At 56.1% G+C, this 48,581-nt stretch carries 42 protein-coding genes and 4 pseudogenes; 34 read left to right on the top strand and 12 right to left on the bottom strand.

Annotated elements, in window-relative coordinates:
* A partial coding sequence (locus tag LB545_RS29765) for a thermonuclease family protein (RefSeq protein WP_411971097.1) occupies positions 1–277 on the bottom strand: 277 nt, incomplete at its 3' end.
* Between the two features lie 142 nt (positions 278–419).
* A complete protein-coding gene (locus tag LB545_RS29770) occupies positions 420–641 on the bottom strand; it encodes a hypothetical protein (RefSeq protein ID WP_224706215.1) in 222 nt (73 codons plus the stop codon).
* Between the two features lie 658 nt (positions 642–1,299).
* On the opposite strand from LB545_RS29770, the pseudogene LB545_RS29775 reads away from it, so the two are divergent.
* Both LB545_RS29775 and LB545_RS31265 read left to right on the top strand, forming a co-directional pair.
* Positions 1,300–1,422 (top strand): annotated as a pseudogene (locus LB545_RS29775) (IS5/IS1182 family transposase); the annotation flags it as partial.
* Between the two features lie 941 nt (positions 1,423–2,363).
* Positions 2,364–2,504 (top strand): hypothetical protein, encoded by a 141-nt coding sequence (locus LB545_RS31265; RefSeq protein WP_411971098.1) that lies wholly within the window; start codon positions 2,364–2,366, stop codon positions 2,502–2,504.
* A gap of 377 nt (positions 2,505–2,881) precedes the next feature.
* On the opposite strand, the gene LB545_RS29785 is transcribed toward LB545_RS31265, so the two are convergent.
* The 3 genes from LB545_RS29785 to LB545_RS29795 form a co-directional block, all read right to left on the bottom strand.
* Positions 2,882–3,058, bottom strand: a complete 177-nt coding sequence (locus LB545_RS29785) for a hypothetical protein (RefSeq protein WP_224706216.1) — start codon at positions 3,056–3,058, stop codon at positions 2,882–2,884.
* 83 nt (positions 3,059–3,141) lie between these two features.
* Positions 3,142–3,336 (bottom strand): hypothetical protein, encoded by a 195-nt coding sequence (locus LB545_RS29790; RefSeq protein WP_224706217.1) that lies wholly within the window; start codon positions 3,334–3,336, stop codon positions 3,142–3,144.
* Positions 3,333–3,521 carry a DUF3606 domain-containing protein gene (locus LB545_RS29795; protein ID WP_224706218.1) on the bottom strand — a complete coding sequence of 63 codons (189 nt, stop codon included), beginning with the start codon at positions 3,519–3,521 and terminating at the stop codon, positions 3,333–3,335. The genes LB545_RS29790 and LB545_RS29795 overlap by 4 nt, the downstream gene beginning before the upstream one ends.
* A gap of 129 nt (positions 3,522–3,650) precedes the next feature.
* On the opposite strand from LB545_RS29795, the gene LB545_RS29800 reads away from it, so the two are divergent.
* Together LB545_RS29800 and LB545_RS29805 are read left to right on the top strand one after the other, a co-directional pair.
* Positions 3,651–4,514: an RNA ligase family protein gene (locus LB545_RS29800; protein ID WP_224706219.1), complete on the top strand. Its 864-nt coding sequence runs from the start codon at positions 3,651–3,653 to the stop codon at positions 4,512–4,514.
* A gap of 459 nt (positions 4,515–4,973) precedes the next feature.
* Positions 4,974–5,195 (top strand): hypothetical protein, encoded by a 222-nt coding sequence (locus LB545_RS29805; protein ID WP_140583823.1) that lies wholly within the window; start codon positions 4,974–4,976, stop codon positions 5,193–5,195.
* 52 nt (positions 5,196–5,247) lie between these two features.
* On the opposite strand, the gene LB545_RS29810 is transcribed toward LB545_RS29805, so the two are convergent.
* On the bottom strand, positions 5,248–5,430 hold the full coding sequence (locus tag LB545_RS29810; RefSeq protein WP_224706220.1) for a hypothetical protein: 183 nt from the start codon (positions 5,428–5,430) through the stop codon (positions 5,248–5,250).
* 379 nt (positions 5,431–5,809) lie between these two features.
* On the opposite strand from LB545_RS29810, the gene LB545_RS29815 reads away from it, so the two are divergent.
* The 4 genes from LB545_RS29815 to LB545_RS29830 all read left to right on the top strand — a co-directional run bounded on the left by LB545_RS29815 (position 5,810) and on the right by LB545_RS29830 (position 8,148).
* Positions 5,810–6,226 carry a hypothetical protein gene (locus tag LB545_RS29815; RefSeq protein WP_224706221.1) on the top strand — a complete coding sequence of 139 codons (417 nt, stop codon included), beginning with the start codon at positions 5,810–5,812 and terminating at the stop codon, positions 6,224–6,226.
* 486 nt (positions 6,227–6,712) lie between these two features.
* Entirely contained in the window at positions 6,713–7,006 is a 294-nt protein-coding gene (locus LB545_RS29820; protein ID WP_224706222.1) for a hypothetical protein, read from the top strand.
* Positions 7,007–7,285: 279 nt separating this feature from the next.
* Positions 7,286–7,777 carry a GFA family protein gene (locus tag LB545_RS31270; RefSeq protein WP_181178006.1) on the top strand — a complete coding sequence of 164 codons (492 nt, stop codon included), beginning with the start codon at positions 7,286–7,288 and terminating at the stop codon, positions 7,775–7,777.
* A gap of 2 nt (positions 7,778–7,779) precedes the next feature.
* A complete protein-coding gene (locus tag LB545_RS29830; RefSeq protein ID WP_224706223.1) occupies positions 7,780–8,148 on the top strand; it encodes a YybH family protein in 369 nt (122 codons plus the stop codon).
* A gap of 69 nt (positions 8,149–8,217) precedes the next feature.
* Here LB545_RS29830 and LB545_RS29835 read toward each other — a convergent pair whose 3' ends face one another.
* Positions 8,218–8,664 (bottom strand): MucR family transcriptional regulator, encoded by a 447-nt coding sequence (locus tag LB545_RS29835; RefSeq protein WP_224706224.1) that lies wholly within the window; start codon positions 8,662–8,664, stop codon positions 8,218–8,220.
* Positions 8,665–9,561: 897 nt separating this feature from the next.
* Between LB545_RS29835 and LB545_RS29840 the strand changes: the two genes are divergently transcribed.
* From LB545_RS29840 to LB545_RS29860, 5 genes are read left to right on the top strand one after another with little or no spacing between them, the layout of a single operon-like run.
* The gene (locus tag LB545_RS29840; protein ID WP_224706225.1) at positions 9,562–12,411 is read left to right on the top strand and encodes an SNF2-related protein; all 2,850 of its coding nucleotides are present in this window, start codon (positions 9,562–9,564) and stop codon (positions 12,409–12,411) included.
* A gap of 8 nt (positions 12,412–12,419) precedes the next feature.
* The gene (locus tag LB545_RS29845) at positions 12,420–13,655 is read left to right on the top strand and encodes a DNA cytosine methyltransferase (RefSeq protein WP_224706250.1); all 1,236 of its coding nucleotides are present in this window, start codon (positions 12,420–12,422) and stop codon (positions 13,653–13,655) included.
* Positions 13,640–15,463, top strand: coding sequence for a site-specific DNA-methyltransferase (locus tag LB545_RS29850; protein WP_224706226.1), 1,824 nt, complete (start codon positions 13,640–13,642; stop codon positions 15,461–15,463). Before LB545_RS29845 ends, LB545_RS29850 begins: the two co-directional genes overlap by 16 nt.
* A gap of 11 nt (positions 15,464–15,474) precedes the next feature.
* Positions 15,475–18,435 carry a DEAD/DEAH box helicase family protein gene (locus tag LB545_RS29855; protein WP_224706227.1) on the top strand — a complete coding sequence of 987 codons (2,961 nt, stop codon included), beginning with the start codon at positions 15,475–15,477 and terminating at the stop codon, positions 18,433–18,435.
* Between the two features lie 17 nt (positions 18,436–18,452).
* Positions 18,453–18,959 (top strand): very short patch repair endonuclease, encoded by a 507-nt coding sequence (locus LB545_RS29860; protein ID WP_224706228.1) that lies wholly within the window; start codon positions 18,453–18,455, stop codon positions 18,957–18,959.
* 90 nt (positions 18,960–19,049) lie between these two features.
* On the opposite strand, the gene LB545_RS29865 is transcribed toward LB545_RS29860, so the two are convergent.
* On the bottom strand, positions 19,050–19,649 hold the full coding sequence (locus LB545_RS29865; RefSeq protein ID WP_224706229.1) for a hypothetical protein: 600 nt from the start codon (positions 19,647–19,649) through the stop codon (positions 19,050–19,052).
* A 772-nt stretch (positions 19,650–20,421) separates the two neighbouring features.
* Here LB545_RS29865 and LB545_RS31090 point away from each other — a divergent pair.
* From LB545_RS31090 to LB545_RS29880, 3 genes are all read left to right on the top strand, one after another.
* On the top strand, positions 20,422–22,992 hold the full coding sequence (locus LB545_RS31090; RefSeq protein ID WP_224706230.1) for an ATP-binding domain-containing protein: 2,571 nt from the start codon (positions 20,422–20,424) through the stop codon (positions 22,990–22,992).
* Positions 22,993–23,160: 168 nt separating this feature from the next.
* Positions 23,161–24,330: a hypothetical protein gene (locus tag LB545_RS29875; protein ID WP_224706231.1), complete on the top strand. Its 1,170-nt coding sequence runs from the start codon at positions 23,161–23,163 to the stop codon at positions 24,328–24,330.
* The gene (locus LB545_RS29880; protein ID WP_224706232.1) at positions 24,327–24,974 is read left to right on the top strand and encodes a hypothetical protein; all 648 of its coding nucleotides are present in this window, start codon (positions 24,327–24,329) and stop codon (positions 24,972–24,974) included. The genes LB545_RS29875 and LB545_RS29880 overlap by 4 nt, the downstream gene beginning before the upstream one ends.
* Positions 24,975–25,402: 428 nt before the next feature.
* Here the strand turns inward: LB545_RS29880 and LB545_RS29885 are convergent, their stop codons facing one another.
* A complete protein-coding gene (locus tag LB545_RS29885) occupies positions 25,403–26,794 on the bottom strand; it encodes an FAD-binding oxidoreductase (protein ID WP_224706233.1) in 1,392 nt (463 codons plus the stop codon).
* Between the two features lie 147 nt (positions 26,795–26,941).
* Positions 26,942–27,892, bottom strand: a complete 951-nt coding sequence (locus LB545_RS29890) for a tyrosine-type recombinase/integrase (RefSeq protein WP_224706234.1) — start codon at positions 27,890–27,892, stop codon at positions 26,942–26,944.
* A gap of 498 nt (positions 27,893–28,390) precedes the next feature.
* Here LB545_RS29890 and LB545_RS29895 point away from each other — a divergent pair, with 498 nt between their 5' ends.
* The 8 genes from LB545_RS29895 to LB545_RS29935 all read left to right on the top strand — a co-directional run bounded on the left by LB545_RS29895 (position 28,391) and on the right by LB545_RS29935 (position 38,366).
* Positions 28,391–30,634 carry an AAA family ATPase gene (locus LB545_RS29895; RefSeq protein ID WP_224706235.1) on the top strand — a complete coding sequence of 748 codons (2,244 nt, stop codon included), beginning with the start codon at positions 28,391–28,393 and terminating at the stop codon, positions 30,632–30,634.
* A gap of 39 nt (positions 30,635–30,673) precedes the next feature.
* The gene (locus tag LB545_RS29900; protein ID WP_224706236.1) at positions 30,674–32,956 is read left to right on the top strand and encodes an ATP-binding protein; all 2,283 of its coding nucleotides are present in this window, start codon (positions 30,674–30,676) and stop codon (positions 32,954–32,956) included.
* Between the two features lie 275 nt (positions 32,957–33,231).
* A complete protein-coding gene (locus tag LB545_RS29905) occupies positions 33,232–33,933 on the top strand; it encodes a RusA family crossover junction endodeoxyribonuclease (protein WP_224706237.1) in 702 nt (233 codons plus the stop codon).
* Positions 33,930–34,541, top strand: a complete 612-nt coding sequence (locus LB545_RS29910) for a hypothetical protein (protein ID WP_224706238.1) — start codon at positions 33,930–33,932, stop codon at positions 34,539–34,541. Before LB545_RS29905 ends, LB545_RS29910 begins: the two co-directional genes overlap by 4 nt.
* A gap of 838 nt (positions 34,542–35,379) precedes the next feature.
* Positions 35,380–35,793: a hypothetical protein gene (locus LB545_RS29915; protein WP_224706239.1), complete on the top strand. Its 414-nt coding sequence runs from the start codon at positions 35,380–35,382 to the stop codon at positions 35,791–35,793.
* A gap of 628 nt (positions 35,794–36,421) precedes the next feature.
* Positions 36,422–36,814, top strand: a complete 393-nt coding sequence (locus LB545_RS29920; protein ID WP_224706240.1) for an SH3 domain-containing protein — start codon at positions 36,422–36,424, stop codon at positions 36,812–36,814.
* Between the two features lie 863 nt (positions 36,815–37,677).
* Entirely contained in the window at positions 37,678–37,929 is a 252-nt protein-coding gene (locus tag LB545_RS29930) for a hypothetical protein (protein WP_224706241.1), read from the top strand.
* Positions 37,926–38,366 carry a hypothetical protein gene (locus LB545_RS29935; protein ID WP_224706242.1) on the top strand — a complete coding sequence of 147 codons (441 nt, stop codon included), beginning with the start codon at positions 37,926–37,928 and terminating at the stop codon, positions 38,364–38,366. The genes LB545_RS29930 and LB545_RS29935 overlap by 4 nt, the downstream gene beginning before the upstream one ends.
* Before the next feature lie 104 nt (positions 38,367–38,470).
* Here the strand turns inward: LB545_RS29935 and LB545_RS30945 are convergent, their stop codons facing one another.
* A complete protein-coding gene (locus tag LB545_RS30945; RefSeq protein ID WP_263494233.1) occupies positions 38,471–38,599 on the bottom strand; it encodes a hypothetical protein in 129 nt (42 codons plus the stop codon).
* Positions 38,600–38,874: 275 nt separating this feature from the next.
* On the opposite strand from LB545_RS30945, the pseudogene LB545_RS29940 reads away from it, so the two are divergent.
* Together LB545_RS29940 and LB545_RS29945 are read left to right on the top strand one after the other, a co-directional pair.
* A pseudogene (locus LB545_RS29940) lies at positions 38,875–39,290 on the top strand (IS110 family transposase); the annotation flags it as partial.
* A 190-nt stretch (positions 39,291–39,480) separates the two neighbouring features.
* Positions 39,481–41,313 carry a hypothetical protein gene (locus tag LB545_RS29945; protein WP_224706243.1) on the top strand — a complete coding sequence of 611 codons (1,833 nt, stop codon included), beginning with the start codon at positions 39,481–39,483 and terminating at the stop codon, positions 41,311–41,313.
* 355 nt (positions 41,314–41,668) lie between these two features.
* Here the strand turns inward: LB545_RS29945 and LB545_RS29950 are convergent.
* Positions 41,669–42,111 (bottom strand): annotated as a pseudogene (locus LB545_RS29950) (MucR family transcriptional regulator).
* Positions 42,112–42,803: 692 nt separating this feature from the next.
* Between LB545_RS29950 and LB545_RS29955 the strand changes: the two are divergent.
* From LB545_RS29955 to LB545_RS29990, 8 genes and pseudogenes are all read left to right on the top strand, one after another.
* Positions 42,804–43,373: a hypothetical protein gene (locus LB545_RS29955; RefSeq protein WP_224706244.1), complete on the top strand. Its 570-nt coding sequence runs from the start codon at positions 42,804–42,806 to the stop codon at positions 43,371–43,373.
* Positions 43,374–43,392: 19 nt separating this feature from the next.
* On the top strand, positions 43,393–43,731 hold the full coding sequence (locus LB545_RS29960; protein WP_224706245.1) for a hypothetical protein: 339 nt from the start codon (positions 43,393–43,395) through the stop codon (positions 43,729–43,731).
* Positions 43,732–43,762: 31 nt separating this feature from the next.
* Entirely contained in the window at positions 43,763–44,572 is an 810-nt protein-coding gene (locus tag LB545_RS29965) for an N-acetylmuramoyl-L-alanine amidase (RefSeq protein ID WP_224706246.1), read from the top strand.
* 408 nt (positions 44,573–44,980) lie between these two features.
* Positions 44,981–45,361, top strand: a complete 381-nt coding sequence (locus LB545_RS31275; RefSeq protein ID WP_411971099.1) for an N-acetylmuramoyl-L-alanine amidase — start codon at positions 44,981–44,983, stop codon at positions 45,359–45,361.
* A gap of 14 nt (positions 45,362–45,375) precedes the next feature.
* Positions 45,376–46,452: a hypothetical protein gene (locus LB545_RS29975; RefSeq protein ID WP_224706247.1), complete on the top strand. Its 1,077-nt coding sequence runs from the start codon at positions 45,376–45,378 to the stop codon at positions 46,450–46,452.
* A 36-nt stretch (positions 46,453–46,488) separates the two neighbouring features.
* Positions 46,489–47,265 carry a peptidoglycan-binding domain-containing protein gene (locus LB545_RS29980; RefSeq protein ID WP_224706248.1) on the top strand — a complete coding sequence of 259 codons (777 nt, stop codon included), beginning with the start codon at positions 46,489–46,491 and terminating at the stop codon, positions 47,263–47,265.
* A 48-nt stretch (positions 47,266–47,313) separates the two neighbouring features.
* Positions 47,314–47,445: pseudogene (locus LB545_RS29985) on the top strand (IS5/IS1182 family transposase); the annotation flags it as partial.
* A gap of 218 nt (positions 47,446–47,663) precedes the next feature.
* Positions 47,664–48,005, top strand: coding sequence for a hypothetical protein (locus LB545_RS29990; RefSeq protein WP_224706249.1), 342 nt, complete (start codon positions 47,664–47,666; stop codon positions 48,003–48,005).
* Positions 48,006–48,581 lie beyond the last annotated feature (576 nt).

The following is a 48,581-nucleotide window of genomic DNA, read 5'->3' on the forward strand; positions in this document are numbered from 1 at the left end:
CATTGGCGCCGCACTGGTAGCGAAAGCCCTTGGCGTCATGGCATCGTTGGGCTGACTCAGGCGCGTCAATGCCGTTCGCGCCTACGCGGCGTCCGTGGATCTCTATCGTGTCGCCATCGATGACTGAAGCGACGCCGGCGATCGGCGCCGGACTCGAGCCCCACCAGTTCGGGAAATTGAGCTCGGGCATGTTGCTGTGGTGAATGACGAACTGCGCCGCGAAGTCTGCCGTTGCAGCCACGGTCACGAAGATCAGCCGCTTCGGAATGCCCGCCAATTGGCGGGCACGTCGCAGCTTGGCGCCGGTCCGATTGCGCGATTGCGCAGACCGATTGTCGTGTCGATATTTGTCCAAACCCCACTCCCCGATGAGAGGATGCGGCTATTTTGGCTTGGGGTCCAGAAGCGCCTGTCGCGGCCTAAGCATTCGCTGCTATTCCGTGGAATACTTTGCACCAGAAGCGGTAGTCACTTTCGCGACCGTCAAAATGTGCATGTAGCGCGCAGTGTGCTGCCGCAGTCGCCGCGCTCGACCCATACAGCTCAACGGCCGCCTGCGCCATGCGTCTGGTGTCGGCAAGTTCCCATAGCGTCAACTCACCTTCGCCGCCGGGAAACAGATCGAGCTTTTCGACGTCCATTCAAGCATCGTGCACCGATTTCGCCAGCAGGGCAAACAATGGCGGCGACCTCAGGTCGTCGCCTACCGACAGTCGTTCGCGGCCAAAGCCCGTCACTGCTTCTTAGTGGCGGGTCTTCTAATGGCAGATACCTGACCGCGCTTCCGCCGACACATAACTGTAACGGAGTAACCTGATTATTCCTTCCGTGGGACAGTATGAGCAGGGGACTATGGACATGCAGCGTCCTTACAAAGGAACAGCATCGACCCATCTCTTCGGTCGAAATGGCGCAGCGTTGGGCGCTTGGGCGAGCGCACGGGGCGTTAAAATCTATCAGCGTTCAAAGACGGTATGGATCGCGGCTGGCGGCCATAGAGGTCGCGATATGGAAGTTAAGGGGCGGTCGCCGGCGATCGTGATTGCACTATGGGTTGAGGCTACCCAGTACAGAGGCTCGATATAGGGCGGCTTGTACAACGACGTACTTGGTGTCGTGCAGAGCCAAGGTGGCCGGCGCCTTACTTTGGGGGTGGGTGGGGTAACCTGCCTTGGTGAGACGCCGGCCTGGCGGTTGGGGTCCGCCAACAAATAGAATATCAGGAAAAATTGAGCTTCGATGTTCCGCGATAGCGGAATGCGCGAGAGATGGTGGCCCTGATCTAGTCGATCTCAACCGCGCAAGCTCGTCGAGCGCTTCTTCAACAAAGCCAAACAGTTCCGACGGATCGCGACACGTTACGACAAGCTGGCAGAAAACTACCTTGCCGCCGTCAAACTCGTCGCTATCCGCATCTGGCTACGCAGTAATGAGTCTACGGCCTACGGCCTAGGGCCGTCGGGCAACGGAGTCTCAGAATTCGCGCTTGGGCCGGAGACCCACGGACTAGAACAGCTTTGCGGACGCTCAGTCCTTCCGGCAGGGGCGACTGTCGCATTTGGCACAACGATAAAGAGCTTGTGATTCTTGCCCGCAATCAACCCCACCGCCTCTTTGACCTGGCCGGTCGATCCCTAGCGCAGACCCCTGTCTGCGGTGCCACCGGCGAGCCTCTTAGCGCAGCACATACTCCCTCGTGGAACATTACCGCTCCGAAGAGCTTCGGCTCTCGCACTGCTCCCATCCAGTGCAATTCCTCGATGACACTCGCCCGCTGCCGCAAAGTGGCGGGCTTTTTTTGTGCGGAGGCCGCGTGTGGCGCTAACCTGCCCGCCGGAACTGCATGCCGGCTCTGCCGGCTTCAAGCAATTCCTCTTCGCTGGTGTGCCCAGATTGGAAGAGGTTGACTAACCTTAGGGCGGTCGCCTCGGCATCTGGCGAGCCGGGCTGACAGCCGCTCTCTGCACAAAGCACATCGAAAACCCGCTTCAAAAGCTCCAGGTCGGTTGGATAAAATCCGGCTGTGTGGCTATGGTCTCGTGACATCGCCGCTCCTCCGTAGAAGGCGAGAGTGCGATATTCGCTCCCAACCAGCGGAGCCCGTGACATGGCCGCTGACTTTCGTATCATGCGCCCTTCCAACGGCAGAGTCTGTTCACTTCGACAAAAGCAAGAAAAACAATCGGGAGCAACTTGGCTGTTAACCCACCGCAGCACCCAAGTCCAGAAAACCGCACCTTGCTTCCGGGAAGGAACTTAAATCGATGCGCCAGCTTATCGCCTTATGAGTACTCGCAGCGCGAATTTCCTGCACAAGTGGATTTCCAACAATACCCGAAACAGTCGGCGCCGACGCCACCTCCGTGGGCGAACTGACCCGAAAGCTGTTCGCTGACGCCAAAGCAGTAGGCATCAGTGGCGCCGAGATCGAGGAAGATACCGTCAGCGTTTACAATACCATTCTGGATGCGATCGTCTACCACGACGCTGGTTTGGCCGACTGAGGACTAACCCAGCCCAAGGACAATTGACTCTGATGATCAGTTCAGCCGCGGTGCTGTGGCGGGCTTTTTCATTCGGCCCGGAACGACCAGCGCCGTGAGAGGTTAGACGTCTGGCCGATGCTCCTCCCTCCCTCCGTCGTCGTCGGCTCAGTAGCCCGTCTCGGCTTACGCCGGGGCGGGTTTTCTTGCGTTTAACGCGGAACAAACCGGCTGTTTGCCAGGTTGGAGCCTTGGAAGCTTCGCGACGACAACTCCCCAGCTTCCGCAGCCCGCCTCGCTCCACGGCAATGGCTTCGAGGCGGGCTGCTCTTGTATTTCGGCGATGCCTTTTGCAGCCCAGAATCGCCCGCTGCTGGGTGGCCGGCTTTTTTTGGAATCTACTGCAACCCCTTACGACGCTCGAACATTTCGCGATTGCGAGCCTTCGCTTCATTGACCAGATGACGAAGTTCGGCGCAGGAAACGGCAAGTTGCGTCCGCGCCGCCTCGCACTTGCTGCGCAGAACTTTGGCCTCAGCGGCCAGTTCCTTGCCCTCGCGCCGCAGAATATCCAAGCGGTCCTCTGAGCGTCCCATCGACGGACAATGCGCCCGATGGAACGGCGGCGCAACAGCGTTGGCGCGATGGCGCATGTCTGCTAGGCGCCGTTTGCCGCACTAGGTTCCAGCGGCTCGTGGTCGGGCTGTTCATGCCACATGACCTGGCGCAAGTCGCGCATGTCGACTTTCTGCCCGCAGATTTTGCAGGTGTAGAAGATGTCTTCTTCGCGCACCGGATCGCGACCATGCAGATGCCCAGGCTTGGGCGGGCCGAGGTCGGATAGCTTGGTCACCGGTTGCGCAGCTTTTTCGCTTCGAGTTCCAGCGTGGCGCGCTCGTTACCATGACGCTTGATCAATTCGCGCACCTGTTCGGCGCTGATGCCTGCCTGCTCGGCGAAGTATCGGACCTCATAGTTCTCATCGGCTGAAACGCGGTTTCGATCGCGGAAATCGCGCTTGCTTTTATCGTCTGTCATTGCGCTCCTCCTGGCTCCTGCCGATGGGCAACGCGCTGCCGGCATCTTTGTTGCACCCCGAGTGCCGGTTTCCAGGTTTGGAACCATTTTAGCTAAAACTAATTGAATCGCGGCCTCGCGAGTCAGTTCATGCGTTTGAAGTTCATCCCGCCAATGGAGCCAGAGCTTGTCGACACCCCGCCCGAGGGTGACGACTGGCTGCACGAGGTCAAATTCGACGGCTACCGCACACAGATGATAAAGGACGCCGACGGCATCCGCGTGCTGACCAGGCGAGGGCACGACTGGACCGGTCGGTATCGCTACCTCGCCGAAGAAGCCGCCGCGATCGAGGCCGAGACCTTCATCCTGGACGGCGAGACGATCATGATCAATGAGGCCGGCCTGTCCGACTTCCACGCCTTGCAGGCAGCCGTCAGCAAGCGCACGCCGTCGCCTGACCTCTATCTCGTCGCCTTCGATCTGCTCTATCTCAACGGCCACGACCTGCGCGACATGCCGGTGGAGGACCGCCGCGAGATCCTGCATGAAATGATCCCGGCCGGGGGACGTATCCAATTCAGCGAGGCGCTGCCGGGCACCGGTGATGCCGTCTACCACCTTGCCTGCGATACGAACCTCGAAGGCATCGTCTCGAAGCGCAAGACTAGCCTCTACCGCAGCTGCCCGACGATGAACTGGCGGAAGATTAAATGCTTCGCCGAAAAGGAGATGGACATCATTGGCGTGCAGCGCGAAGTCGGCAAGCCGGCCATGGTTTTGATGGCCGACAAGGGCCACTACAAGGGCGGGGCGTTCGTTACCTTCAAAGCCGACAAGCGCCAGCGCCTGTGGGATCGCGTCCAGGGCAAGGTCGGCGGGCCAGTGCCGAAGGGTCTGAAAAAGGAAAAGGCCGAATGGCTCAAGCCGGGTCTGGTCGGCCGGGTCAAATTCCTGAAAGGCGAGGAAAAGCTGCGCCACGCCAAGCTGAAGGACTTCTGGGAGGATGATTGAGAATGGGCGCGCGGTTGTTTCGGATCCACTTCACAGATAGCATTGAGCACTCCAGGGTAGGGAGCGCAAACATGGCTTGCACAACGAAGGCGACATTCGGTATCTCGCTTTTGAGCCTGTATCTGGCGGGTTGCCTAACAGCTTCAGCGGGCGGAAACGGTGGCTGGCTCAATGAACGAGCTGCAACCACCCGAACCAATGAAATGGCGCGGAAAGGTATGATGCCGGCAACCGTTGACTGCCGGTATAGCAGCAACGGTCCGGTGAATTTGTCGAAATTTACATTCAGGCGAGCACCGGTGAACACCACCTGGAGATGGTATGTTGGAGCTCCCGACTACGTAGCATCAAATGAAGTTGCGGCGCGTGGAATGGGCCTTCATCGCGTGTTCTCCAAAAAGACCCGCGACAGAGCTACAGGCCGAACAGCTCAATGTTCGATTTGGAGGAATTGATCGCTTGGCCGTAGCCAAAAAGGACCAGGAGCGCGTCACCTACGCCTGGATGTATGGCGCCCAGGCTCAAAAGGACGGCAAGGAGCGCGCGGTGCCGGCCTACTGGCAGGAGCACGCCGACGCCTGGCTACAGGGCTATGACGGGACACCTCTGAACGGTGGACCGAAGCCGATCAGTGACCAGATGGAAGCAGAGATCGACGAGGCCGGCGTCGAGAAAAGCTAGATCGACTTGCCGGCGCGGATCATGGCGCGCGCGACTGATCATCTAGAACAGTTTAAGGAGCGAAGTTGCCGGTCATGACTGAGAAAAAGAAAACAGCAGATCCGAACAGTTGCCACGCCACAATCAAGCCCAGGCAGAACACCACAGCCCACGCGATCAGATTCCCCTGATTCTTTCCGACATTTTCGCTAGGAGTTGGCTTTTGTCCCTCTTCGGTCATGATCTCGCTCTTCATTAATTGGCCAACCGTTGCTTGGCTGACTGATAGCGGCCGTTATCCAATCATAGATGGGAACCCCCGATAAGGGCAGACCTCCTGGCAATCGATCGATCTGTCTGGGTATTCGTCCTAGGCGGGTTGATCATCTTCACTCCATGTCAGGCACTTCGCCGCTGGAGAAAAGCACATTCGGCGGGCCGTAGTGTAAGTGTCCGGCCTAACCCGTTTCGGCCGGGAACGCGGCGGCAGTGGCCATGACTTCAAACGGCAGATTCCGACCCGGAGCGGACTTAACTGCCTAGTTTAAAGAGCCTTAACGCCCGCGTAATAGGCGAGCCGTTATAACCAGCGAATGGATTGGTGGATTGGACTCTGCGGCATTACCGGAATCGTCTTGGCGTTGGCGCTCGAATATCGCGGGCTGAAATGTAGCGGCAGACAATGGCTGGCGGAAAGGTGGCCGGAAAGGTTTGTCCTCGTCATAGCCGCTGGAGCGTTTGTTGGACTTGGATTTGGCATCTTGCCAATCCAACTTTACCGTGTCGGCAAAGCATTCATCGGGCTTTACCGCAATCCGCCAACGCCGCTCATCGTACTGGCTCTACTGCCTTTCTTGGTAGGAGGGGGGGGCGGCATTTGGATTATGGGGGCTGCACACCGGGCACGGCTTAAAAGGCGTGACCAGCGCCAGAGCGGAATGGCCGTCCACGCAGGTTGGTCTCTCGCGTTGGCTTCTTGTTTCTGGCTTCTTGCAACATTCAGCATCGGGGGAGGCTTTGTCGCTTCTTTCCTGCTGATTCGTGGCCTGTGACTGCTTTTCCATCCAGCTGCGGCCTTCCTGGCGGCCCATTTTGGATGCGCTGCCCCATCCATTAATCGAGATGCTGACTACATACGCGTCTTGACTGGACGGTGCCTGGATCTACGCCCGAAGGGCATGCGGCTCTCCGGCCAGCCCTCACAACAGGCCTCCAATGCTGCCGCATGGGCTTGCCCCCAGGCACTTGCGGCGCGTGACGCCGAATGGTCAGAACCATCTTCGGGCGGACCGTTGATGTCCCGACCTTCAACAATGAAGGCACCGTAAGCTGCTTCCTCAGCAGTGAAGCCAGCGCGCGCGAGTGCTTCCTCGGCGGCCGCTAAGCCTCGTGAGATTTCCTCGGGCGAGGCACCCGGAACTGACAGAACGAGGTCCATATCATCCTCCTTGTGGCTATCCTGCCGATAGTGAACGAAAAGAGAACATCGGAGTCAAGAGGCTCTTGACGAGTGAGGAATATGTTCCTCATTTGTCAGCATGGCGCACGATCCGATCGACACGCTGGGCAAGGCGACCCGGCACAATATGCTCATCAAGGCGGAATGCAGTTGCGGCAATGTCCGCTACTGCCGCTCAGCCGACTTGATGATGGTCTATGGCGGCGGCGTCGACCCGCTGTCGCTGAAATTCGATTGCAGCCGCTGCAAGCCGCAGGTGACGATCACCCTCCTTGAAGTGCACCCCGAGCACCTGCCGAAGCGGCTGATGATCCATAAGCCGATGAAGGTCGATGGCAAGATCACCTGGCACACCGAGCGGTTCCGGGGATGACAAAGACCAGCCCTGATCCAGCCCGGGCGGAACATTAGCTATTGCTAATAGTTGATGTGGGCGGCAGGTGGTGCCCCCCATCGCCTGCCGAAGATCGGCCCCCCCGATCGGGCCCGTGTCCTCCGCCGAGGCGCGGGCTTTCGGCGACCGCCGATCCTGCCACATCCAAGGTTTCTGAGGTGGGTGCCCGCTCATCAAGAAGTGCTAATGTTCTAAGAACGCGACCGCCACTCTGACTTTTGCGGCCAAACACAGGGACCCATTCACAGGAGGCAACAGGTGAGGCACGAATCAACGAAAGTCACTGGAGGATGCCTTTGTGGCAGCGTTCGATATGAGGCAGAGGTCTATCTTCACAACGGTTATATCTGCCACTGCACCATTTGCCAGCGCAGCACAGGCCAACCGGCCGAGATTACGGTCTTAGTTAAGGCCGGCACTCTCAGATATTTGAAGGACGAACCGAAATACTATGCTTCGTCAGATGACGGGAAACGTGGGTTTTGTGGGCATTGCGGGTCTCGGATCGTATGGCAGGCATCCAGGTGGAAGGATGACTGGTTGACGAATATCACGGTGGGGACCTTGGACAGGCCGGACGAGGCCAGGGTCACCAGGCATATCTACACGGACACTCAGTTGTCTTGGTATCGTGTGTGTGAGGAGTTGCCGAAGCTAACTGAGAGTGATGCTGGAAGGCTAATCGAACTTCTCAGAGATGAGTTACGGCCGGAACTGCCGCGTAGGCTTGGCAACGAAGGAGAACTCTAGAGATGTCGATCCGCGATGAATTGCAGGAATTTTTGGACATCTATGTCGCTGCATACCGATCGAAGGACGCCGCCGGTTGCGCAGCCATATTCGCACCTGACGGGGAAGTCCATTCGCCTTATGCGCCCCGGGCTCGCGGCCGCGCGGCGATAGAGTCGCTGCACGCCGTATGGACACAAGCCGCAGGCACCAACAAGACGCTTGCCGTAACGGAGGCGGGGAGCTCTGGCGACCTCGCCTGGTGTCTTGCGGCCTACTCAGAAGGTGAAGCGACGGGAAACGGAACATCACTCAGCGTCTTTGAGCGTCAGGCTGATGGAGGCTGGTTGGTCCGTATGTGCAGCCTCAATAGCAGCGCTGTTGGCGAGTGAGCGACAAACCGGTGACCACCTACATCGTGACGCCGGCTCTACCCTTCCGGTAATAGTATTTAGTTCGCGTCAGGCCGCTTTGGCCTTCCGTTTCGCAGGAGCCTTCTTCTGAGGCGCCGGCTTTCGCCCAAGACCAGAGGCCTTCGCCAAAGCGGACCGCTGCTCCGCATAGTTTGGAGCCACCATCGGATAGTCGGCCGGTAGCTTCCACTTGGCGCGATATTCATCGGCCGTCATGCCAAGCACGGCGAGATGGCGTTTCAGTGACTTGAACTTCTTGCCGTCGTCAAGGCAGATGATGAAGTCCCGGGTGATGGACTTCTTTGGATTGACGGCGGGCATGAGCTCTTCGGTAGGGGTAGTCGCAGGCACGCCGAGGTTGGACAGTGAAATGTGAACCGACACGATGAGGCTTGGCAATTCGCCTACTGGCACCGGGTTGTTGCTGACATATGCGGCAACAACATCAGCGGCCAATTCGACAATCTCGGTGGCGCTATTGATCTGCTCTGGCAAGTTTTGGAACTCCTATTGCTTTTCGGTATATCTACTTTGGATCTTTCCTCTTCGCAATTCGTGCGAGGGCAAAAACATTCTGCGGCTTCTAGATTGGTCCGACCGTATACGGCCGCTGCGGCGCGTCCCTCTATGCTCGGCGACCCTGGTAGCGTCGTCAATCGATGCCGCAGACGCACGCCGTTCGCCAAGTCCCGACTGACATTGGAAAACCCTGGATGTGTGCAAGTAATTCTGCTGATGAATACTCTTTCGAGAAAGCTAGCCCTTCCGACGTTCAACGCTTCTGTCGCCGATAGTATGAGAAGAGAAGCTTTGACACCTTGGGACGATAAGGCCGACAAGCCTGGCGTTTGTATTGGGCCGGTATTTTGCTTCCAGCGTGCGCCGTCAATCCGAGGATCGAGGAAGCCGCAATCACGAGAACGTCTCAGTGTGAAAACCCAATTTCACACTGACATCGTCTGTCGCGGACGCAGCCGTGGTATCCCAGGCGTGCAGGCCGTGTTCCGTGTTCCGGGCCAAGACTTCGCTGATCCTTACGACCATCCCGCTCCCGTAGGAGCCGCTGCGCCGATAAAGCACGTTAGCGGTCAAAAAAATGAACTCTTGTTTCTCTGAGTAAAATCCGCCTTCGTGCAACATCGTGCCCGGGCTCTCCCGAATGAATCTCGCATGGGAATATAGTCCTTTGCGCGGAGAACGCTATTCCTGGTTGATGATCGCCATTCGCTCCAGCATATTTTGTAGCTCGCGATTCGAGGGCGAATGCGAACTGGGTGGCCCCGGCAGCAACATATCGGGGTGGAACTGAATTTTGGCAGGGGTTGGGTCTTGTGCAGACGACACCGAGGTGCTTCCGATCGTCCTTTAGAGCGCTAATAAATGGCGGCGGGAATGACGACGGAGTACCACGCGAAACTCTATGCGCATGAGCTGAGCAGGCGGCATTCGGTTGCCGACGCCGGGAAGCTCGCTGCCGCGTTATTGGATGCGCAAGTCGACCTCAATCCGCACCAGGTCGAAGCTGCCCTATTCGCCTTCAAATCGCCCCTGTCCAAGGGCGCGATCCTTGCCGACGAAGTCGGTCTCGGGAAGACGATCGAAGCCGGGCTTGTCCTCGCGCAGAAATGGACGGAAGGACGGCGGCGCATCCTGATCATCACGCCCGCCAATCTGCGGAAGCAGTGGTCGCAGGAGCTGGAAGAAAAATTCTTCCTGCCGACGATGATCCTTGAAGCCAAGAACTACAACAAACTCGCGAAGGGTGGCATGCGTCGTCCGTTCGAGCAAAAGTCGCTCGTGATCTGCTCCTTTCAATTCGCGGCCCGCTGGGCCGACTCGCTAATGGTCATTCCGTGGGACCTCGTCGTGATCGACGAGGCGCATCGGCTCCGCAACGTCTACCGGCCCGACAACCGGATTGGCCGCGCCTTGAAGACTGCCCTTGGCAACGCCCCGAAGATCCTGCTAACCGCGACGCCGCTGCAGAACTCGCTGATGGAGCTCTATGGCCTCGTCAGCCTAATCGACGACTATGCGTTCGGCGATGCCAAGAGTTTTCGCTCGCAGTACGCACGCATCACTGGGGACGAGCAGTTTGACGAGCTGAAGGAGCGCCTGAAGCCAGTTTGTCACCGGACACTGCGGCGGCAGGTCCTTGAGTATATTCGGTACACGAACCGCATTCCGATCACACAGGAATTCGTGCCTAGCGAACGCGAGCAGGCGCTTTACGATATGGTGTCGGAGTATCTCCGGCGGCCCTCACTGCAGGCTCTGCCGTCAAGCCAGCGAACCCTGATGACGCTGATTATGCGTAAGCTTCTCGCCTCTTCGACCTTTGCGATTGCGGGCGCCCTGGACTCCCTTGCGCGCAAATTGGAGCGCCAGCTCCGCGACGATATCAACATGAGGGAGAAGCTGGTCGAGGAAATCGCCGAGGACTACGAAGAGTACGAGGACACCTCAGACGAGTGGTCGGACGAAGGTGAAGAGCCGGAGCTTCTCACCCCGAGCGACATTGCCAATATTAGCCAGGAGATTGGTGATCTGCGGGCTTTCCGCGACCTGGCAGTCTCCATCTCCGAGAACGCCAAGGGGCTCGCTCTTCTGAGCGCCCTACGCGCCGGGTTTGCCAAGGCTCGGGACTTGGGAAGCGCCGAGAAGGCGATCATCTTCACGGAATCCCGACGCACCCAGGAATATCTCGTCCGGCTTTTGTCTGATCAAGGCTATGACGGCAAGCTTGTCCTATTTAATGGCTCCAATGCAGATCCCCAGTCCAAGGCGATCTACAACACCTGGGTCGAGCACCATATGGGCACCGACCGCGTGACGGGCTCCCGCACCGCCGACATGCGGGCTGCGCTCGTTGAGTATTTTCGCGAGAAGGCTGGCATCATGATCGCCACCGAGGCTGCTGCTGAGGGTATCAACCTTCAATTCTGTTCGATGGTGGTCAACTACGACCTTCCGTGGAATCCGCAGCGCATTGAGCAGCGCATCGGGCGCTGCCACCGCTATGGCCAGCGTCACGACGTTGTGGTGGTCAATTTCCTGAACAAGAACAATGCTGCCGACCAGCGTGTCTACGAGCTGCTCGCCGAGAAATTCAAGCTCTTCTCTGGCGTGTTCGGTGCTAGCGACGAGGTGCTCGGTGCCATCGAATCCGGCGTCGAGTTCGAGAAGCGCATCGTGTCCATTTACCAAACCTGCCGGTCGGATGCCGCCATTGAAGAGGCGTTTGAACGGCTGCGGACAGAAATGGAGACGAACATCTCCGTCACGATGGAAGATACGCGCCGCAAGCTGCTGGAGAATTTCGACGCGGAGGTCCATGACCGCCTCAAGATCAATATGGCGCAGAGCAAATCGTACATCGACCGATACGAGCGCATGCTCTGGGCGGTCACCAAGCACGAGCTAGGCAAGCTCGCAAAATTCGACGACGACTATCTGACCTTCATCCTGACGGCTGCGCCAGTCGGAGTCGAGGTCCCCGCAGGGAGCTATTTCTTTTCCAAACAGGGCCTCGACGGGCACCGCTATCGCCTGGGCCATCCGCTTGCGCAGCACGTCTTGTCTCTTGCCGCCTCGCGCAAGCTGAATGGAGGCGAGCTTGTCTTCGACTACACCGCATGGCCGCAGACGGCCATTGCGATTGCGCCGTTCGTGGGGAAGTCGGGGACGCTCGTTGCGCACAAGCTGTCCGTTCGCGGAGCCGACGATCAGGATCACTTGATTCTTGGGGCGATGACGGATGATGGCGTTCGCATGGACCCGGCCGCAGTCATGCGCCTGTTTGAAATGCCTTCCCGAAAAAATGGAGCCGCCGCCCTAGAGTTACCGCAGGCGATGAAGGCGACGGTTGACGGCCAGCGTAAGACCATTCTCGACGAGATGGCTCGTCGCCAATCCATCTGGTTCGACGAGGAAATGGAAAAACTCGACCACTGGGCCGAGGACCGCCGCGCGGGATTGAAGGCGGACCTGAAGGAACTGGACGAGCAGATCAAACTGCTGAAGAAGGAAGTGCGCCAGACCGGCAACATGCCCGAGAAGCTCGTGCTGCAGCGCAAGGCCCGGGCGCTGGACACGCAACGGGACGAAGCGTGGCGCGCTTATGATGCTGCCGCGAAGGATATCGAGGTTCAGAAAGATGGCCTTCTGGATCAAGTGGAAGAGCGCCTTGGGCAAAGCGTGTCCGACGAGCAGCTATTCGCAATTAGGTTTCAGATTCGATGATGACTATGATGAAAAGTGATATAAAGGCCGAAGGCGCACAGATACAGAAGGCTTACTTGAGCCTATTCAGCGGAATAGGAGGTCTCGAACACCCTTCTATTCCACCTGTTCTGTTTTGCGAACAGGATGCCGAATGCCACGTCGTGATAAAAGGTCGCGAGTTAAATCGAGATATCACTATCCACAATGACATTCGGGATCTTCACGTTCCTCCCTTGGCCTCGTTCGTAGTCGGAGGGTGGCCATGCCAAGACATAAGTTCCGCTGGGAAACAGGTAGGATTGTCTGGAAACCGATCCGGCTTGTTCTTTGATATGTTGCGCGTGGCCGTGGCGTCCGGTGCACACACGATAATTGGTGAAAACGTACCGAATCTTCTCACACTAAAGGGCGGAGCGGATTTCGAGGCGGCGAAATTGGCTGTCCGAAACTACGGATTCAATCACATCTCATGGCGCATATTAAGCGCTAGAGAATTCGGTCTGCCTCAGGACCGGAACAGGTTGTTCATTGTGGCCTCAAAACATCCGTCCCACGCATTGGCACTTCATTGCGACATACCCCCGCATTCCGCCCATAAGGAGACTCCGGAGGTTCACGGATTTTATTGGACCGGCGGCAAGAGGTCGATTTGCTATTCGACCGGCTACGTACCTGCCTTGAAGGTGGGGGCGACAGATAACAGGGGTAGAGGCACGGTGGCCGTATTCGATGGCCGTATTGCGCGAAAGCTGACAGTTGCGGAAAACCTCGCACTTCAAGGCTTCTCAGATATCCCCATCTCAGGAATGGCACCGTCGACGCTGCTTAGAATGGCCGGCAACGCAGTTGCAAAGCCGGTCGGCCAGTTCGTTGTGTCCAGCGTCATGAACGCCTGCCCGCCGTCAGGCATGAGAAGCGGCTTCTCTCTTCGTTCGTCCTCTGGATATTTCGACAGTGAAGTAGAGTGGGCGATAGATCACAAGCCGAGTTATCTAGCTTCAAATCTCGGCGATTTTCTCGAGCCCGGAAAGCATCAGCCCCTGTCAGCGCAGGCGTCGGCAGGCCTGATTGTCCGTTCTGTGCGTTCAGCTACACCAATGCCGACTGAGCTATTCGATGTGCTCTACAGACAGTCGCTCGATCGAGGCGGGAAGATTCATCCGTCTCGTGGCGACAGTCTTGCAGCATTTACGGAAATGCTTCCGAAAATCGTTGAATACAGGAACAAATTGGGCGGGATGGCAAAATGGGGTGGGAATTGAGCGAGCGAATTCGGGGCATCGGCAGCGTAGACATACGGATCGACGAACTCTTGTCGTCACTGACAAGTGAGCGCGTCGACGAAAAATTGCTGCGGGATTTCATATTCGACGCTTTCGCCCGTGACTTGTTGGGCAAGGATGCCAACAGGTTTCGATTCGACTGGCGAGGGAAGCCAAATCTCCTCGGCCTCATTCAGCGCCGTCCACAGGGCGCCTTGCACCCTGACCAAAGCATGTCTGTGGATTTCGACAGCGCCCGTCACGTTGCGATCGAGGGCGAAAATCTGGAAGTAATGAAGCTTATAGAGCGATCTTACTTTGGCAAGATAAAGATGATCTATATGAATCCGCCGTTCAACATCGGCGGAGAACTGATGTTCGATGACCGAGAGGGTCATTTTGACCGTTATGTCCGTTATGTCGCCGGTGAGGAGGTGGACGGAAGTGTTGGAATACCCGCCGGAAACGGCCATTCGGGTTGGCTTAATATGATCTACACCCGGCTCTTTGTCGCCAGGAACCTTCTGTCAAATGATGGCGTGATTTTTGTCTCCATCGACGACCATGAGGCCCACCATCTCCGGGCGGTAATGGACGAGGTTTTCGGAGAGGAGAATTTCATAGCTTGTTTCGTTTGGGAAAAGCGCTATTCGCCGCCACCAGATACGAAAGACGTAGGTTATGTACATGAGAACGTGATGTGTTACCGGCGCTCTGAAGAATTCGCGGCGGGACTTCTGCCTATGACAGACGACCAGTCGGCCAGGTACACCAATCCGGACAACGATCTGCGTGGACCTTGGAAGGCGGCTGACTATACATGCAGGTACACGTCTGAAGAGCGCCCCAATTTGTATTATTCGGTAACAAATCCGAATACGGGCGAGAAGATCTTTCCCAAGAAGACCCGAGTGTGGGCCTGTTCGCAATCCGAGCATGAAAAGAACGCCCAGGAAGGTAGGTTGTGGTGGGGTGTTGACGGCAACAACTCGATACCGGCCAAGAAAAAGTATCTGTTCGAGATTCGTCAAGGTGCCATGCCCAAGACAATTCTTCAGCATGATGAAGTAGGGCATACTGACGAAGCAACCAAGGAGCTCAGGCAGCATCTATCCGAGCTAAAATTGTCTTCAAAGCCGACGAGGCTAATGAAGCATCTGCTAAGCATTGCTAATGTACGCAAAGACGACGTTGTGCTGGATTGCTATGCCGGTACGGGAGCCATGGGAGAAGCCATTTTTTCCCTAGAAGCCGATGACGCTCAGGCTCCATCGTTCATCCTTATCGAGTTCCCAGAGAAGTTGGAAGGCCACGAACTTACGCTTTCGGAGGCTATGCTGCGACGGCTGACTTCAAGTGCGAGGCGCAGCAACGGCGCATCCCCTGGGTTCAGGACCTTCAAGCTTGGGCAATCAAATTTTCGGAGTTGGGACGGCGATGCTGAACGGGACGAAGACCTGCTAAGTCGCCTTGAGAGCCACGTTGAGCACCTGAGTGAAGTTGCGGATCGTGGCAGCTTGTTCTTTGAACTCCTCCTAGGTGCGGGCTTTCCGCTAACAACCAGATTCAAGTTGATTGAGATCGCCGGAAAACAGGTGTTCTCCGTAGAAGACGGCGCGCTCCTCATCTGCCTTGAGAAGGAGATCAACCCGGAGCTGATCGACGCGCTGGCGGAGGCGAATCCGTTGCAAGTCATCTGTCTTGACGAGGGTTTCAAAGGCAACGACCAGTTGAAGGCGAACGCGGTCCAGACCTTCAAGGCGCGCGCCGAGGCCGAGGAATCCGAAATCGTGTTCAAGACGGTCTGAGGGGCGGCGGCATGAAGCTCAAGTTCGACCCCTCCCTTCAGTATCAGCATGACGCGGTGAACGCTGTGGTCGGCGTCTTTGAGGGTCAGCCCTTTGTACAGACTGGGGCGATGGCGTTCCATTCGCTCCAGATCGGCGGGCTCTTTCAAACTGAGCTTGGTATGGGCAACCGGCTCAATCTTCCGGATGACGAGATTCTCAAGAACGTCCACCAGATTCAGGAGGCAAACGAGATTGAGAAAGTCGTGACCCTGCAGGGGCGAGAGTTCTCCATCGAGATGGAGACCGGCACGGGCAAGACGTATGTCTATCTCCGCACGGTCTTCGAGCTGAATAAGACTTACGGATTCAAGAAATTCATCGTTGTCGTACCGAGTGTCGCCATCCGCGAGGGCGTGCTCAAGAGCATCGACGTGATGAAGGAACATTTCCAGACGCTCTACGACAAGGCGCCGTTCAACCATTTCGTCTACGACAGCAAGCGCTTGGGCAAGGTGCGGCAGTTCGCGGCCAGCAACCAGATTCAGATCATGGTGATCAACATCCAATCGTTCCAGAAGGATGTTGCCGACAAGGACTTGGCAGAGATGACCGAGGAGGAGCTGAAGAAGCTGAACGTCATCAACCGCGAAAACGATCGTATGTCGGGGCGGCGACCCATCGAATTCATCCAAGCCGCGAATCCGATCGTCATTATCGACGAGCCGCAGAGTGTCGACACCACCGAAAAATCACGGCGGGCGATCGGAAACCTTAATCCGATGGTGACTCTGCGCTACAGCGCAACGCATAAGAATCCGTACAATCTCCTTTACAAGCTCGATCCCATTAAGGCCTACGACCTTCGACTGGTAAAGCGGATTGAGGTAGCGTCCGTCCGTTCGGACGAGAGTTTCAACGACGCTTATGTCAACCTGATCGCGATCGACAACACGAACGGTATCCGCGCTCGCATCGAGATTCACAAAGAGGGAAGGTCAGGGCCGAAGCCGACCAAGCTCTGGGTCAAGCAAGGCGATGATCTTTTCGTAAAATCCGATGAGCGCGAAGCGTACCGCAACGGCTACATCGTCCAGAATATCGACTGCACCCCCGGCTCCGAATATGTCGAATTCAATCGGGGACGGTTCCTGGAATTGGGGCAGGAGACCGGAGGCCTCGCCACTGACATCATGAAGGCCCAGGTCTTTGAGACCGTTGAGCAGCACCTGAAGAAGGAGCGCGCTCTGAAAGGTAAGGGCATCAAGGTTCTCTCGCTCTTCTTCATCGACCGAGTTGCCAACTACCGCATCTACAATGACGGTGGTAACACGAGCCTCGGCAAAATCGGACGGTGGTTTGAGGAGGCTTACCGCGAGCTGACGGCCAAGCCGATTTACAAGGGAGTCATCCCCTTCGACGTGACCGAGGTGCACAACGGGTATTTCTCGCAGGACAAGCAGGGGCACGCCAAGGACACGCGCGGCAACACCGGTGATGACGAGGACACCTACAGCCTTATCATGCGGGAAAAAGAGCGCCTGCTGGATCCGGAGGTGGCGCTGCGTTTCATCTTCTCGCATTCCGCACTCCGCGAGGGGTGGGACAATCCCAACGTCTTTCAGATTTGCACGCTCAACGAAACGCAGTCCGCCGACAAAAAGCGGCAGGAGATCGGGCGCGGGCTCCGACTTCCCGTTTACGGCCTCGGAGAGAAGCGCGGAGAGCGCGTTCACGATGAAACGGTCAATCGCCTCACCGTGATCGCCAATGAGTCCTATGAGGAGTTTGCGCGCACGCTACAGACCGAATTCGAGGAGGATTTCGGCATCCGCTTCGGCAAGGTTGAAAAGATCGCCTTCGCTAAGCTCTTGCGGCGGGCCGAGGACGGGACCGAAAGCGAGATCGGACAGGACGAGTCAGCGAAGATTTGGGGCGAACTGGTCACCAAAGGCTATCTAAACGCGGCCGGCGACATTTTGGAGAAATTCGATCCCAAGAATCCGCACTTCAATCTGGAGGTGCCGGAAGCCTATACCGACCTGAGGGCCGCCATTGTCGACGAGATCAACCGCAAGGTCTTCAAGAACCGCATCGTCAACGCCCGCGACCGGCGCAAGTTGAAATTCCGCAAGGAAGTCCATCTTAGCGAGGATTTCCAGAAGCTGTGGGGGAAGATCAAGCACCGCACCCGCTATCGCGTCACCTTCGAGACTGCCGACGTGATCGACCAGACGCTCGCCCGCATCAAGCAGATCGAGCCGATCAAGGCGCCGCGCGTTTTGACTACCGTCGTCGAGTTGGACATCTCCGATGCCGGCGTTTCGGCCGACAGGCAGATTGCGACTCGCGTAAAGGACGCGGAGCCGGTCAAGGTGCTGCCGGACATTCTCGCCTTCCTACAGAAGGAAACGGCGCTCACCCGGCATACGCTCGCTGAAATCATAAAGCGCTCCGGCAGGCTTGGAGAATTCAAGATCAACCCGCAGGCCTTCATGGCGGCGGTTGCGAAGGAAATCTCTCGCGCGCTCCATGATTTGATGCTGGAGAATATCAAGTACGAAAAGGTCGCGGGGGCGTACTGGGAGCAGAGCCGCATCGAACAAGATGCGGAGGAAGGGATCGTCCGCTACCTGAGCAACCTTTACGAAGTGCAGAACCAGAAGAAATGTCTGTTCGACGCGATCGAGTATGAGTCCGAGGTGGAAAAGCAGTTTGCCCGCGACCTGGACAGTAACGAGAACGTCAAGCTCTTTGTCAAGCTGCCGTCGTGGTTCAAGATTGACACGCCAATCGGCTCTTACAATCCCGACTGGGCTTTCGTCACAGACCGCCAGGAGAAGCTCTACTTCGTTCGCGAGACCAAAAGCACACTCGATTCAGAAGAGCGCCGGATGAAGGAGAACCAGAAGATCGCTTGCGGCCGAAGGCATTTCGAGGCGCTCAATCTGGATTTCGATGTCGTTACTGCGCTTGCGGAGGTGGCTTTCTGAGGTCGCAATGTCAATCAATGGATAGGTTCGACTCACTCACAAGATCCAGGATTATGGCGAGCGTCGGCCAACGCGACACTGGCGCTGAAATGGCGCTGAGGAAGACGCTTCACCGCACCGGACTGAGGTATCGACTGCATGACCGCTCTCTACCTGGCAGTCCTGACCTAGTCTTCCGTCGCTTTCATGCGGTCGTGTTCGTACATGGGTGCTATTGGCACTCTCACGGTTGCTACCGTTCCACCGTTCCGAAAAGCCGACAGCATTTTTGGAAGGACAAGTTCGAGGCGAACCGCTCTCGGGACAGACGAAATATAGCATCGCTCCTCGATGGAGGGTGGCGTGTGCTGACCGTTTGGGAATGTGCGCTAAGAGGTAAGTTGGCGCAAGACCCCGTCACTTTAGCCGAAGCCGTCAAGGTTTGGTTGGACAGTCCGCAGCCTACCGCTGAAATTGACGGAAATACTGACTTGGCTGCAGTGCTCTCCATCTCTGACAGCGGCAGATCGGAGCAGAATGCGTAGGAAAGATCGAAATTCTTGATCGCAAGACCAATGACTCAGTGTGAAACACCATTTTCACACTGAGAGGTCTCCAGACGTCAACTCGCTGCTCTATTCTACCTTAAACCAGACCGCTTCCCACTGATTTGAGGTTACAGTCTCAAGCTGCTTTCGAGCTCTGATCCAGGTGGGGGTTTCCCTGGTGTGCCTTGGGATGGCCAGGAGGCTGGCCACGCTTATCGACAGACGTTTGAACGCGAGGTACTGAGGGTTTTCGGACGAGCCCCAGTCTAGTTTACTACCGCTTCTGATGGCCTGCCGGAGACTTTGATAGGCTTGGCGCAAACAACCAAGACGGGCTAGTTCCGAATCGTCCAAAACTAGCTCTGCACACAGCTTTACGAAGAGGGCTTCCATCGCTCCCTCCGATGCAGCGGATTTTTTAAAGAGCTCCAGCTTTTGCAAAGCAAAGGTCTCTTCCTTGTTGTCGAGTAAAAAATTCCACGCCTTCCACGTCGAAAACAGCTCTCCGTAACTACGGAAGAAATCGTCGGTGCGCGCTTGTGCCTGTTCATTCTGCCTCTGACGCAAGTTCCAGCTGGCTGTGAGGCGATTGCCTACTAACCACGCAAGAGTGACCGTCAGGATTGGTGGCAAAATCGCTTTAGCAATTTCGATGATGGCAGGCGAACCCCCAAGCGCTTCAAACATTCAACCTATCCCCAAGGGAAGCCATCCAGAGCATGACGCTCCAGCCCATGCCCGCAGGCTTATCGGGCACAGTGGTTCGCACCATTACACCAAAAGAGCCAAATGTCCTCTGGGGACAGCGACAGGGGGACGATGCCAAAGAAGAATTTCTTTGACCGAGTTTGGGTTGCAGCAATCCCCAGGGTGGATGGAACGAAATTGACCGAACAGCCCCTATGGTGAGGGTTGTTTTGGTCAGGAAAGTTATTCTGTGGGTTGAGTACCTGTGGCCTGGTGACGTGCTCCCCGTGTTGCCCGCGTTTATAAGTTGATCCTGTTCACGTTGTGGTCCGATCTGGACCGGGTTGCAAACTCATTCGGGGTGAGCCCGTTGAGGTTCGTGTCCGGGCGGTTCACATCGTAGTCGATCCTCCATTCTTCGATACTGTCTCGGGCGTGCCGCTAGCTGGTCAAGAGCCGTTCGTTGAGATACTCATCGCGCATCCGACAGTTGAAGCTCCACGAAGCCGTTCTGGATCGCGCGATTTAGTGCCATTCGACATGGGATCTTCCTGCCACGCCAGGATGGGATTCAAGGCCAGCTCGGTGCCGTTGTCCGACACGATCATGCAAGGGTAGCCGCGATGCTCGGCGACGATATCAAGTTCGCGGGCGACGCGTAGTTTGCCAGGTATGCTTTCCGCGCTTCCGGCTTGGCAGCGAGTTAGCAGCTCCTGTGCAGTAAAGATTTGGTACGCTACCCAAAGGGCGATTCGAAGTGGGAGGGTTTTAGGTGCGCCAGCAGACAATTGAACGGGCGAAAGAGGAGTTCGACATTCTTGGCGAACTCAGCGCACGCTTGTCACAAAAGATACGTGAAGGTTATCGGTCCGCGCGGCCCGAAGTCATTCGGAATATTGAGCAGGTGGATCTGGTTAATATTAGCGACGGCTTGACAAAGGCGTTTGAGGAAGTCGCAAAGCGTGGGTACGGACGTGTCGTGTTCGCAGACGAGTACGATGAGAACGGGGACTACGCTGGCGCTACTTATTATCGGGTTTCACAAGCCAACGCCGGTTTCCCGGACAGACCCATCCGCCTTGTGGCTCGTAACTCCCCGGTCGGAAGCCAAATAGCGTCGTGCGCGATCGGAGATGAAATCTCGGTTCGCGTCCCGAAGAGGGGAGAGCGCTCGATCCTCGTTACCGGAATTGTCGACATTACCGGTATGAGCAATCTTCTTCGCGAAAATCCGGACGCGAAGAGGCTCCTGTTTAGGGTTGGCGAGGGCCTTGCGGACGAGGAGGTGTTCAATCTTCGGGCTTTCGTCCGCTCCTTGCCGGGCCCCGCCCGGACGCCAGATTCCGAAGAGGTCGGAGGCGAGTTTGTCGCCGCCGGCGATCTTTCAACCGAAGTCGATGAATTTCTGCCGGCTGGTAGCTATTCGGAAGACGAGGTCGTTCAAGCCCAGCCAACGGCGGTGTTGGATCTGTTGCCTTCGGCCGAAGTATCTGAAGATGCTCAAACAGATCCTTTCTGGAGTATCCGCCGAGACGCATTTTTCGGTGATGATGCGGAGGTTTCGCTCGGTAGCCAGTTCTTCACACAAACAACAGCCAACCAAGAATCCGGCATTCAAATGGTAAGAGGTCTCCAGATTGTTCATGGCATTGCGGGCAGTGGTAAGACGTCCGTCGCCCTTGGTCGGTTGAAGTTCTTCGCGAACTTCAGATCACTGGAGAATCTGCTTGAGTACGGTTTGCACGAGCGGGATTTTGCCGACTTTGACGCCAGCGGCATGATTGGCTTCGTGCTAAGTCCGAGTCTGGTCTCGTATCTGAAGCAAACGGCTGAGAGCTTGGACATCGGAGCGATGAAGATTCAAGATTTCGCGGAATTCCTGAACTCCGAGCGCACGCTTCGCCGCGTATTCAACAATCGTCCGTTTAAGAAATCGTCGGAACCCTGCCACCCCGAGCAGAAGTCGGTGCGCTGGCTGAAGATATTAGACATCGTAGCGGCGGCGTACGTCGCAGACGCTATGAGGGAGATAGCCGCGGCTCCTCTCACAAAGCCCGCGGTTTCGGGAGCCGAAAAAATCTCGGACCGACGCTGGGAGCAACTGGTTACGGATACCTGGGGCAAAGGACCACTGAGGTTTCGGCTTCAGAGCTTGGTCAGGAGCTTGGAGGTGGCGCCGGATCTCGAGGTGCGGACGTTCATGTTGCGCAAAGTGGCGATCGAGATCGATCGCCGAATCCGCCTTGGGGAAAATGAGTCGGGCGGCCTCGAACTGAGTGAGCGACGGATTGTCCGCGAAGCCATCGAGAACGCTCAACAGCGGCTATTCAGGCTTCTCAATCCGCAAGAGCTGTATGTCCGCATATTTACCGAGCCTGCGTATCGCACACGGATCGAGGAACTTGCCCTGAGTGTGGGCATCTCGTCGAAGGACGTTGTTGAACCAATAGTCGAGCGTCTAAATCAGAATCTGGTCACAGATGACGATGTTATCTGTGCGCTGTGTCTGAACGCACTATCGTGCGATCAATTCGAGCGTGACATCAGGGCCATTCCATACCTGCGGACTTTTGCGGAGCGAGTTGGCGTCTTCATCGATGAGTACCAAGATTTTAGCGAGTTGCAAGTCCTCCTGATGGGCTACAAAGCTCTGCCAAAGTACTGGCTCGTGACAGTTTCTGGAGATGCCAGCCAACGGCTTCATCGCGACGGTCTCGCAGAGGTGCAGCGGGCGTTCCCTCAAATCGCAATGCGCCATGCATCGGTTCTTCTGGACCGCAACATGCGCCAGACGGGTCCGCTTGCCGCGTTGTCAGCGTGTTTCCGTTCGTTGACGGAGGGGGATGGTAGTCAAATGGTCGGCGCCTGCAATGCCCCTTTGGACGTGTATGAGGACCCCGCGGAATTCGCCCGAATGGCGATCGATCGCATTGTCGCGCTTCCGGAGACCGCGAGCGTGGCTGTCATTTGTGCGGACGACCAGGATGTTGATCGCTGGTTCTCGTTGATGCATGGCGATCTGGATGCGAACTTCCGAAATCCGATGATCTCAGATCATTCAAAGCTGACTATGCGGTTTCATACTCATTTCACGACTCCGGTAGAAGCAAAGGGGCTTGAATTCGATGTGGTTGTGGTCCCGAACTTGGCGGCATACGACGGCTCTGATACGGTCGGCAGGAATTCCCTCTATGTCGCTGTTAGCCGTCCACGTCATGCGCTTCTAATGGGCTGCGACTATGAGGCCATTGGTTCGTCGATGATCGCTGGTATGGTTGATCACCGACATCTCGTGCTTCGAACTCAAGAACCAGCAGGTGACCCAGTCGACCGCGTAGCGTAGCGAACGCAGCTGACTTTGAGCCATGACAGTTCGTTGCACTCCCTGATCGACAGCCGACGCCCCGAAGAGGGCCATGGGGAAGGGACTCTCAGTGTGAAATTCCAGTCCTTGCGATATCCGTGAGCGAATGTTGAGATAGTCTAAAAAATAGCTTTGGGGGCGAAGGGCATGTTCCGTATCGTTCGTCTGGGTCGACGGGCAATCGGTGGGGTGGTGCTGATTGCAACACTTGTTGCCTTCTTCTCCTCAAACCAATTTGCCGTCCTGAAGCTGGCAGTTAGTTTTTGGGATCCGTTCGCGATCTCACAATATAGGCTGGGTCGCCTTTCCAATAACGACTATAGGGGATCCATCGAGCAAGCACTCAAAGAGGGTGATGTTTCTGAAGCCAAAAGTCTCGTGGTGCTCGCCCATGACAACGGACGCGAATTGCCGGCCGATCTGATTGAGCGGACCCGGGAAAGTCGCTTTGAATTCGGACTGCGAAATAGCAAGGATTTCCTGGATGGCGTAGTTTCCGGGCAAGTGACGACCTCGGCTTCCATCGGAGGCGTGCTGGCGGCCGACTACATCGGTGTCGGTGATGTCCGCGATGCAGTCATTCAAGGCAACCATCTGATCCGGGGAGAGGGCTATGACAAGCTCACGCTTGGCCTTTCCCTGCTTGGTATGGCAACGAATGTTCCGGGTACCGGGGCGATAGACGTTGGGTTTTCGCTGCTGAAAAACGCCAACAAGGCCGGGAAGCTATCGGGAGGCTTGCTTAGACGGCTTGGTGTTATATCGGCTCGGCTGGTTGATCTTGAAGGCTTGAAGCGAGGCCTTTCCCGTACCTCCCTGCCCACCTTCAAAGCTCCATCGGCAGCAGCCGTTCGAGCGGCCTTTGGCGAAATCGACTGGCATCGTGCGACAAAGTGCGACTTCTCGGAATTCCGAAAGCTGATCTCAGAGATGATGCCAGTCGACATCAAGGCTGCAAAAGATGCCTTTAGCGGCGCAGTTCGCAAAGAGGTGGTCGGGGAGGTGGGGTTACTTGCGAGTTCCGCAACTGGAATAGCGTCGACCGGAGGAATAAAGGCAACCTTTCGAGCTCTGGAAAATGCCGACGATGCCAAGGAGCTCTCCCGGTTCCGATCCTTGGCAAGCGGTATGGGTGACAAAACCTCTGCGGTAGTGAGAGTGCTGGGCAAAAGTGCGATCAAGTTGGGGGAACTGGTCTATCGGGTCGTATCTATTTTGATTGCCGCAATAGGTTGGTTCGCTGGCGCATTGTGGTTTGTGTTCTCCTTGGTCCGAACCTCATTCAGCTTAGTCAAACGGAAGGGGGCGAGCACATGAGTTCGAACGGACGACCAAAGCTGGCGTTAGTAGCGGCAGGTATTGGTGGGACTGCTGTCGCGGGTTTCGGACTTGGCCTCGGCAGGGATATTTATAGGAAAACAAAGAAGAACGTCGAATTGATCGCGCTTCTTTTGGCAGCGGTCTTTTGCCCGTTCATCGGCGGACGGGGTCTCGTCCGGGGACATAATCGAGGGATATTCGGAACCATTTTCCTGACCATTCTTGGAAGTCTCCTTTTGATCGTGACGGGCTTTTGTGCTGCCACCCTTTTGTTGTTCGGGATACTCGTGCTGGTCGGTGATGGCAAAACAGATACCCCTTTCCTTCTTGCGCTGCTGGGCGGACTTGTGGTGACCGCGCTCCACGCTGGAATCGGGATGGTGGTTGGCCTCGTTCAGCGACCAAAACGGCTGAAGGCGATCGCCGTCGGCAAGTTCAACGAGCGCTTTTTGGAGGAAAATGGGTTTCAGGAAACAGACGGAGACGACATCACTCACTACGATGACAGTGGCCAAGCGCTGCGATTTCTTGAGGCTCACCAAAGTCGGCTCGTCTTCATGGCTGTTGGCCGGCGCGGGAAACGAGCGTTTATCGATCTCGACCAGGACGGGCGAATGGTGAGCTACTCAGGCATTGCATAACCACCATGGCGCCCGAGGGGGAAATGGGCGCGTCGAACCGTTGTTATTGGGCGCGAATGTTACGTGCATCGGCCGCCTTTTCGCAAAGGGCGTGGCACGGCGTTATCCAACGCGCTTGATCTGTAGTTTTCGTCAGAAACCGGGCCGGCGGCAAAGGACGTCTCAGGGTGAAATACCCATTTCACACTATTGGACGCTTCCAAGCTTTTGCAGGCCGGACTGCGACCCAAAGGCGACACATTTTTCAAGGAGGTGAACGGCAGATTTGCGCCCAATTTCGGGCGTTGAGATCAGGGTCGTTTGCGCTGGGAAACCGACGTTCAACCCGTTTTGCCGCGGGGAGGAAATAGGACGCGCCTTTAGGGCCCGCGATCATGCTGACCCCAAGGGAACTTTCGATCAGTTCGCCCCAGTTTGTCGAAGGGCGCTTAATGTGTCGCGGTCGAGATGTTTTGGTTGACGCTAAAAAAGTTGGTCGGGTCGTATTTGCTTTTCACTTCCGCAAGCCGTCTGTAGTTTTCGCCGAATGAGGCGCGGATAACTTGGTCCGCGGGCTCGCTCTGAAAGTTCAGAAGGTGCATCCCGCTCGAATGCGGCTCGAACGCATCATACATGGCGCGTACCCAGGCAATATGCCTTTCGCTTTCGGCCGGATCCACCCACTGCGCGGTCATTCCTATGTTGTATTCCGCGCCGCGCTGGGCGAAGGCGGATTCAGCGCGACTGATCCTGCCTGGCGCGCCGCCATAGAACTCTACGATGCAGGCCGAAAGAGGCGACTTCATCCGATTTCCATGCTCGACAAGCAGGTCTATGATCGTGTCGGTAAGTTGCGGAACGAAGCTCGCCTTCCAGAAATTGTGGGTGCCGTCTGGGAAAGCGCCGTCAAGCAGCTTCTGCATCGTCGGGAAGGGCATTAGCTGGATGGCATCGAGCATTGGGGGACCGAAAGATCGCAGCGGCGCCAGCACACGTGCGCCTTCTACCACGTCACCGCACCAGCATGCGATTACGCCGACCGCCGGCATGCCGTCCGGTGTCGTCAGCATGGCCGCGTAGGCAGTCAGTTCCTCCGGTGCCGTGGCCATGAAGTCACGATAGAAGCGCAACACCTCACCGGACTTGTCGCGTGCGTGAACGATCAGGCCGCCGAGCACTGATGATATTTGCTGCGCCCGGAAGGTGAAGCAGGTGACGATGCCGAAATTGCCGCCGCCGCCGCGCAAAGCCCAGAACAGGTCGGGGTGTTCTTCCATGCTGGCCGTCAGCAGGTTGCCCTCCGCTGTCACCAGCTCAAACGAAATCACATTGTCGCAGCTCAGTCCGTGCTTGCGCACCAGCCAGCCTACGCCGCCGCCGAGCGTCAGACCTGCAACGCCGGTCTTAGAGACGACGCCGACCGGCACCGCCAACCCATGCAAATGGGTCTCTCGGTCGAGATCGCCAAGCGTCGCGCCGCCCTGAACTCGCACGGTCTGGGTCTTGGGCTCAACCATCACGCCACGCATGGCGGAGAGGTCGATCACGATGCCGTTGTCGCAGAGCGCGCGCCCGGCGACATTGTGACCGCCCCCACGCACCGCGACAAGAAGGTCGTTTTTAGAAGCGAATTTCACTGCGTGGATTACATCAGCGACACCGAGGCAGCGTGCGATGAGTCCAGGGTGTCGATCAATTGCCGCGTTCCAAATACGGCGTGCCTCGTCGTAATCGGCATCAGCGAGCCGGATAAGGCGGCCAGCCAACCCCGAAGCGAACTCATCGATGAGGTCGGCGCCAATCGGCATGCCATTGCGACTTTGAAGCTGCGTCTCTAACATATCCTCCTCCTCAACTTCTCACCGCGTAAGCTCAAGCCTCGCGGTGAGAAGTAGCATAACACCAGTTGGCGGGCCTGTGACGCCGAAAACACCTTCGATCCGATAAGTGGCGCTCGGTACGGAATGGCCGCTTTTGCCAACTGGATACTAGGAAGCTGCCAGTCCGCTCGCGTGAAGAGTTTCGGGCGCCGGCAGGCGTACGAAAGTCCCCGAGGAAGGAACCCGCGGGCCACAGGCGATGGCTATGGGGATTTCGGATTTTTGCAGATGTCGGCGATGGCGCGACCGGTGTCGGGAAGCTCTGGGGTGAATGCGGACAGACCGCTTCGTTGCGCCTGCGTACGGTGTTGTCGGGACGGTGGGCGGCTGGGCGCGGCTCTGTCGGAGACGATAATCACCATGGACTGTGCGTCGATCCGTTGCCGGAGGCAGAGTGCCTGCGGCTGAAGGCTCGACCATGCCATGCCGGTTCATTGCGTGCTGCCCAGGAAACAGCCAGCCGTCGCGATGCATCAGGCCCTGCTGGCGTCCGACCTTCCACCACTGGCGCAGCAACAAGAGCAGGTCTTGCGACAGCATGGCGTTGCGATAGCGCCCGCCCTTGCCACGCTCGACGCGCAACAGCATGCGCTCGCCGTCGATGTCAGCAACCTTCAGCGTCGACACCTCCGCCACGCGCAGGCCCGCGCCATAAGCGACCGACAGCGCGGCCTGGTGCTTGAGGCAGGTGGTGGCGTTGAGCAGCCGGGCGACCTCGTCGCGGCTGAGGACCACGGGCAGCGTGCGCGGATGCGCCAGCCGGACGAGCTTGCGCGCCAGATCCGGACGATCGACCGTATGCGTGAAGAAGAAGCGCAGCGCCGACACGATGCTGTTCATCGTCGGCACGGGAACGCCGTCGTCCTGCTGCTCGATCTGGAAGCGGCGCAGGTCGTCGGTGGTCGCTGTGTCTGGTGAGCGCCCGAGGAACGTCGCCAGGCGTCCGATGTCGCGGAGATAGTTGCGCTGTGTCTCGCGTGAGAAACGCCGCATGTTCATGTCGTCGATCAGCCGCTGCCGCAGCGGACTGATAGGTGCATCGAGAATAGGATAGGGCATGGTCGGGCTCCTTGTTGAAGAAGCCCGTGATGCTCTGCCCCTGCCGAACCCCGCTCAACGCAGGCGCAACGTCCGGTTCTTGATCTCTACCTCAACCGCAGGCGCCCATCCCGCGCAGCGGGTTCGTTCTCCGGCCCCATTCCTCCCAGTCAGCTTTGCGCCCATTACCAGTCGTCGAGCCGACTACCGGCGAATTCCAGAAGCGGACACGAGGCAAGCCGGCTGACGAGCTAGAGCGCAATGACTAGCGGCGTTTGGCTCGACCATTATTCGCTGATTTATATGCAACCAAGTCATGGCAGCCCTTGACCGGCAGCACCCGCGCGACCTTCTTCTTGAATCGCACCAGTCTGGGCCCCTGAACGTGAATGCCAGCGCGGTTTTGCTGAGCCGCTGGCAACAATATTGGGAATCGGTGATAAGTAATCACGCGGTCGAACTGGCTTGTTGAAGAAGACGCTTGGCGAGGCACAAGAATAATCAGAGAGTTGGGGTAGCGTGCTCTTAAAAATCAACCGGATCAAGGACCTAGGAGTTTTCTCAGATTATATCTGGGATGCCAAGCTGCCCACGTTTGAGCGCTTCAACGTTGTGTACGGCGAAAACGGCTCAGGCAAAACCACCCTTTCCCGTCTTTTCGATTGCCTCATGACGGGCCTCCATGAGGAATACCCCTCGCTCGAATTCAAGATTGAATCGGAAACGGGAGAACTTGCGCACGGCATGGCCGCAGCCAGGAAGGTTCGCGTTTTCAACGCCGATTTTGTACAATCCAACATCGGCCAACTAGACGGCAATCTCAAACCCATCCTCGTCATAGGCGAGGAGAACAAGGCCGTTGCAGAGGCCTTAGCTGCCGACGAAGTAGAAGTCGCAAAAAGGAACTCCGCAATTACAGCCGCCGAGGCTCGCATCAAGTCTCACGAAACAGGCCGAGGAAAGATATTTTCCCAGATAGCGAGCACTATCAGCGAAGCGACGAGTGGCACCACTCAGCGCACATATCGCAAAAACAACGCTGAAAGCGCTTTCGCAAACCTTTCCGCTACCAGCACCCTTTCCGATGAACAATTGGCAACCCATCGCACGACGGTGCGCCAGGAAGTTATGGGCAGGATTGACGCTTCGCCCCACGTGACTTTCCGGATCGGTGAGACGGAGCTGGCTCTGCGCGACTGTGCGGATTATATCAGGACAAACGCGGAGGCCTTGTGCGGAAGGGCCGCAATCAGTGATGCGATTTCTCGCCTAAAAGACAATCCTGATATCGCGAGATGGGTTGAGGAGGGGCACTCGCTTCACAAAAAGCGTGGTGAGCCGAACTGTGAGTTTTGTGGTCAACTTGTACCAGGAGAAAGATGGAAGGAGCTTGAGGCTCACTTCAACAAGGAAGACCAGACGCTGAAGGCCGATATTGAAGGCGCACTCGCCGATATCGAGCGGCTCCGCAGCATGCTGTCCGAGGCCTCGCTGCCGGACCGCCTCGCACTCTACAGCGACTTCCGGGATCAATACGACGCGGCGACCGGAGGCTACGCAGATGCCTTAGAGGCGGCGCACGACGCACTCAATACCGTTGCGGCAGAGCTAGCAGCAAAGCTTGACTCTCGGACCGTGTCGATTCCATTCGATTACGCCCTGTCCTTTGATAACCTCGGCAATTCGATTACCGCGATCGCCGCGGCCCTCGATGCGCACAACACAAAGACGTCAGGATTTGATACCGCCAAAGCCGAGGCAAGGGACGCCATTGAAGGTCATTATCTTTTCAGCGTTAAAGGCGACGTGGCTGCTTTCGATCAGAAGATCACGGATGATAACGCTCTAATCAAGGAAAACACAGACGGCAATCAGGCCGCCGGCAGACCCGCACTCGCGACCCTGCAGGCATCCATCGCGGAGAAAAAGGCGCAAATCTCCAACACGCATAAAGCGGGCGAACAGCTGACCCAGATGCTGCAAACTTTTCTCGGTCGCAGCGAGCTCGTCTTCAATTCAGGGGACGATGGCTACCGCGTCCACCGTAATGGGAAAAATGCGAAACGCCTGAGTGAGGGAGAGCGTACGGCCATTGCATTCATCTATTTCATCGTCCAGCTGAAAGACCAGGACTTCAAACTGTCGGATGGCGTCGTCGTTATCGATGATCCTGTATCAAGTTTGGACTCAAACTCAGTTTATCAGGCGTTCGCATTTCTCAAAAACGCAGTGAGGGGTGCGAAGCAGGTATTCCTCCTGACTCACAATTTTTCGTTCCTGAGATTGCTCATAAACTGGCTGCAGAACGACCCCGCTACGAGGAAGAAAAATCAGCTGTACATGCTTGTTTGCCAAATAGATGCAGCTGGACGGCACTCGACAATTGTCGGCTTGGATAGGACCCTGATTGACCACCCCACAGAATACCATTTCCTGTTCAAGACACTCGCCACCTTCAAAGGCGATGGAACGATTGCAGGGTGCTATCACATTCCAAATGTAACCCGGAAAGTGCTGGAGACATTCTTGGACTTTTTCGTACCCGGCAACAACAGCCTCTACGCGAAGTTGTCTGCGGTGAAGTTCGACGAGAACAAAAAAACGGCCATCTACAAATACGCCAACGATTTATCACATTTCACCGGCCAAGGCTTTGAGCCTGGACTCGTTCAGGAGAGTCAGAAGAACGTCACCTACTTGCTGGAAATGATTCAGGCGCTTGCCCCGCAACATTACGACGGCATGGTTACGGCAACGTCATGAATTGGGAGTGTGAGTTACCCCCTGCAGGCGGGGAAAAATATGACCTATGACTTTTCAAGTCTGGCTCACGCTGATTTTGAAGACATGGTGCGCGATCTCGTCGGCCTTGAACTCAAGATGCGCTTTGAGGCGTTCGGTCCGGGGCCTGACGGAGGCATGGACGGACGACATTCAAAAGGCGGCTCCACCGCAATTCTCCAGGCTAAGCATTATGCCGGTTCCTCATTTGATGCGCTCGCTGCCGCCATGAAACGCGAGCGTGTGTCGATAGATAAAATGTCGGCATCAAGATATTTGCTTGCGACCTCCCGGCCCCTATCGCCGGGCAATAAAGGCAAACTGGCCAAGATCATTGGGCCGACCCTAAAGACGCAGGCGGACATATATTCCGGCGGCGACCTGAACGCTCTATTGCGGAAATTCCCTGAGATAGAAAAGGCACACATTAAGCTTTGGCTTTCCAGCGCCGCAGTCCTGGAGCGCGTCACACGCGCTGCTGCTCATGCTTACGCGGCAATTACCAAGGCGGAGATCGCCGCGAAGGTAAGGGTTTACGCACAGAACCCCAGCTTCAAGGCTTCCCGGGACACACTGGAGGGACAACACATTCTTATTATTTCAGGTCCGCCGGGCGTCGGTAAAACGACGCTCGCGGAGATGCTTGCCTATGCCTACGTGGGAGAAGGTTGGGAACTGGTGCCGATCAGGAGCCTCGAGGACGGCTTCTCGGCCATCGTCGATGCAAGCAAGCAAATATTCTACTTTGATGATTTTCTCGGGAAGGTGGCACTGGACAAGGGGGCGCTCGCGTCGAAAGACTCGGATTTGGCGCGATTTATGAAACGAGTAAGGCATTCCCAGAATGCTCGTTTTATCCTCACGACAAGGGCATACATCTTTGAGGAGGCCCGTCGCATTTCGGAATATTTTGCCGATCACCGTCTCGACATCAGCAAATATGTGCTGGATGTCGGTGTCTATACGAGACGCATAAGGGCGCGGATTCTTTACAATCATTTGCTAGTGGCCCAGACCCCACCCGCTCACATCCGAGCTCTAATTGAGAGCGGCAAGATCCCCAAAATAGTCGATCACGCGAATTATAATCCGCGTGTGATTGAGTGGATGACTGAATCGGTCCACCTAGGTTCGATTCCGCCGGGGCGGTACGCCGAAGCTTTCATCGATGCCTTGGCAAATCCAAAGCAGCTTTGGGATACCGCCTTCCGAACCCACATTCCTGAGAAATGCAGACACTTGCTGTTCGCACTCTTCTTTGCCTCGCAGTACGGCGCGGAGATTGCGGACTTACGGGTTGCTTATCAATCCCTGCATCCGCGTCTTTGCGCAAAGTTCGGACAAGCCCACGACCCCAAGGACTTTGAGGAATCTTTGCGCATTTTGGAGGGAGGGTTCGTGTCGATCCGCAACGGCACGGTTTCATTCGTCAATCCGTCAATCAGAGATTACCTCACCGAATATCTTGACGATCTGCCGCTTCTCCACGAGTTCGCCCTGTCCGCGCGTCAAGCGGAGTGGGCGCGTCAGCTCTGGCGGCATGGGAAAAATCTGTCGGCTACCGAAGACCAATATGCGGAGTTTACAAGGGCATTCACCCTGGTTGCGGGCGAATTTCTTCGCATCCCCACTTGGAAGAAATCCCAGCGATTTCCTCATTCCTACAGTGTTACCGATCTGGCGAATTCGGATCGGATCACGCTTCTTCTGAAATGGTGGGAAGCATCAGGCGATTTGGGGTTTGCTGAGCTGGCAGTGGGGCTTGCCGAAAAGCCGGTGAGCGGGTTCAGCTCATGGCGGGACGGGGAAGACCTGGTGGAGATAATAAAGGAGATGCGGCTCGCATACTTTTATGACGGGTTTCCCCTCGAAGAAGCGCTGGTGACGGCCCTTGAGGACGGCCTAGTTTCAATGTTGACGACAGGAATGGGCTCAGAGGAGCTGGAAAAAATATCGGATGCCATCATCGACTCTGAGGAATATGTGGGCGCCGAAGTTGTCGCTGCGGCGAAAGACGCAATTCGACGCGAATTTGATGACATCGAACGCAGTGCTGCGGAGACGGACTCTGAGTCAACCTTGACCGACCGCATTACGAGTCTGGAAAAACTAGCCCTTCGTGGCGGCGTCGCTCCCGCAGTGCTTTCGTCCGCGATCGAAACAGTGAACCGGCGTATTGCTGAAATCTCCGAAGAGGCGGAGACCGCCGAGCCACCGTCATTTTCTGGAGCGGCCAAGCCCGACATCGACAATTTTGATGACGCGGCTTTGGCAAACCTGTTCGCGCCGCTACTCGAACACTGAGTAGCAATCATGTCGATCAGCGCTTTTCGCACTGCCGTGCATATCGTCCGTCTGCCGGATCTTACGGCTGCGCCGGTCGCCATCCGACCGATAATTGAATCCGCCACAGGTGCCAGATGATCGAGGAACCATGCCCAGATGATTCTATCTTTGTTGAACGCCGAGGGGCGGACGCGGGTATCAATCCAATGTTCGGAGAGTGGCAGAAGACGTTCAACTTCGCGCCTGTACCTTACAGGGACGGTGGGGCCAGGTTGCGAGCGTTCCATGAGGCCATGGCCGCAGAACTCACGAATAGGTGGATATACTCCCACGAAGTTCAGCTCGATATTACGCTGCACCTTGATGTTCAGACTGTTCTAGAAACATCGGACACCGCCGATCTGGACAACTACGCAAAGGCCATCCTTGACGGGCTCAAAGGCCCTCGCGGCATCATGTTCGACGATACACAAGTGCAGGCGCTTGCGATCTCTTGGTTGGACGGTTACGGCGATCCCAGCTTCAGGGTGTCTGCGAAAAGTTCGCCCGACGATTTCGTGCTTAAGCCGGTTGAGTTTTATGAAATGCCTGACGGCCTTTGGTATCCTCACGGTCGTTTCGTCTGGAGCAATGGCGGCGAAGAGCCTCTTCCTGACAAGAGCCATTTTGCAGGCCTGTCGATTATTGAACTCATGAGTTCGGTAAAGACGCGCGCTCGCGCTGAGATGCGCAATGCCGGCGCTGACCGTCTGCGCGCCTATCAGCGGGGAATGTATGTATCATCAATGGCGCGGGGTTACCCGCGTGGTCGGATCGCCGACAGCGGCTTCACTTTGCAGCCAAGGCGCGAATGGCAAGAAACCCGGCGTATTTGGAGAGAAGCGAATGCTGAAGAGATAAAAGAGGTCGAGCAGATTCTATCTGACCTTCGGAACAGCTATGACTCCATGCTAGAGGTGCTGGCCGGGCGACTTCCAGCCGACAAGCGTCGATGACCTCCAAGAATGAATTCTCACCCCGGACGTTTTTGCGAGACCGTCAGGCGGTCCTCGTACATTTTTCGACCGTCATGACCAGCCATCCCGACCTTACGTTTCCTCATGACCTGCTTCGCGCCATGACACTCAAGGCCATTCCGTTGGCCTTCTCGACCATCCAGACAGGCGACACCAACCCATTCGCTGAAGATGGGCGAGGGGGAGCTGAAGGGAGCATCGGAATGCTTGTCGATATTGGCCCGAGGACCAAAATCAGGTCCGTTTCACCAGGTGACAGCGGCAGTAATCCGGACGGATCACTTGGATTGCCGCCCACTGCTGAAAACTGTGCGTCCAGCATTGACGAACGCGAAACCAGCAACGAGTGGCATATTCAGGATTTTATCCCGATTGGCGTTTTCGTCTTGCCGCCTCTCCTGACGCGCCAGGTGGAAGTCTTGATGGGAGAGCCAATCTCCGGGGACACTCTAATCACTTTCGGCGATGCTATCGCGCCCTTTCCTGATCACCGAATTTTCAGCGCGAGGGAGGATAGATTTGTGGAGTTCGACCGCGGCTCAGCCAAGTGGCGCAATGTCGCCTACGATGACATCATCGTCCCGTAAGCAGATTAGGTCAGAATTTATATAGCGCAAACAATGGCATAGGAGTTCTCAGTTTCATCCTGCCGGGCGCCGCAAGACGAGACAAGACTAAGACCGTTTGCGCGGGGCGCCCGAAACGATTCGAACCGTTATCAGATCTGAGGCAAAACATTAAAGGCTGTCTCTCCTAATTTTCCTGTGCAGGCGATCAGAGTTACATTCCCTGAATGTCCGCTAACGATAACGGAAGCGCAGTAAGCTGTCGGTCCGCAATCGGCCCCGTTCCCGCCAAAAGCGGCCCAGCAGGATTGCGCCTCATGTCGGTCGTTGCGGCCGCATTACTGACCTTCCCAAAGCTGACATTCGTTATGATGCTTCCGAAGCCGGCCCTGGAGGCCACCAACGTCGAAGGCCGGATACACCTCATTCCTTCACCAGTTTCAATGCCTCAAGCTTGCACCTGAGGCTGAACTTACTCTATCTGCATTCCCACCCTCCAACTCGTTAAGCACCTCATCTTGGCGTCCACGCAACCAGCAGCTGGCCAGGCCAGGCGGGTGGCTATGGTCGCATCGGGAGCTCCTCAATCTAACTTCGGCCGGATCAACTCAACCAGCTTGGCCCTACAACTTCGTTTTAGATCGTCCCGACGATGGAAGGAGCTTCCGCATGCTCAATGCCATCACGAGAAAAGCCAAGGCCACAAATAGATGGTTGTCTTCCACTCAAACCTTGGTGCATACCAGATCATTTGAGTTCCATGACTTGAGGTCTGCTTTAAGAGTTTGCCCGCAAGCAGTTCGAAGGACTGACTCTATACAGACGTGCAGTACGCTGATGGTCACCACGAGGAGGGTGCATGCTGCTACTATTTAGAAATCTCGCAATAGGCCTTGCGCTCCCAGTCTTGATGGTAGTTGGTCAAGCATCATCAAATGAACTTCCCCCCAAAACTCTCGATATGGTGCTCGAAGCTGGGGGTTGGAGTTCAACTGCGGATGACACGAACCAAGGAGAGCACCTTCCGCTCGGCCTTGTGAGGCAGTTGGTCAACGACTACCCGTTGGACACAAGATCTATTGGTCTTCTGTCGATTACCCTCGGTGCTGCAAAGTGGGGCGTTGATGGTGATAGTACACTCCCCGCCGATCCCGCGAACGACAAATGGGAGGGGCCAACAAGAGCCAGCGGCAAACATCTGATGAGTTACAAGGTCGGTGGGGTAGGCTTGCCTCATCTCGACGTAGAGCCGCTGGCAGACTTTATCGACTAGCTCCTTGCAAAACATCCCGACATTGGGGAGAAGGTTGATCGAGCTCGCATGAAGAAAATCGCAAACAGCCTTCGCAGCGGCAAGAAGTACGATCAGATCAAGTCCAACGCGATCTTCCGCAAATGGATGCTTGAAGGGCTACGGCGCAAAGACGCACAGAAGTGGGTACTTGAGTATTGGCTTGATACGTATTGGGAGCCTGCATACCGCGCCAGTGGGGGCGACATAAGACTTGCCTTGGTCGTAGCGAGGATCTGGAATACCAGCGGCCGATTGGGAAAATGCGCAGCCGAGCGAGCCTTGAAGGCAGATGATCGTGTTCAGTCGGCACTTCAGGCTTACGTTGATTGTCCGGGGGGAAGTAAGGCGTATAAAACTAGACGATGGGGATGGATGAAGAGGCCGGTCGCTCTATTTGACACATACGCTAAGAAATCTCCTTAATCGCGCACGGGTCGCGACATAACGCTCGGAGGCCGGCCCCGATAGTTGGCGTCCTCGTAGTCCGGTGGATAATGCCTGCCGGTAAGAGCCCGGTTCCTTCTTCGATCTAAACAGGAGCGCAGCCTCAGTGCGGATGACGCTCTCAACTGTTTCCTCTGCATTTTGCAACCTTATGGAGCAACGTATGGCTCGCCAACCCCGCAACTCAACCGAAGGCGATGCCGTTTCGAAAAATAAAATGCCGACTGATGACGATTCCGACGAGCATGCGGATTCCATTAATGAAGAGGTTGAAAGTGGAGATGCACATTGGTTGGACGCAAATGGTGATAATGACGAAGAATTATCCAGCAAAATGGCGCCTGTGGCGGTCGATCTAGATCTCGACGCTTTGACAGAATCCTCTCCTGCGAGCAGGAATATTCATGTTACGAATGCAAGGGATGGCTTAAATCTTCGTTCAGGGCCGAGCACTGAATTTCCCATCGTTCGCTCTCTCCCTCTTGGCACTCGGGTGGATGTCACTAAGCGAGAAGGCAGATGGGCCCTAGTTGACGAAAAGGGTGACGGCGACTGATGGCTTCGTTCATTTGGCCTTCCTGAACGAAAGGACGTCTGCCGACATTCAAACCAGGGTTGTGCTCCCTGCAGATCAGGTTCGGGCTTTCCGGGCGCAAAGGAATCCACGAGGTGCCCGCTTGTATGATAGATATGGGCTTCGGGGCGGCTTCTGGCATCGCGGATCGCCTCGTCGAGTTTCGACTTGCCGGATATGCGGCCCAGTTCCTTTTCCCAGAACGGCAGAGTTCGGCGACGATCGCGGCCGACTGGTCCTGCCGTGCGGTGCGGCGGCAGTCGGGATCCTGGCCACGAACCTTTTCCTCGACGGCCCATAGCTTGGCGATACGCTCGACAGTTTCGCTCGCCACATGCGAGACGCCGGACACGAGATCCGTTCGCCTTCAACTGTGGCGCGACAATCAACATGGTAACGTCCATATGACCGCGACATAAGAATCTCATCCAGATTTCGCTACCGTCTCATCCAGATTGTCGCGCCATAGGTGCGCGGCGGATCGACACTGCCGTCTCTTTCATCGGCACGTCGAGACCGATATGTTCATGGTTGTTCTCCGTTGATGCTGGGCCCGGCGTCCAGTCGTGAGCCCGTATTTCGTCTTATCGGGGAAACAGCCACCCTCCAAGACTATGATCGGTTCCAGGGCGCGTCGCTCCCGCGATTACCCCATGTGGACGGCTCTCCACCCCCTTTGCGGCTATAGTCGTGGGGCTAGAGCGCGTTGCGCTGAAAAGGAATCAGGAGCCCGCGTAAGAGGGGCATAAGTCCGGGCGTCGGATTTGTCGGTTTGGGTGCGACAGATTGAATCGCGGTGTTGAGGTCGGGTTTCCAAGCGGTGTGATTTTGGATTCGCTATTGGGATGCCGCCGCCTGTCGATATTGAGTCGCCGTCGCATGCCGATCTGAAGGTCCTGGTAGTGGACCTGATGGGCCGGGTGGCTGATCTGAGTCAGATGGTCATCGAGCAGCGCGAGGAAATTGCCCGGCTAAAGGGCCTCAAGGGCCGCCCGGACCTCAAGCCCGGCAAACCGAGCGGGATGGAGAAGGCGAGCCGTCCTGCGCGGCCATCGACGGCGCCGCGTCGCGGCGGGGCAAGACGGGCGAGCGGGTGATCCACGAAGACAGGTTTATCGAGGCTTCGGTTCCGCGCGGTTCGCGGTTCAAAGGCTACGAGGACTTCGTCGTCAACGACATCGTGCCTCGTGCGCATGTCGTGCGCTATCGCCGGGAGCGTTGGCTGACGCCGGACGGGCGCATGGTCGTGGCGGCGCTGCCATGCGGCATCAAAGGCCATTTCGGCCCCGAACTGTGCCGCTTCGTGCTGGCGCTCTACCATCAGGGCCAAGTGACCGTCGCCCGGCTGGCGGCGCAATTGCATTCGATCGGCGTTGCGGTCTCCAAGCGCCAGGTCATGCGCATGCTGATTGATGACAAGGAGGTGTTCGTGCACGATGAACGATGTTCTGCGCGCCGGCCTGGAAACCGCCTCCTGGATCAGCGTCGACGACACCGGGGCCCGCCATCAAGCAGGAGCGCAACCTGCACCTAGATCGGCAACGAGCACTTCGCATGGTTCGCCACCACAGGCTCCAGGAGCCGCCTCAACTTCCTGGAGTTGCTGCGCGCCGGCCACATCAACGCCCAGGCGCTGGCCTACATGCGCAAGCGCGCCTTGCCCCAACATGCCATCGCCCGCTTGGCCGGCCATCCGATAAGCACTTCGCCGACGAGCATGCCTGGATGAGCCGCCTTGAACGCCTCGACATCCACGAACTCAAGCACCGCCTCGACCCACCGCGGCTGGCCACAGAGGGCGCGCTGTGGGGCGCATCCCCCTTCTGGGACTATCTCGGCGCAAGGCTCGACATCCCCAATCAGCCCAGCGTTCCACCCCTCCCAAGCCTCGTCAGGCGGCGATGCGCTGCCGCCTGAAATGCCCGGACTTTTGCCCCTCTTACGGAACTGCGCTTTAAGTCTTTGTTTTTATGCATGTCGTTTTCGCAAAACCGCTGCACACTTTTTTGCACGACATGCATTAGAGTTGGAGGAGAGCGGCCATGGACATTGCTACGACGATCGGTCTGGATATCGCGAAGGCGGTCTTTCAAGTGCACGGCGTGGATGTGGCTAGCGAGGTTGTCATCCGGAGGAAGCTGACCCGTGGCTGGCTCCTGGGGTTCCTAGAGAACGCGCCTCGATGCCTCGTCGGGATCTGGGCATTGCAGCTCCTCGCACTATTTGGGCTAGAGAACTGATTTCACGAGACCATGATGTGCGGCTGCTTCCCGCGCAGTATGTGAAGCCCTACTTGAAGCGACAGAAGAACGATGCGGCCGATGCCGAGGCCATCTGCCAGGCCGTGACCCGCCCGATCATGCGCTTCGTGCCGGTGAAGACGCCCGGGTAGCAGAGTGTGATGATGTTGCACCGGGATCGGTTGATGCTCAACCGCCAGCGTACCCAGCGATTGCGAACCGAGTGCTTTGTTGAGTCAAAAAGTTATGCTATCTTACAATTTACCGCTGTTTAGGCCGAAGAGGACGAATGAGATGAAAGTGCTTTCGATCATTCTGGTGGTTTTATTGTGTGCGACTGGTTCACTGTCTAGCGACGCTCATGCCTTGGGGCCTTGCAATCCGAACACCCAAGTTTGCAGCTAACAAATGGCCGACGGATTTTGGTATGGGGGAGCATTCCTATTTTCTCTGATCGTTCTGGGTATGTTTACGTGGCGCCGGTTTGGCGAAATTGACATCCAGGACGATGGCCGACTTAGCGTCTTCCTCCAAGGGGAAAGGAAAACATCGTATATTGCGACGAAAGGTCAATATAGAAGGGGATTCTTGGTATACTATTTTGCTTATCTAATTATCTTCGTGGCTCTTTGTTTAAGCCAACCAATAGCTTCTTGGGTTACACAACAAATAACCGGTAACGCTTTGGCTGATAGTTGGGCAACTCCAGCCGGCCCGCTTTTCGTCTGCTCGCTTTTGGTTGGAATTTTTCCTCATTTTTCCAGCGTTGAGACTTTTGAAAATAGTTGGCTACGGCTGTCCCAAAAGGTAGCCGGCGTTCCTGAAGATCTGATCGAGCTAATCAGCTTTCTGAGCAAACAAGACATATTGGATAAGCTTGATGCAGTTGCCGACATTTCAGAAAAGGCAAAAATCAAAGAGATGGACGTCTTAGCGAGAATTATAAGACTCCCCGAGGCCGACAGGGTATCGCTCTATGAAAACAGCGTGCATTGCGCCCTGCTGACGCCATGGACCGTGCATCGAGAACAGTCTCGAGAGATTTGGTCGGATGACGTTATAGATAGGTTCCGAAAGCAACAACTATTTACCGAGAGCGAGTATAAGTCAACAATTAATCTTCGAGATATCCTTCTAAGAGATTGGAAGTCGCACGCTGATGCCCTCAACAAACTTTTTGGTTCATCAGGCGCGGGTACGACATATGAAGCTATTTTAGCAAGTCCGGATTTGAGGGAAGAAGATTCCGTGAGATTGATTATCGATGGATACGTTAACTCCCAGAGTAGTATCCCTGACATTTCACAGAGGCTTCTTGCCATATCTGAGCGCGTTGCCGACTGCGCTTACTATCACGAGGCGCTACTTGCTCTACTTATTTCAAACGACAAGAATGCATCACTCGAGAAGGCGCCACCGTCAATTGCCTCAATTTCCAAACGAGTTAAGTATACATCGGTCTCGAGTGAACTCAACCGAGTCGCGTTGGCGTCTGTTGCAGGTCTTTTTGCCACATTTGTAGTTGTCGCGATGATAAGGATTCTGAATAGCGAATCTCGAGGCGATAGCGTCGACCTCCCGGAGTTGATCAGGACGTCTCTGGCAGTAGGTTGGTATAAAGTGCTTGGACTTGTAGCTGTTTTTGTCTTGCCGGTATTTGTCGCGGTTCTATATAGATATAGAAAACGACTTGACAGGAGTTGGAAGCCGCTATATTCGGAGGGTGGCGAGGTTCGTGTCCTTCAAATGACCTCAATTGCCATCTGGACGTTTTTGATTGCGGCGTTCTTGCAAGGAATCGTGTATCTGGGATACAAGTCTATATCTATCTATTTTGAGGATAGATCGATGTTTACATTGAATGTCTTACTTGGTCAAATGTACGACTTTTATTTTACAAAGATATTTGCTAGCCAGTTGTTGGCGTCGATACTTGGATGCGTCTTAGCTGTATCATTGTGCTATACTCTGGACCGATCTTGGGTAATAGGAAACTCTGGGCGCTTTGCATTTCTATTTGCTTCTTTTGTAGTCGTTAGTTCAATTCTGTTTTTCGTTGCTGTACAGTTTCCGTTCGCGCCTACGGGGTATTTTGCCGCAAAGTCGGTTAATAACATTTCTGTTGGCTACTTTGATAATCTAATCAGTGATGTAGCGGCAATTGGTACCTTTCTAATATTCTTCTTTCTTGCCTTTTATGATGATCGACGCGAGGTGGTAAGCGGGGCTGATAGCGAATAACTGGTTGGCGGGATCGACTCTGATCGCTCGACTACGAATATCGTGTTGCCGCAACGTTCGACCCCCGACTTCCGCCACGAAGAGGATCTCGATCTGGCTGTGTTGATCGCGTATGTGCTGAACGCGGTTGAAAGCGCTGAACCCTTCAACCTGCATGTCGTAACTACACGGTTGGGCAGGACCCTGCCACAGGGCGTTGGATCATTTGCCAGTCGTCGCTGATAAGTGACAGGGTGGAGGGGAATAAGCGATGGCGCCCCGGAAGCTATAACCCATTGGCCTAAAGGACAAGCGTCGGCTTTTCACACTGCTTTTTCATATTGATCCCCGTGGTTGAACGCTGCGGAGATTGCCGCTATGGCTTGCTCAACGCCCCTATGGTTTTGCTTTCCGCTTTGCAGGCGCTTTCTTGACGGGTTTCGCGACGGCCTTGCGCCTCAGAACGCTTGGCTGCGTAGTTGGGCGCAGTCATCGGGTAGTCCGTCGACAGGCCCCATTCTGGCGTCATCTCATAGTGGGGTGGCGAGATGCCGCTTCAGGGATTTGAAATGTCTTGCCGTCCTCGGGGCAGATGACGAAGTCCGGCGTGACGGATTTCTTCGGATTGACCGCTGGCGCTACTTGTACGGGCTGTTCGGCAACGGCCGGCCCTACCAGGCGCGACAATGCGGCGTTCACCGAAGAAATAAGACCCGGTAGGTCAGCCACAGGGACCGGGCTATTTTGGACAAACGCTGCGACAATATCCGCGGTCAATTCTATCAAATCGCTTTTTGTGGATCCGGCTTCTTCGGTCAACTCATCAGCTCCTTTTGCCTACCTAATGGGAAAGAACTAATGAGGCAAGAAGTCCGTCTGCGACAGAAGTCCGTCCGCGGTACGAGATGTTTGTGACGAATACCGTGAGCTTTTCGAACGCGGCGATGTAGTTGGATCGACTGTGCTCGCTGCTGGATCATTCGGAATCTGCTTCTGCCGTCGTTCCGGATCCATGCTGTCGGATTCAGCGATCGACTTGCCCTCGTTTTGCGATCGTACCTGCTCGATCCGCGTGCTTGGCTCCCGTTGCTCGTCTATTGCGGGGACAGTCTGCTTGCGTCCGTTGCCTGCCTGGCAAGCCTCGCCAGCCTTAGCCGCTCGGTCTTTTTTTCCCGAGCGGCCGTTTCACCGCCGATGATCTGGCGGGCTGCCGTGGTGGTGGGCATCCTGCTTCTCTTCGGCAGTCTTCGGCCTTTGGTTGAATATTCCTTGCGGTATCGCAGGATGACGCATGTGCGGTCAAAGGCCAGCGCAATGGCTTGGCATCGAAAATCACGCGGGTGCGCTGAAATACGCAGCGCTGCAGAGATGATCGACGTTTAATTAATAAATATAGATAGCGCGCCTATATTCCGCTTCGCGTTGCCGACCGCGCAGCAACAAGTCGATACGCTAAAAAAGGAAAAATCATCGTATAACGATTTTCGTCTCCGCGCTTCGATCTAACTATTATGCGTATTGCCAACCCCAATACCTTTGTCTATGCTAATGAAAATATGAGGGTGGCGATGCGTAGAGTCTCATCTTGCATCAGCTTGTTGGTCTTTTTGTTTCAAGCGTCTGGCTGCGTTTCGTTCGTGGCTCCATATGATGCTACCTTTGATCAAAGCCTCAACAAGTTCTCTGAGGATACTGCCAAGTTTACAGCGGCTGCAATGGCGGGTGGTCCCGAACGCCTGTCGGACTCAAGAGAGACCACCGCGTACTATGCGTTGTCCTACAATCTCTTGGATCGCCTTTCTCAACGCGCACAAATTTCCCGAGGACCTGTTCCCTGCGTCGGTGACGAAGGATTGCTGGCTTTTTCTCAGCTCCCGCAGAGTACAAGTCGCCTACCCGATGGTTACAAAAGCTTCGATTGTAGAGAATATCAGCTATACTATGTAAGATTTTATTTAGATCAACTAAACTACGGGCATCGGAATGATGGAACCTTGAAGCCGTTAGAGGCAAATAACTATGCCAGCCAGCTGCAAAACGCTATACTGGGAGCTATTTCGACTGTTGTCTACAACAAGTGAGTAGGTGGAGGGAGATCCGATGGCGGACTTGAGTCCAACCGTAAGCAGCATTTCGAGCGCTTTAATCGGGGAGGCCGCAAAAATCGGAGGCAATCTGTGGATTGACATAGAAAAGGCTTCTAGATTTTACGTAAAAGCGTATGCACAAGCATTGATTGATACTGCTCGTGCCGTTGCCGCAGGAGAAATGACTTCAGGGGAGGGCGTGAATTCGGCCAAAGCAGCGTCGTTCTTCTTCTACATGATGATTGCGCAGGTCACACAACAGACCTTGGTTGCAGTGCAGAGATTTTTTGACGCGGTTATCAACGCCCTTAAAGTCAGCATCAATGGCGCGCTGCCGTTTCCGATCCTTTGACACCTTGATCTAGAATCGAGGAGAAGCAGCTGTGAAAATAGATCAAGCTTATACACGGTTAAATATTATCAGGGACTATATTCCGGAAGGCAACTCCAACCGTCCCGGAACAAAGCTCTCGCCGACGTTGATCACGATTCACAATACAGATAACGATCAGCCAGGTGCGAACGCCGCTGCGCACGCCAAGTATCAAAAGGGGCCGGATGCGCGGGCGCGTCAAGTTTCTTGGCATTTCACAGTCGATGACGGCCCGGCCTACCAAAGCTTGCCGACGAATGAGGTTGGGTGGCACGCGGGTTCTCGCGCCGGCAACACCTCAAGCATCGCCATCGAGATCTGCATGAACCCCGAACTCAACGCGCCGGCAGCTTATGACAACGCTGCTCTTTTGACGGCTGTTTTGGCGTTTCAGTTTCGCATAGCAGTGCCGAAGGGGATTGTTCAGCATCACTACTGGACTGGCAAGAACTGCCCGCGTGTTTTGCGTAAGACGGCTGGCGCATGGGATGCATTTCTTATTCAGGTGATTGACTATGCGCGTGACCTGCAGGATGTCACCGCTTCCGATTTGACACCCGCAAACGACCATCACGAGACTGCTGTGGGAACTCCTTCAACAGAAGGGCTGCCTGGCGGTGCCCAAGTGGTGATTGCCAATGGCGGTTTGCGCGTCCGCAGTGGTCCGGGAACAGAATTTGACGTCATATCGACCTTGCCGTTGGGGAGAAAGGTGAATGTCCTTTCTCGGCTAGGCGATTGGGCCCAAGTGGACGCGACGGGGGAGGGTAACGCGGACGGGTTCGTGCATGTGTCGTTCCTACGGTCGGCGACGGCGTGACTGGCAGGAGAGGCGCCACCTCTGACCGTTGTTCCGGCGAGCGACGTTTCGGCGCTACGTGCGTGACAACTGGATTAGGGCCGTCGAGACGGCATATGCCGGCTGATGGCCATCAAGGCGGCGCCGAAAACGAGGCGGCAAAGGGAGTGAACGAAATGAAGAGGTGCATACACCTTTTGCTTGGCGCGCTCGTGTTTCTTGCAGGATGGGAAGCGGGGCCCGGTTCAAGCGGGCACAGCGCGGGACAAGCCGATCGGAATTCTGCTCGCCGCCGCTACATCACCGCATGCTATCTCAAGGATCGCAAAGGAGGTTGCCGAACTGATCTAGCTGGAAGCCGACAACGCGGCAGGGCCTATACCGGAAGGCTATTCCAATCGGCCTGGCTCGAAGCTCACGGCGACCCGTATCACCATTCACAATGCCGATAACGATCAACTGGGTGCCAATGCATCGGCGCACCCAAAGTATCAGAAGTGGGCGGACACGAGGGCGCGACAGGCTTCTTGGCATTTTACGGTTGACGACGGCCCTGTTTATCAAAGTCTGCCAACTAATGAAGTTGGATGGCATGCGGGGTCTGGTGCAGGCAATTGCATCAAGTGTTGTTGTCGAGATTTGCTTCCGATTGAATTCGGTTCGCGGTCGGCATTAGGACGTGATCATTTGGGATCGCTCTTGGGCGCTCATCCGGGTGCACGAATTGTTACGTATGGCAAACAGTTTCTCCATATATTAGGAATCGCTATTGCCAAAGCTATTGGCTTCAGACAATCTGTTCGATCCTAGTCGAGGGCAGCAATATGAACGGCGCGACGGTCGCAGATATTGTCAAGGACCAGCTGGATTTCACTGGCGCCAAGATAGAAACTGTTTACAGCAAGGTGAGTAACACCTACGCCGTCTATCGCACGCCCGAACGGGTCATGGTTCAATTTTCAGATGATGAGAAGCTCGGCAGCGAACAGCGCCTCGCCTTGGCTCCGCTTAACCCTGTTCGCGGCGAGATCAACGGGCTAATCGATGGATGGCGGGAAAGTCGCTTCCTCAATGTAGGCAAAAAGCAGGCCAGAGCCAGATTGTTCGACCGTCGTACCGCGGACGCGTTGACCGTGGCACTTCAAGGCGATCAGACTCATGCTGCGGAATTGCTCACAGCCGTCAAGGCCGATATCCTCGAGGAACGCACCTCGATCGGGCGCACGGAATATCTGATCGTCGCATCGATCTGCGCCTTTGTCATAGTCGTCCTGTTTGGCTGGGTGGCCTCGTTTTTCGAAACTATTGGAAAGTTCGTCACCACCAATGACATCTGGCTGGCAACTGGTGTCGGAGCGATTGGCGCACTCTTCTCGATAGCCCTTGCCATACGCAGCCGTGAGATCCGTACCGATTTGCAGCGGCGAGACAATATCGTCGATGCGATCTTGAGAATAATGATCGGTTCCACATCAGCGGTCGTCTTATTTTCATTATTCAAAAGTGGCCTCGTAACCCTGGGTCTCGGCGCCACCAAGGTCGATCTGACGCAGACGCACGCGTTGATCATCATCGCCTTTCTGGCCGGTTTCGCCGAGCGAATGGTGGGCGACTTCCTGAGTACGGCGGTCTTAGCAGGAACCGGCACCACGACCACCGAAGCCGTCGCTGCGGCACAAGCTGCAGACAAAGCCAAGGCTGGGGCGAACGAACAGAATCCGCTAGGCAAGCGGTCGCCCAGTGCGGAGACGCCTTCCGCAGACAACGACGACCAGATAGTCGAGGATGCACATGACCACACCGACGGCTGCCTCTGCGAGGTGGACTTGGGTGAAGACGAACTGATGGATGACGTGGAGTTGCCCGAAGCTTCGGGCGGCGTGGAGAGAGCCGTTTCTTGAAATTCGAGTCCGCGTGATGAAAGCTGGGTGGCATGCATGGCTTTTTCGTTGATATGGTTGCCCGAAGTGCTTCGCAACGCGGGGCTGAAAGTCGCGGAGACGGACGGGTGGGCAAATCGCGGGCGAGCTGCGATGGGGACCGTTCGGGGCGTGATGTGTCACCACACGGGCTCGTCGGGGGCCGGCAACATGCCGACATTGCAAACGCTGAAGGTGGGCCGAAGCGGCTTGCCCGGCCCGCTGGCGCAGCTCGGCCTGGGGCGCGACGGGACTTTTTACGTGGTCGCCGCCGGCCGGGCCAACCATGCCGGCGGGGGCAATTGGAAAGGTATCACCACAGGAAATTCGAGCTTCATCGGCATAGAGGCCGAAAATCGCGGCAGATCAGGCGACAATTGGCCTGATGTGCAGATGGATGCCTATCGCAGGGGCGTAGCCGCTATGTTGAAACATATGGGCGCCAACGCTGACATGTGCTGCGGCCATAAGGAATATGCCAAGCCGGACGGCCGCAAGCCGGACCCCTTATTCGATATGAACAAATTCCGGGCCGAGGTGCGCGACATCATGCGCGGCGTCGGAATCATCCGGCCGCTTATTCCGGCCGCGGACCCAGTCACTGGCAAACCTACGCTTAAACGTGGGTCGCACGGCGATGATGTCAGGATCATTCAAAAGAAGGTGGGCGTCGCGGACGATGGGAGGTTCGGCCCCGGCACAGAAGCCGCGGTCAGGAGGTTCCAGAGGCTCAACCCTCCACTAGTGGATGACGGAATCGTAGGCCCCAAGACCTGGCGCCTCATCATTCCATGAAGTTCGGCCCCGTCCCGTGGACAACAAAGCCCAGTCATCGTGCCGCCCGAGCGCACCTTCGGCTGGATGATCCGATGCGCCGCCTTCGTGCGTAACTACGAGCAGCGCATCGACGTCTCTCTCGCCATGATCCTGGTCGCAATGGGAGGCAATCTCGTCTCCCGAAACGCCCATCCTTGAATTTCAAAACGGACTCTAAGATCAATTGCGCGTGTGCTTGGACGCGCCCACAATGCCATATGCCACCCTCGCCCACTCTAATGGCGCAGGTGTATGCCAGGGTCATCTCTCTTAAGGCGGACTGGCCGGTTACCGGAACGTCTGCCCGACGGGGGCAGACTACTCTACTGCACCAGACACTCATTTGACGCTAGTCAAATGAGTGCACGAACTTTTGCATGGACTTGGGTTCGAGAAGGCCGAAAGCGAGCGGCGGCTTGGCGATCTCGACGAACTACTACAGCAACAGCCGGCGGACCCGTGCGGCCGACAAGCTGAACGCCATTGGCGGCGACAGCGCGGTTGCCCGAATAGATGCGGAGCGTCGCACCGTGCTTCTGGAAATCGAGGAGAAGGCGGTTCGGTATATCGAACTGAAACTGGGAGCGATGTCTGCCGCAAGCGCTCTGACAGTGTATCGTGAGCAACATCGCTCCGGGATCTCCCAGCACTTGACTGTACGGGTCGAAAAGCGCCTCCATGAATTGGGGCTGCTTGAATGTTTCCGAGTGCCTCACTAGGACCGGGAATGACCGCGAACAGGTCCTAATGGAATGACGGCTTGTCGATGCATTGTCCCTATAGCCGACGGACCGCTTCCGGCCCCATTGTGGCCATTCCGGGTTCGACGGCGAGCGAAGGCCGTAGCTCAAAATTAGAGAGCTACCAGATCCGCCATAGGCTGCAAAAAAATAAGCACACTGGAGTTCGCGATTATCCGTCATCAATGGGTGACGACCCAGTGACGACCTGGTTAGGAAACAGCAGTCGATCTCCGCGCAGTCGTTTTCGTAAGCCGTTGATTTGAAATTGTCGGAGTGGAGAGATTCGAACTCCCGACCCTCTGGTCCCAAATCACTTGGCGGAATTCTCGCTGGATCAAATTACATTTGCGGCCGGCCGGGGCCGACCCCATACTAGGTGCCGCCTTGCGTGATGCACGAATGAAATGGCGTCGGCCGATCGGCATAGAATGACGCGATCTCTACGGGCACAGGGCAGCAAGGAAAGGCATTGATTGGTGCGTGGTTATTTAGGGGCCGACATCATCGGATGCCCTCTACGGCCAGGACTTTAAGGCCCTCGATCTCCTGCAT

It is taken from the genome of Mesorhizobium sp. BR1-1-6, assembly GCF_020165355.1.
GTDB lineage: Bacteria > Pseudomonadota > Alphaproteobacteria > Rhizobiales > Rhizobiaceae > Mesorhizobium.

Bases quoted from the DNA above. Each gene is read 5' to 3' on its own strand.
- LB545_RS29770 (WP_224706215.1), bottom strand. From the start codon at position 641: ATGGACGTCGAAAAGCTCGATCTGTTTCCCGGCGGCGAAGGTGAGTTG.
- LB545_RS29795 (WP_224706218.1), bottom strand. From the start codon at position 3,521: ATGACAGACGATAAAAGCAAGCGCGATTTCCGCGATCGAAACCGCGTT.
- LB545_RS29800 (WP_224706219.1), top strand. From the start codon at position 3,651: ATGCGTTTGAAGTTCATCCCGCCAATGGAGCCAGAGCTTGTCGACACC.
- LB545_RS29810 (WP_224706220.1), bottom strand. From the start codon at position 5,430: ATGAAGAGCGAGATCATGACCGAAGAGGGACAAAAGCCAACTCCTAGC.
- LB545_RS29820 (WP_224706222.1), top strand. From the start codon at position 6,713: ATGGCGCACGATCCGATCGACACGCTGGGCAAGGCGACCCGGCACAAT.
- LB545_RS29830 (WP_224706223.1), top strand. From the start codon at position 7,780: ATGTCGATCCGCGATGAATTGCAGGAATTTTTGGACATCTATGTCGCT.
- LB545_RS29840 (WP_224706225.1), top strand. From the start codon at position 9,562: ATGACGACGGAGTACCACGCGAAACTCTATGCGCATGAGCTGAGCAGG.
- LB545_RS29845 (WP_224706250.1), top strand. From the start codon at position 12,420: ATGAAAAGTGATATAAAGGCCGAAGGCGCACAGATACAGAAGGCTTAC.
- LB545_RS29850 (WP_224706226.1), top strand. From the start codon at position 13,640: ATGGGGTGGGAATTGAGCGAGCGAATTCGGGGCATCGGCAGCGTAGAC.
- LB545_RS29855 (WP_224706227.1), top strand. From the start codon at position 15,475: ATGAAGCTCAAGTTCGACCCCTCCCTTCAGTATCAGCATGACGCGGTG.
- LB545_RS29860 (WP_224706228.1), top strand. From the start codon at position 18,453: ATGGATAGGTTCGACTCACTCACAAGATCCAGGATTATGGCGAGCGTC.
- LB545_RS29865 (WP_224706229.1), bottom strand. From the start codon at position 19,649: ATGTTTGAAGCGCTTGGGGGTTCGCCTGCCATCATCGAAATTGCTAAA.
- LB545_RS29875 (WP_224706231.1), top strand. From the start codon at position 23,161: ATGTTCCGTATCGTTCGTCTGGGTCGACGGGCAATCGGTGGGGTGGTG.
- LB545_RS29880 (WP_224706232.1), top strand. From the start codon at position 24,327: ATGAGTTCGAACGGACGACCAAAGCTGGCGTTAGTAGCGGCAGGTATT.
- LB545_RS29885 (WP_224706233.1), bottom strand. From the start codon at position 26,794: ATGTTAGAGACGCAGCTTCAAAGTCGCAATGGCATGCCGATTGGCGCC.
- LB545_RS29890 (WP_224706234.1), bottom strand. From the start codon at position 27,892: ATGCCCTATCCTATTCTCGATGCACCTATCAGTCCGCTGCGGCAGCGG.
- LB545_RS29900 (WP_224706236.1), top strand. From the start codon at position 30,674: ATGACCTATGACTTTTCAAGTCTGGCTCACGCTGATTTTGAAGACATG.
- LB545_RS29905 (WP_224706237.1), top strand. From the start codon at position 33,232: ATGGCCGCAGAACTCACGAATAGGTGGATATACTCCCACGAAGTTCAG.
- LB545_RS29910 (WP_224706238.1), top strand. From the start codon at position 33,930: ATGACCTCCAAGAATGAATTCTCACCCCGGACGTTTTTGCGAGACCGT.
- LB545_RS29915 (WP_224706239.1), top strand. From the start codon at position 35,380: ATGCTGCTACTATTTAGAAATCTCGCAATAGGCCTTGCGCTCCCAGTC.
- LB545_RS29920 (WP_224706240.1), top strand. From the start codon at position 36,422: ATGGCTCGCCAACCCCGCAACTCAACCGAAGGCGATGCCGTTTCGAAA.
- LB545_RS29930 (WP_224706241.1), top strand. From the start codon at position 37,678: ATGCCGCCGCCTGTCGATATTGAGTCGCCGTCGCATGCCGATCTGAAG.
- LB545_RS29945 (WP_224706243.1), top strand. From the start codon at position 39,481: ATGGCCGACGGATTTTGGTATGGGGGAGCATTCCTATTTTCTCTGATC.
- LB545_RS29955 (WP_224706244.1), top strand. From the start codon at position 42,804: ATGCGTATTGCCAACCCCAATACCTTTGTCTATGCTAATGAAAATATG.
- LB545_RS29960 (WP_224706245.1), top strand. From the start codon at position 43,393: ATGGCGGACTTGAGTCCAACCGTAAGCAGCATTTCGAGCGCTTTAATC.
- LB545_RS29975 (WP_224706247.1), top strand. From the start codon at position 45,376: ATGAACGGCGCGACGGTCGCAGATATTGTCAAGGACCAGCTGGATTTC.
- LB545_RS29980 (WP_224706248.1), top strand. From the start codon at position 46,489: ATGGCTTTTTCGTTGATATGGTTGCCCGAAGTGCTTCGCAACGCGGGG.
- LB545_RS29990 (WP_224706249.1), top strand. From the start codon at position 47,664: ATGGACTTGGGTTCGAGAAGGCCGAAAGCGAGCGGCGGCTTGGCGATC.